The sequence below is a fragment of the Herbaspirillum robiniae genome (genome assembly GCF_002213415.1).
Classification (GTDB): domain Bacteria; phylum Pseudomonadota; class Gammaproteobacteria; order Burkholderiales; family Burkholderiaceae_D; genus Herbaspirillum; species Herbaspirillum robiniae.
The window spans coordinates 170,059-226,624 of sequence record NZ_NJGU01000011.1; the positions used below are offsets into that span (position 1 = coordinate 170,059).

General features: G+C 67.7%; 48 protein-coding genes and 2 riboswitches (1 of these 50 cut by a window edge). Of the genes, 31 read left to right on the top strand and 17 right to left on the bottom strand.

The window, feature by feature from the left end; all coding sequences use genetic code 11:
• Positions 1–65 precede the first annotated feature (65 nt).
• Positions 66–914, top strand: a complete 849-nt coding sequence (locus tag CEJ42_RS20000) for a LysR family transcriptional regulator (RefSeq protein WP_079216917.1) — start codon at positions 66–68, stop codon at positions 912–914.
• Between the two features lie 22 nt (positions 915–936).
• Here the strand turns inward: CEJ42_RS20000 and CEJ42_RS20005 are convergent, their stop codons facing one another.
• Together CEJ42_RS20005 and CEJ42_RS20010 are read right to left on the bottom strand one after the other, a co-directional pair.
• Positions 937–1,332 carry a hypothetical protein gene (locus CEJ42_RS20005; protein ID WP_088752286.1) on the bottom strand — a complete coding sequence of 132 codons (396 nt, stop codon included), beginning with the start codon at positions 1,330–1,332 and terminating at the stop codon, positions 937–939.
• Positions 1,333–1,383: 51 nt separating this feature from the next.
• On the bottom strand, positions 1,384–3,021 hold the full coding sequence (locus CEJ42_RS20010; RefSeq protein ID WP_088752287.1) for a DUF342 domain-containing protein: 1,638 nt from the start codon (positions 3,019–3,021) through the stop codon (positions 1,384–1,386).
• Between the two features lie 325 nt (positions 3,022–3,346).
• Here CEJ42_RS20010 and CEJ42_RS20015 point away from each other — a divergent pair, with 325 nt between their 5' ends.
• The 3 genes from CEJ42_RS20015 to CEJ42_RS20025 all read left to right on the top strand — a co-directional run bounded on the left by CEJ42_RS20015 (position 3,347) and on the right by CEJ42_RS20025 (position 6,573).
• Positions 3,347–4,273 carry a cation diffusion facilitator family transporter gene (locus CEJ42_RS20015; protein ID WP_088752288.1) on the top strand — a complete coding sequence of 309 codons (927 nt, stop codon included), beginning with the start codon at positions 3,347–3,349 and terminating at the stop codon, positions 4,271–4,273.
• Between the two features lie 88 nt (positions 4,274–4,361).
• Entirely contained in the window at positions 4,362–4,904 is a 543-nt protein-coding gene (locus tag CEJ42_RS20020) for a cytochrome b (protein ID WP_079216913.1), read from the top strand.
• Between the two features lie 103 nt (positions 4,905–5,007).
• Positions 5,008–6,573 (top strand): hypothetical protein, encoded by a 1,566-nt coding sequence (locus CEJ42_RS20025; RefSeq protein ID WP_243397905.1) that lies wholly within the window; start codon positions 5,008–5,010, stop codon positions 6,571–6,573.
• A gap of 10 nt (positions 6,574–6,583) precedes the next feature.
• Here CEJ42_RS20025 and CEJ42_RS20030 read toward each other — a convergent pair whose 3' ends face one another.
• The gene (locus tag CEJ42_RS20030) at positions 6,584–8,884 is read right to left on the bottom strand and encodes an FdhF/YdeP family oxidoreductase (protein ID WP_088752289.1); all 2,301 of its coding nucleotides are present in this window, start codon (positions 8,882–8,884) and stop codon (positions 6,584–6,586) included.
• Between the two features lie 105 nt (positions 8,885–8,989).
• On the bottom strand, positions 8,990–9,400 hold the full coding sequence (locus CEJ42_RS20035) for a response regulator (RefSeq protein ID WP_088752290.1): 411 nt from the start codon (positions 9,398–9,400) through the stop codon (positions 8,990–8,992).
• 210 nt (positions 9,401–9,610) lie between these two features.
• Positions 9,611–9,779: riboswitch (yybP-ykoY riboswitch) on the top strand.
• A 10-nt stretch (positions 9,780–9,789) separates the two neighbouring features.
• Between CEJ42_RS20035 and mntP the strand changes: the two genes are divergently transcribed.
• Positions 9,790–10,356, top strand: coding sequence for a manganese efflux pump MntP (gene mntP / locus CEJ42_RS20040; RefSeq protein ID WP_079216910.1), 567 nt, complete (start codon positions 9,790–9,792; stop codon positions 10,354–10,356).
• Between the two features lie 21 nt (positions 10,357–10,377).
• On the opposite strand, the gene CEJ42_RS20045 is transcribed toward mntP, so the two are convergent.
• Together CEJ42_RS20045 and CEJ42_RS20050 are read right to left on the bottom strand one after the other, a co-directional pair.
• Positions 10,378–11,277, bottom strand: a complete 900-nt coding sequence (locus tag CEJ42_RS20045) for a LysR family transcriptional regulator (RefSeq protein WP_088752291.1) — start codon at positions 11,275–11,277, stop codon at positions 10,378–10,380.
• A 71-nt stretch (positions 11,278–11,348) separates the two neighbouring features.
• Positions 11,349–12,302 carry a 2-hydroxyacid dehydrogenase gene (locus CEJ42_RS20050; RefSeq protein WP_088752292.1) on the bottom strand — a complete coding sequence of 318 codons (954 nt, stop codon included), beginning with the start codon at positions 12,300–12,302 and terminating at the stop codon, positions 11,349–11,351.
• A 416-nt stretch (positions 12,303–12,718) separates the two neighbouring features.
• Between CEJ42_RS20050 and CEJ42_RS20055 the strand changes: the two genes are divergently transcribed.
• The 7 genes from CEJ42_RS20055 (at position 12,719) to CEJ42_RS20085 (ending at position 21,903) form a co-directional block, all read left to right on the top strand.
• Positions 12,719–14,140 (top strand): MFS transporter, encoded by a 1,422-nt coding sequence (locus tag CEJ42_RS20055; protein ID WP_079216907.1) that lies wholly within the window; start codon positions 12,719–12,721, stop codon positions 14,138–14,140.
• A 119-nt stretch (positions 14,141–14,259) separates the two neighbouring features.
• A riboswitch (cobalamin riboswitch) is annotated at positions 14,260–14,495 on the top strand.
• A gap of 246 nt (positions 14,496–14,741) precedes the next feature.
• On the top strand, positions 14,742–16,952 hold the full coding sequence (locus CEJ42_RS20060) for a TonB-dependent receptor (RefSeq protein WP_243397906.1): 2,211 nt from the start codon (positions 14,742–14,744) through the stop codon (positions 16,950–16,952).
• The gene (locus tag CEJ42_RS20065) at positions 16,942–18,075 is read left to right on the top strand and encodes an ABC transporter substrate-binding protein (protein ID WP_243397907.1); all 1,134 of its coding nucleotides are present in this window, start codon (positions 16,942–16,944) and stop codon (positions 18,073–18,075) included. The genes CEJ42_RS20060 and CEJ42_RS20065 overlap by 11 nt, the downstream gene beginning before the upstream one ends.
• A complete protein-coding gene (locus tag CEJ42_RS20070) occupies positions 18,072–19,127 on the top strand; it encodes a FecCD family ABC transporter permease (protein WP_088752294.1) in 1,056 nt (351 codons plus the stop codon). Before CEJ42_RS20065 ends, CEJ42_RS20070 begins: the two co-directional genes overlap by 4 nt.
• Positions 19,127–19,894 (top strand): ABC transporter ATP-binding protein, encoded by a 768-nt coding sequence (locus tag CEJ42_RS20075; protein WP_088752295.1) that lies wholly within the window; start codon positions 19,127–19,129, stop codon positions 19,892–19,894. The genes CEJ42_RS20070 and CEJ42_RS20075 overlap by 1 nt, the downstream gene beginning before the upstream one ends.
• A complete protein-coding gene (locus CEJ42_RS20080) occupies positions 19,891–20,901 on the top strand; it encodes an MsnO8 family LLM class oxidoreductase (RefSeq protein WP_088752296.1) in 1,011 nt (336 codons plus the stop codon). The genes CEJ42_RS20075 and CEJ42_RS20080 overlap by 4 nt, the downstream gene beginning before the upstream one ends.
• Before the next feature lie 231 nt (positions 20,902–21,132).
• Positions 21,133–21,903, top strand: a complete 771-nt coding sequence (locus tag CEJ42_RS20085) for a hypothetical protein (RefSeq protein ID WP_088752297.1) — start codon at positions 21,133–21,135, stop codon at positions 21,901–21,903.
• Between the two features lie 63 nt (positions 21,904–21,966).
• Here CEJ42_RS20085 and CEJ42_RS20090 read toward each other — a convergent pair whose 3' ends face one another.
• The 3 genes from CEJ42_RS20090 to nikR form a co-directional block, all read right to left on the bottom strand.
• Positions 21,967–22,554, bottom strand: a complete 588-nt coding sequence (locus CEJ42_RS20090) for an antibiotic biosynthesis monooxygenase (RefSeq protein WP_088752298.1) — start codon at positions 22,552–22,554, stop codon at positions 21,967–21,969.
• 95 nt (positions 22,555–22,649) lie between these two features.
• On the bottom strand, positions 22,650–23,777 hold the full coding sequence (locus tag CEJ42_RS20095) for a porin (protein ID WP_088752352.1): 1,128 nt from the start codon (positions 23,775–23,777) through the stop codon (positions 22,650–22,652).
• 166 nt (positions 23,778–23,943) lie between these two features.
• Entirely contained in the window at positions 23,944–24,411 is a 468-nt protein-coding gene (gene nikR / locus CEJ42_RS20100) for a nickel-responsive transcriptional regulator NikR (protein WP_088752299.1), read from the bottom strand.
• 250 nt (positions 24,412–24,661) lie between these two features.
• Between nikR and ilvD the strand changes: the two genes are divergently transcribed.
• Positions 24,662–26,524 carry a dihydroxy-acid dehydratase gene (ilvD, locus tag CEJ42_RS20105; protein ID WP_088752300.1) on the top strand — a complete coding sequence of 621 codons (1,863 nt, stop codon included), beginning with the start codon at positions 24,662–24,664 and terminating at the stop codon, positions 26,522–26,524.
• Between the two features lie 243 nt (positions 26,525–26,767).
• On the top strand, positions 26,768–27,700 hold the full coding sequence (locus tag CEJ42_RS20110) for an omptin family outer membrane protease (RefSeq protein WP_088752301.1): 933 nt from the start codon (positions 26,768–26,770) through the stop codon (positions 27,698–27,700).
• A 58-nt stretch (positions 27,701–27,758) separates the two neighbouring features.
• On the opposite strand, the gene CEJ42_RS20115 is transcribed toward CEJ42_RS20110, so the two are convergent.
• Positions 27,759–28,472, bottom strand: coding sequence for a GntR family transcriptional regulator (locus tag CEJ42_RS20115; RefSeq protein WP_079216897.1), 714 nt, complete (start codon positions 28,470–28,472; stop codon positions 27,759–27,761).
• A 290-nt stretch (positions 28,473–28,762) separates the two neighbouring features.
• Between CEJ42_RS20115 and CEJ42_RS20120 the strand changes: the two genes are divergently transcribed.
• The 6 genes from CEJ42_RS20120 (at position 28,763) to CEJ42_RS20145 (ending at position 38,107) form a co-directional block, all read left to right on the top strand.
• Positions 28,763–29,980, top strand: a complete 1,218-nt coding sequence (locus CEJ42_RS20120) for a pyridoxal-phosphate-dependent aminotransferase family protein (protein WP_088752302.1) — start codon at positions 28,763–28,765, stop codon at positions 29,978–29,980.
• A gap of 194 nt (positions 29,981–30,174) precedes the next feature.
• Positions 30,175–31,458, top strand: a complete 1,284-nt coding sequence (locus CEJ42_RS20125) for an MFS transporter (RefSeq protein ID WP_088752303.1) — start codon at positions 30,175–30,177, stop codon at positions 31,456–31,458.
• 54 nt (positions 31,459–31,512) lie between these two features.
• Positions 31,513–32,280 (top strand): 2-keto-4-pentenoate hydratase, encoded by a 768-nt coding sequence (locus CEJ42_RS20130; protein ID WP_079216894.1) that lies wholly within the window; start codon positions 31,513–31,515, stop codon positions 32,278–32,280.
• 33 nt (positions 32,281–32,313) lie between these two features.
• Positions 32,314–35,331, top strand: a complete 3,018-nt coding sequence (locus CEJ42_RS20135; RefSeq protein WP_088752304.1) for an FAD-binding and (Fe-S)-binding domain-containing protein — start codon at positions 32,314–32,316, stop codon at positions 35,329–35,331.
• Between the two features lie 160 nt (positions 35,332–35,491).
• Complete coding sequence (locus CEJ42_RS20140) at positions 35,492–36,184, top strand: response regulator transcription factor (RefSeq protein WP_088752305.1); 693 nt, start codon at positions 35,492–35,494, stop codon at positions 36,182–36,184.
• Between the two features lie 3 nt (positions 36,185–36,187).
• A complete protein-coding gene (locus CEJ42_RS20145; protein ID WP_088752306.1) occupies positions 36,188–38,107 on the top strand; it encodes a sensor histidine kinase in 1,920 nt (639 codons plus the stop codon).
• A 27-nt stretch (positions 38,108–38,134) separates the two neighbouring features.
• Here CEJ42_RS20145 and CEJ42_RS20150 read toward each other — a convergent pair whose 3' ends face one another.
• On the bottom strand, positions 38,135–39,151 hold the full coding sequence (locus tag CEJ42_RS20150) for a GGDEF domain-containing protein (RefSeq protein WP_158522569.1): 1,017 nt from the start codon (positions 39,149–39,151) through the stop codon (positions 38,135–38,137).
• A 198-nt stretch (positions 39,152–39,349) separates the two neighbouring features.
• On the opposite strand from CEJ42_RS20150, the gene CEJ42_RS20155 reads away from it, so the two are divergent.
• Both CEJ42_RS20155 and CEJ42_RS20160 read left to right on the top strand, forming a co-directional pair.
• Positions 39,350–40,120: a response regulator transcription factor gene (locus tag CEJ42_RS20155; protein ID WP_243397908.1), complete on the top strand. Its 771-nt coding sequence runs from the start codon at positions 39,350–39,352 to the stop codon at positions 40,118–40,120.
• A gap of 108 nt (positions 40,121–40,228) precedes the next feature.
• The gene (locus tag CEJ42_RS20160; protein WP_079216889.1) at positions 40,229–40,867 is read left to right on the top strand and encodes a LysE family translocator; all 639 of its coding nucleotides are present in this window, start codon (positions 40,229–40,231) and stop codon (positions 40,865–40,867) included.
• Positions 40,868–40,940: 73 nt separating this feature from the next.
• On the opposite strand, the gene CEJ42_RS20165 is transcribed toward CEJ42_RS20160, so the two are convergent.
• Positions 40,941–41,690, bottom strand: a complete 750-nt coding sequence (locus tag CEJ42_RS20165; protein WP_088752307.1) for an SDR family NAD(P)-dependent oxidoreductase — start codon at positions 41,688–41,690, stop codon at positions 40,941–40,943.
• A gap of 200 nt (positions 41,691–41,890) precedes the next feature.
• Between CEJ42_RS20165 and CEJ42_RS20170 the strand changes: the two genes are divergently transcribed.
• Positions 41,891–42,796 (top strand): LysR family transcriptional regulator, encoded by a 906-nt coding sequence (locus tag CEJ42_RS20170; RefSeq protein ID WP_079216887.1) that lies wholly within the window; start codon positions 41,891–41,893, stop codon positions 42,794–42,796.
• Positions 42,797–42,875: 79 nt separating this feature from the next.
• Here CEJ42_RS20170 and CEJ42_RS20175 read toward each other — a convergent pair whose 3' ends face one another.
• A complete protein-coding gene (locus CEJ42_RS20175; protein WP_079216886.1) occupies positions 42,876–43,997 on the bottom strand; it encodes a porin in 1,122 nt (373 codons plus the stop codon).
• A gap of 301 nt (positions 43,998–44,298) precedes the next feature.
• On the opposite strand from CEJ42_RS20175, the gene CEJ42_RS20180 reads away from it, so the two are divergent.
• Together CEJ42_RS20180 and CEJ42_RS20185 are read left to right on the top strand one after the other, a co-directional pair.
• Positions 44,299–44,904 carry a phage protein NinX family protein gene (locus CEJ42_RS20180; RefSeq protein ID WP_088752308.1) on the top strand — a complete coding sequence of 202 codons (606 nt, stop codon included), beginning with the start codon at positions 44,299–44,301 and terminating at the stop codon, positions 44,902–44,904.
• 131 nt (positions 44,905–45,035) lie between these two features.
• Entirely contained in the window at positions 45,036–45,668 is a 633-nt protein-coding gene (locus tag CEJ42_RS20185; protein ID WP_079216884.1) for a carbonic anhydrase, read from the top strand.
• Between the two features lie 66 nt (positions 45,669–45,734).
• Here the strand turns inward: CEJ42_RS20185 and CEJ42_RS20190 are convergent, their stop codons facing one another.
• Positions 45,735–46,751, bottom strand: coding sequence for a LacI family DNA-binding transcriptional regulator (locus tag CEJ42_RS20190; RefSeq protein WP_079216883.1), 1,017 nt, complete (start codon positions 46,749–46,751; stop codon positions 45,735–45,737).
• On the opposite strand from CEJ42_RS20190, the gene CEJ42_RS20195 reads away from it, so the two are divergent.
• The 6 genes from CEJ42_RS20195 to CEJ42_RS20220 all read left to right on the top strand — a co-directional run bounded on the left by CEJ42_RS20195 (position 46,750) and on the right by CEJ42_RS20220 (position 53,610).
• On the top strand, positions 46,750–47,022 hold the full coding sequence (locus CEJ42_RS20195; RefSeq protein ID WP_088752309.1) for a hypothetical protein: 273 nt from the start codon (positions 46,750–46,752) through the stop codon (positions 47,020–47,022). The two genes, CEJ42_RS20190 and CEJ42_RS20195, sit on opposite strands and share 2 nt — an antisense overlap.
• Before the next feature lie 104 nt (positions 47,023–47,126).
• The gene (locus tag CEJ42_RS20200) at positions 47,127–48,272 is read left to right on the top strand and encodes an ABC transporter ATP-binding protein (RefSeq protein ID WP_079219211.1); all 1,146 of its coding nucleotides are present in this window, start codon (positions 47,127–47,129) and stop codon (positions 48,270–48,272) included.
• Positions 48,273–48,360: 88 nt separating this feature from the next.
• Entirely contained in the window at positions 48,361–50,334 is a 1,974-nt protein-coding gene (locus tag CEJ42_RS20205; RefSeq protein WP_088752310.1) for a beta-galactosidase, read from the top strand.
• 176 nt (positions 50,335–50,510) lie between these two features.
• Positions 50,511–51,728: an ABC transporter substrate-binding protein gene (locus CEJ42_RS20210; RefSeq protein ID WP_420809798.1), complete on the top strand. Its 1,218-nt coding sequence runs from the start codon at positions 50,511–50,513 to the stop codon at positions 51,726–51,728.
• Between the two features lie 92 nt (positions 51,729–51,820).
• A complete protein-coding gene (locus CEJ42_RS20215; RefSeq protein ID WP_088752311.1) occupies positions 51,821–52,750 on the top strand; it encodes a carbohydrate ABC transporter permease in 930 nt (309 codons plus the stop codon).
• An 8-nt stretch (positions 52,751–52,758) separates the two neighbouring features.
• A complete protein-coding gene (locus tag CEJ42_RS20220) occupies positions 52,759–53,610 on the top strand; it encodes a carbohydrate ABC transporter permease (protein WP_079216878.1) in 852 nt (283 codons plus the stop codon).
• A gap of 67 nt (positions 53,611–53,677) precedes the next feature.
• On the opposite strand, the gene CEJ42_RS20225 is transcribed toward CEJ42_RS20220, so the two are convergent.
• The 3 genes from CEJ42_RS20225 to CEJ42_RS20235 all read right to left on the bottom strand — a co-directional run.
• Positions 53,678–54,781, bottom strand: a complete 1,104-nt coding sequence (locus CEJ42_RS20225; protein WP_420840788.1) for an alkene reductase — start codon at positions 54,779–54,781, stop codon at positions 53,678–53,680.
• An 81-nt stretch (positions 54,782–54,862) separates the two neighbouring features.
• On the bottom strand, positions 54,863–55,246 hold the full coding sequence (locus CEJ42_RS20230) for a VOC family protein (protein ID WP_079216876.1): 384 nt from the start codon (positions 55,244–55,246) through the stop codon (positions 54,863–54,865).
• Positions 55,247–55,287: 41 nt separating this feature from the next.
• A protein-coding gene (locus tag CEJ42_RS20235) for an NAD-dependent succinate-semialdehyde dehydrogenase (protein ID WP_088752313.1) crosses the window boundary here: on the bottom strand, positions 55,288–56,566 show its 3' portion. The gene runs 128 nt beyond the window's last position; 1,279 of the gene's 1,407 nt are visible here — the last part of the coding sequence; its start codon lies beyond the right edge, outside the window; it ends in the stop codon at positions 55,288–55,290.

A 56,566-nucleotide genomic window follows, 5' to 3' on the forward strand; every position in this document is an offset into this window, starting at 1 on the left:
TCGCATTGACTGTGATCGGAAAATTCGATGACAATGCCCGGATACCCGCAAAAAACGGCCGCCCCATGCTCAATCCCGTCTGGCTCCATACCTTCACCACCGCCGCCGCCTCCGCCAGTTTCACCGAGGCCGGGCGCCAGCTCGGGCTGACCCAGTCCAGCGTGAGCGACCACATCCGGCGCCTGGAAGAAAGCCTGGGGCGCCGCCTGTTCGTGCGCGATACCCATTCGCTGGCGCTGACCGCCGACGGCGAGGGCCTGCTGGTGCACGCGCGCCTGATCCTGGAGGCGCATGCGCGCGCCGAGGCCCAGTTCAGCGGCGCGCGGCTGCGCGGCCGGGTGCGCTTCGGCACCTCCGACGACCTCGCCATGGGGCCGCTGCCCGACATGCTGGCGGCCTTTCGCAGCCAGCATCCCGAGGTCGAACTGGAAATCACCATCGGCCTGACCAGCGAGCTCTATACCGCGCTCGACCAGGGCAAGCTGGACCTGCTGGTGGGCAAGCGGCGCGTGGGCGAGTCGCGCGGACACAGCATGTTTTCCACCGCGATGCAGTGGCTGGCGCGGCCCGAAACCCATGTCGACCTGGCGCAGCCGCTGCCGCTGATCCTGCTGCCCGAGCCCAGCATCACGCGCGCGGCGACGCTGCAGACGCTGGGCAAGTCCGGCCATCACTGGCGCATCGTCTGCACCAGCGGCAGTCATGCCGGCTGCATGGCGGCGGCGCGCGGAGGACTCGGGCTGGCGTCGCTGCCGGCGCACCTGGCTTCACGCGACCTGGTGCCGCCGCTCAACGTCGCGGCGCTGCCGGCGTTGCCGGACATCGAATACGTGGCGCTGACCGCGCGCCGCCTGTCCAGGCCGGCCGACACGTTGTACCAGATCCTGATGTCCAGCCGCCTCTCGCGCGGCTGAAGGCGTCGCTACGGGAGCGGAGTCAGGCCGGATCGGTCACCAGCGCCGGATCCCGCAGCGAGCGGATGCGGCGGTCGACGAAGTAGCCGCCGGCCTCCATGTAGCGCAGGTAATGGCGCGAGCACAGCGTGCAGCGCGCCACGTTGCAGCGGTTGTAGGGGTAGTAGCGGGGCGCGATCGGCGCGTCGGCCGATTCGTAGCGGGTGCCGTCGGGATGGTGCTCAGCGAAGGTGGGTTCGTCGTAGGGATCGCGCACCAGCGTGGCGACATCGGCCAGCTGGGACTCCTGCAGCGACAGCGGCAGGCTGATCCAGCCGGCGCTCTCGGCGCTGCGGCAACTGCAGGCGACGCTGATCGCCGCGCTTTGCCGGGCCAGTGCGCGCAGGTCGTCGGCGTCGGCCAGGGGAAGGTCTTGCATCGGAGGCTTTCTGAAGGCAGGGGCGCGGGCGGCCCCGTTCAAGCCGCCATTTTACTTCTTCGGGTTGTAGCGGATGTCGCCCTCGAACAGCTGCGCCGTGCCGCCGCCCAGGTCGGACTGCACCGGCCAGGCCTGGTGGCCGATGCGCAGCTCGGTGCCTTCGTAGACGGCCTTGGCGACGATGATGCGGGCATCTTCCGCCGCCACGATGCCTTCTTTCATCTGCCCGACTTCTTCCAGCAGCACCTTCACTTCATAGGCCAGCGCCTTGCGCTTGTCGCTGGTCTCGAACAGGATCTCCGGCGTGGCCTTCTCCGGGTTGAGCTTGTAGTAGTTCTGTTGCTTGATGGTGCGGTCCAGCTCGGCCACCTTGCGCGCGTATTCCTGCTCCTTGATGGCGATCTTTTCTTCCAGGTAGGGATCCAGGCCGACCTGCACGCGGGTGAAGGTGCTGGTGGAGGCGCCGATGACGTTGGCGCGGATGGAGTTGGTCGCCTCCACGCGCCCGCCGATGATGTGGCCGGTGCGCGGGTTGCCCTTGCCGACCACGATCTCGTCGCCGGCCAGCAGTTCACAGTGGCGGGCGTTGCCCAGCACCAGGATGCTCTCGGCGGCTTCGATGTGCGCGCTCTCGGCGAACATCACCTGCACCGACTTCTGCGCGCTGATGCGCGAGGCGATGGCGGTGGTGCCGGCGCCGGCGCTGACGCCTTCGCTGTGGCCGATCACGCCGCCCTTGACCGTCACGCTGCCGCCGGCCACGATCTCGGCCGCTTCCACCGTGCCGCTGACGACCACGTCGCCGCCCACGTGCAGCTTCATGCCCGTCATCACGTCGCCGGAGACGCGCACCGTGCCTTCAAAGGTGAGGTTGCCGGTGGACAGGTCGACGTTCTCGACGTCGATCACCGGGTTGACCTTCACGCCGTTCTTGATCACCGTGGGCTGGCCCGGCACGATCGCCACCAGCAGGTCGGGATCTTCCTCGCTGGGTTCGGCGCCGATGGAGTCCTTGGCGAAGGCGACGTCGGCTATCGGGCGCGCCGGCACCTTGCCGCCGCGGATGTCGATGCCGTCCTTGCCGGGCACCGGCGGGATGCGGCGCATCAGCGGGTCGCCCGCCGACACCAGCAGCAGGTGGCCCATGTCGGCGTAGGAGACCACGGCGTCCTCGTCGATATCGGCGAGTTCTTCTTCCTTCTCTTCCAGCAGGCTTTCGAAGCGGGCCGGTTCGGCCGGCGTGGGCATCAGGCCCTGCGCCACCACCAGCTTGTTGCACTGGCCGGCCGAGAGCGCGCCGCGCAGCTGTTCGTGCAGGATGCCGTAGGTCACGCCGGCGGCGCGGATGGCGTTGATCACTTCCACGCTCTTGGCGCGGCCGCCGAAGGGCGGCACCAGGGTCAGCGAGGCGGTCATCAGGTCGTCGGCCACCTCCAGCGTGAATTCGCCGTCGCGGCGCTCGGCGATCACCTGGGTCACGGTCTCTTTGGCGTCTTCGGCCTTGCGCACGAAACCGTTGAGGACGGAGTCCTGGAAGAACAGCTTGGTCAGCCCGTTGTCGGTCATCGCCTGCTTCAGGAACGCCAGCGTCAGCGGCGGAAACCCCGGCGTCGGGGTGAACGTTGCGGAGAGTTCGCCGCTGGCCCTGTCGAACGCGAATGACAGCGGTTGCGGAGTTGCTTGGTCCATGCTGGTCCTCGGATGAATTTCTGCTTTTTGGTCTGCCCGGCTCATCTTGAGCGCCGTCGACGCGGCGCCGCGTCACCCGGTGCCGGCGAAGCGGCAAATGGCTGACGGGCATGCCGCTTCAAGTGTGGCGCGCCCGTGACGGAACCTGCTGAAGAAGCATCGAGTGTACGCAAGCCGGCGCACACTGGCGTAACAATCACAATCGGCCGTCTTGCCCCTCGCAAGGCGGCTGACATTGTATTCTGGCAAGATGATCCTGCAATTTGATCCATAGCACAAGTTTTGCGGGCATTTAGAGGCAAATTGAAGGCATATAGTTGACGATATGATAAGCACTCAAAAAGAAGACCCGTCCGGCGCCGATGCCCGCTATCACGCCGGCCGCACCAGCACCCTGGTGAGCATCGCCGTCAACATCGGCCTGACCGCGCTGCAGGTCGGGGCCGGCATCTTCTCCGGTTCGCAGGCGCTGGTGGCCGACGGCGTGCATTCGCTGTCGGACCTGGTGTCGGATTTCGTGGTGCTGTTCGCCGCCCGCCACAGCCGCAAGAAGGCCGACGCCGATCACCAGTACGGCCACCAGCGCTACGAGAACGCCGCTTCGCTGGCCCTGGGCGGCCTGCTGCTGGCGGTGGGCATCGGCATGCTGATCTCGGCCGCGCAAAAGATCCAGGCCTACGGCCATACGCCGCCGGTGCACCAGGCGGCGCTGTGGGTGGCGCTGGCCGCGCTGCTGGCCAAGGAGCTGCTGTTTCGTTACATGCTGCGCGTGGCCGAACGGGTGCGCTCCAGCATGCTGGTGGCCAACGCCTGGCATGCGCGCTCGGACGCCGCCTCTTCGCTGGTGGTGGCGCTGGGCATCGGCGGCAGCCTGGCCGGCTTCACGCTGCTCGACCCGGTGGCCGCCGCGGTGGTGGGCCTGCTGGTAGTGCGCATGGGCTGGCGCTTCTTCTGGAGCGCGTTGAACGACCTGATGGACCGCGCGGTGTCGGAGGAGGAGTCGCAGGCGATCCGCCGCACCCTGCTGGACACGCCCGGCGTGCAGGGCCTGCACGACCTGCGCACGCGCCGTATGGGCGACATGACGCAGGTCGACGTGCACCTGGAGATCGACGGCGCGCTCACCGTGACCCAGGGCCATGCGATCGCGGCCGCGGCGCGCCAGCGCGTGCTCGATGCCCACAACGTGCTGGACGTGATGACCCACGTCGACCCGGTGACCGTGGCCGGCGCGCTGGACGTCGCCGCGTGAACTTTTGAGGCCGTGCGCGGCTCGCATGCCTGACCCCGGCGTCACTGCCGTACCTCGTAGCCTTCAGCCATCCGCCCAAGGAGCCCGCATGCAAACAAGTCTCTCGCCGCACCGCTACAACGCCGCCGCCCGCTGGCTGCACTGGATCATCGCCCTCCTGATCGTGGCGGCCTACACGCTGATCCTCTCGCGCGGCGAATTCGCGCGCGGCTCGCCCGAGCGCACGCTGGTGGTCCAGTCGCACTACTGGGCCGGCATCGCGGTGCTGCTGCTGGCCATCCCGCGCGTGTTCAACCGCCGCGCGCACGGCGCGCCGGCCATCACGCCGCCGCTCTCTTCGGTCATGCAAAAGCTGGCGTGGATCACGCACCTGCTGCTCTACCTGTTCCTGTTCGCCCAGCCGCTGCTGGGCATGCTCACCGTCTGGCTGGGGCGCGGCGCGATCCCGGTGCCGCTGACCGAGCTGCAGGTCGCCTCGCCCTTCGCGCTCGACAAGGAGCTGTCGCGCAGCATCAAGGAAGTGCACGAGACCCTGGGCGAGCTCTTCTATTACGTGATCGGCCTGCATGTGCTGGCGGCGCTGTTCCACCACTTCCTGCGGCGCGACGACACCTTGCGGCGCATGCTGTAGCGGGCAGGGGAGACTGGTCGTATCGGAACGGCCCGTTCCAACATGTAAAGATTTTTGTAAAGACGCCGTTAGTGCCATTACCGACTTCAAGCGCACCGACGACATGACGACCATTGCCCCGCTGTCCGCCTCATCCGTATCCGCCGCCTACCAGCCGGCGGCGCGCAGCAGCGCCGCTGGCAGCGCTGCCGTGGGCAGCCAGTCTGACACCGTCGTGCTGGGCGCGTCCTCCGCCGGCGTGTCGCTGTATTCGCCGTCCGGGTTGCTGGCCAACGCCAGGCAGCCGGTCTGGCAGACCAAGCAGGCCGACGCCATCAGCTCGCTGATGGCCGGCGCCGCCGGCGCGGGCGACCTGGCCGGCCGGTTGCAGGGACTGGGCCGCGCCTTGCTCGACCATGTGAGCGAGGGCGGCAACGGCTATGCGCAATCGGTGCTGACCTCGGACCAGGCCATGCAGGGCGACGCCGGTGTGCAAGGCGTGCTGCGCGACCAGCTGCAGCGCTTCGCCACCGACGGCATCGGCCTGTCGGTCACGACCGTGGGCGGCGCCAAGGTCAATTTCTCGCTCTCGACCAACAGTGACGGCATCGCCGTCAACATCGACCTGGAGCAGGGCACGCTGACCGACGTCGACCGCGAGTCGCTGCGCAAGCTGGGCGACGCCTTCCAGGCCGCCATCGACGGCCTGGCCGGGCAGCCGCCGAAACTGGCGCTGGACGGCCTGATGAAGTTCGACACCCAGGCCCTGGCCGCGGTCGACCTCAAGGCCAGGATCGGCGACCAGAACGTGGCGTTCCACGCCGATGCGCAGCAGCGCACGCTGTCCACCACCGGCCCGTCGGGCAACATGAAGGTCGAAGTCGACCTGAAGAACACCGCCATCCTGGGCAGCGGCGAGCAGCGCCAGCGCGCCATCGCCAGCTACCTGCAGCAGTTCGACGCGGCGTCGCGCCGCGGCCACGGCGACGCCGGCCTGACCACGCTGTTCAAGGACGCCTTCGCCCAGCTCAACGGCAACTATCCGGCCCAGGGCTACATGCCGGGCAAGGCCATGCCGGCAGTGTCCGCCGATGCCGACGACCGCCAGATGCTGTCCGGGCTGGCCGACTTCACGGCCTCGATCTCGCAGGCCACCGACTCGCCCAATCCGTTGCGGCGCAATGAAATCGACGGCTTCGACTACCAGGTCTCGCAGCAGACCAGCATCACCGGTCAGAACCAGGCCAACCGCGGCATCGTGCAGCAGCAGCACTCCAGCCTGAAGGCCTCGTGGCACGAGTCGCTGCAGCCGGACCTGCCGCTCAAGCTCGGCACCGACAAGAATTCGCAGAACTACACCTATCACCAGATCGACGACCAGGCGTCCAGCAAGCTGGAGATCGGCTACCAGCTGGGCTACCTGAGCAAGGCCACGCTGAGCCAGTCGGCCAGCCAGAACACGCGCGTCACCAAGTACGTGCTGGGCGAGCAGGTCTCCGACGTCAGCACGCCGCTGCAGTCGGCCATCGTGCGCGACTTCGCCGAGCAACTGCGCGACGGCAAGGACAACCGCACCGCCGACGGCCGCTATCGCTGGCAGCAGAAGCTGGCGCAGATCGGCTCCATGGGTCTGCTGCAGCAGGACCCGTCGGCCATCAGCGCCCAGGGCAAGCAGGCGCTCCTGTACTGATCAGGCGCTCTCAGGCCGCTTCCAGCAGCACCGGGATCGACTTCGACGTCGGCGTGCCGGCGCCGTCGGCATAGCTCGACAGCGGCACCAGCGGGTTGGTCTCGGGATAGTAGGCGGCCATGCAGCCGCGCGGAATGTCGTAGCTGACCAAGCGGAAGCGGTCGGCGCGGCGTTCGATGCCGTCATCCCATACGCTCACCAGGTTCACCCAGTCGCCGTCGGCGAAGCCCAGCATGGCGATGTCGTCGGCGTTGGCGAACACCACGCGGCGCATGCCGAACACGCCGCGATAGCGGTCGTCCAGTCCGTAGACGGTGGTGTTGTACTGGTCGTGCGAGCGCGTGGTCATCAGCGTCATCAGCTTTTCGCCGTGGCGTTCGCGCGCCCGCTGCAGCGGCGAGGCGCGGTCGATCGGATGCACCAGGAACTGCGCCTTGCCGCTGGCCGTACTCCACTCCATCTCGCGCGAGGCCACCTTCAGGTGGAAACCGCCGGGTTTGGCCACGCGGGCGTTGTAGTCGTGGAAATCGTCGAACACCCGCTCGATCAGGTCGCGGATGCGGGCGTAGTCGGCGGCATGCCCGAGCCAGTCGATCGGCGCGTCGCCCAGCGTGGCATGCGCGATGCCGGCGACGATCGCGGTCTCGGAACGCAGGTTGGGCGAGGCCGGCTGGTTCATGCCGAAGGAGATGTGCACCATGCTCATCGAATCCTCCACCGTCACGCCCTGCGCGCGGCCTGCCTGCATGTCGATCTCGGTGCGGCCCAGCACCGGCAGCAGCAGCGCCTCCTTGCCGTGCACCAGGTGGCTGCGGTTGAGCTTGGTGGCCAGGTGCACCGTCAGTTCGCACTGGCGCAGGCCGGCCCAGGTGCGCGGCGTATCCGGCGTGGCGCTGGCGAAATTGCCGCCCAGCCCCATGAACACCTTCACCTCGCCCGCCAGCATCGCTTCGATGGTGCGCACCACGTCGTAGCCGTGATGGCGCGGCGGGTCGAAATGGAACACCTGCTGCAGGCGGTCGAGGAAGGCCTGCGAAGGTTGTTCCTCGATGCCCACGGTGCGGTTGCCCTGCACGTTGGAGTGGCCGCGCACCGGGCACAGGCCCGCGCCCTGTTTGCCGATCTGGCCGCGCATCATCATCAGGTTCGACAGCATGGTCACCGTCAGCAGCGAATTCTTGTGCTGGGTCAGCCCCATGCCCCAGGTGCAGATCACGCGCCGGCCGCGCACGAACACCTGCGTGAGCGCCTCGATCTGTTCGCGCGGCACGCCCGACTCGGCCACCAGCAGGCCCCAGCTCTCGTTGCGCAGGTCCTGCGCGAAGGCCTCGAAACCGCTGGTATGGCGCCCGATGAAATCCGCATCCAGCACCCGCGGCGCGCCCGCGGCCTGCGCTTCTTCGTCCAGTTCCAGCGTGCGCTTGGCCATGGCCTTGATCAGCGCCAGGTCGCCCGAGAGGCGCGGCTGGATGAACATGGAGCTGATCGGCGTGCTCGACATGGTCAGCATCTCCACCGGATGCTGCGGGCTGGTGAAGCGCTCCAGCCCGCGCTCGCGCAGCGGATTGATGGAGACGATGGTGGCGCCGCGCCTGGCGCATTCGCGCAGTTCGCCCAGCATGCGCGGATGGTTGGTGGCCGGGTTCTGGCCGAAGATCAGCAGCGTGTCCGCATGCTCGAAATCCTCCAGCACCACCGTGCCCTTGCCCACGCCCACCGTCTGCGGCAGGCCGCGGCTGGTGGCCTCGTGGCACATGTTGGAACAGTCGGGGAAGTTGTTGGTGCCGTAGGCGCGCACGAACAGCTGGTACAGGAACGCCGCTTCATTGCTGGCGCGCCCCGAGGTGTAGAAGGCGGCCTGGTCGGGCGAGGGCAGCGCCTGCAGGTGACGCGCCACCAGCGCGTAGGCCTGCTCCCATGCGATCGGCACATAGCGGTCGGCGACGGCGTCGTAGACCATGGGGTCGGTCAGGCGGCCGTGCTGCTCGAGCTCGTGGTCGGTCTCGTCCATCAGTTCGGTCACCGTGTGCGCGGCGAAGAAGGCCGGCGTGACGCGCTTGCCGGTGGACTCCGCGGCCACCGCCTTGATGCCGTTCTCGCAGAACTCGAAGGTCGAGGCATGCTCCCTGTCGGGCCAGGCGCAGCCGGGGCAGTCGAAGCCGCCCGGCTGGTTCTGGCCGAACAGCATGCGGTAGTTGCTGCCTTGCACGCGCTCCTTCAGCAGGTTCAGCGCCACGAACTTCAGCGCGCCCCAGCCGGCCGCCGCGTGGGTATAGGGTTTGACGGTGCCGTCGTCTTCCTTGATGCTCATTTCATGCTCCCGGTGGTGATGCCGCCAGCATAGGCGCGCGTCGCGCCGGTCGAAGGGAATAGATCGCGCGACGGCCGACGAGTACAGTTTTCATGCGCGCAGGCCTCAGGCTGCGGCCAGGACCTGCGCGCGGCGCTGCAGGATGCGGCGCACCTGGCGCTCCAGCGTATCGGCGTTGAAGGGCTTGACGATGTAGCCGTCGGCGCCGGTCTCGGCGGCCAGGATGATGTGGTCCTTGTGGGTCTCGGCGGTGAGCATCAGCACCGGCAGCCGGCACAGCCTCGGATGGCTGCGGATCTTGCGCAGCAGGGCGATGCCGTCCATCACCGGCATGTTCCAGTCGGTCAGCACGAAATCAATCGAGCTCGCGCCCGACTCCAGGAGCTTCCAGGCCGCGCTGCCGTCGTCGGCCTCGCTCTGGCGCGGGTAGCCGAGTTCCTTGAGCAGCGCGCCGACGATGCGGCGCATCGGCGCGAAGTCGTCGACGATGAGGAAGTGGCGGTCGGAGGCGGCCATGCTGGCTCCTTTCTGGCGGTGACGGCGGACGGCGCCGCCGCGGTTGCGGCAGCGCCTGAGATGCAGGTTAGCAAGCGCAGGCGCGGCGAAAAATCATACGTTGGTATGAAGCACACCGGATTGGCCGGATTGCCGCCGTGCAATGCATGGCGGACATGCAACAGCAACGCCAGGCGCTTGCGCGCGCATCGCGTACATCGGTTAGAATGCGACCTTCTCTTTGGGGAGTAGCCAGCTTCCGGGCAATCCGGAAGAGCCCGCGTCAACATTCTCGGCAACAGCCGTGGCGCGGGTAGCCAACTTGGTAGGCGAGACCATAGACGCATCTGTGCTCCAGGTCGGGCGCATTGCTGCGTCCATGGACATGCCCGACCCAGGAACCCCGCTTCATGAATTTCCCGTCGCTCATCCTTCTCGCTTTCGCGATGTCTACCGACGCGTTCGCCGCCGCCATCGGCAAGGGCGCCGCGATGCAAAAGCCGCGCCTGTTGCAGGCGCTGCGCATCGGCCTGCTGTTCGGCGTGATCGAAGCCATCACGCCGCTGATCGGCTGGTTCGCCGGCTCGGTCGCCACCCAATGGGTTTCGGAATGGGACCACTGGATCGCCTTCACGCTGCTGCTGGTGCTGGGCGGACGCATGATCCGCGAAGGCATGGGCAAAGAAGAGGAAGAAGCCTCGCCCGAGCCGCAGAAGCAGTCGCTGCTGATGCTGGCGCTGACCGCGGTCGCCACCAGCATCGACGCCATGGCGGTGGGCGTGGGCCTGGCCTTCGTCGACGTCAGCATCCTCGAGGCGTCGCTGCTGATCGGCCTGGCCACCACCCTCATGGTGACCATCGGCGTGATGGTGGGCCGCATGCTGGGCAGCGTGGTCGGCAAGCGCGCCGAGATCATCGGCGGCGTGGTGCTGATCGGCGTGGGCGCGGTGATCCTCTACGAACACCTCGGCGCCTGAGCCCGCGCCGCTTTTCCTCGCTTACCGGCGCTGGCGCGCGGCGAAGTAGTCCGAGGCCATCAGCCGGAAGGCGGTGACGGCGGGATTGTCCTGGTCGCGGCGCCAGGCCATGCTCATTTCGGCGCGCGCGATGTTGCCGGCCAGCGGCCGGAACTCCACGTTGTCATAGTGGAAGCGCTGTGCCGATTCCGGCAGGATGCCCACGCCCAGTCCGGCGCGCACCAGCGAGAGGATGGTGTGGGTCTGGTCGATGTACTGGGTGATGTCGGGTTTGACGTCGTCGGCGCCGAGCATGGCCATGATGCGTTCGTAGAAGTATTTTCCGTGCGTGGGCGAATGCATGATGAAGGGCTGGCCGTCCAGCTGCCGGGTGGCGATGCGGTCGTGGGCGGCCAGCGCATGGCCCCTGGGCATGGCCACGATCAGCGGCTCCTCGTCGACCAGTTCGAACTCCAGCTGCTGGCGCGAGGGCAGCGGCCGCATGAAGCCGATGTCGATGGTATTGGCGGTGAACGCCTCGATCTGCGCCACCGAGATCAGCTCGAACAGCACCACGTCGATGTCCGGCAAGGCCTCCTGCGCCGCCTTGACCAGCTCCGGTATCAGTTCATAGCCGGCCGCGCCGGTGAAACCCACCCGCACCCGTCCGGTCTTGCCCTGGCTGGCGCGGCGCACCGCGCTTTCGGCCTGCTCCGACAGTTGCAGCAGGCGCGTGGCGTCGGCCAGGAACACGCGACCTTCGGTGGTCAGGCGCACCGTGCGTCCGACCCGCTCGAACAGCTGCACGCCCAGCTTGTGCTCCAACAGATGGATCTGCCGGCTCAGCGGCGGCTGGGTCATGTTGAGCAGGGCGGCGGCGCGGCGGAAGTTGAGTTCAGTCGCCGCCACGACGAAGCAGCGGACTTGTGCCAGATCGAGCATGTTCACGGATCGCGAGTAAAGGGGCGCCTGCATTATAGGCATGGCGTCGCAGCGGTGCGATCCCGTGCGGCTCAGGTGGTCAGGCTGCCGTCGGGGCGCTGTCCGGCCAAGCCTTGCGCCAGGCTGGCCAGCACCATCTCGCCCATGGCCGTGCGCGACTCCACGGTGGCGCTGGCGCGGTGCGCCTGCAGCACCACCTGGTCCATTCCCAGCAAAGCCGGCGGCACATTGGGCTCGTCGGCGAACACATCCAGGCCGGCGCCCGCGATCACGCCGCGTTCCAGCGCGTCGACCAGGTCGCGCTCCACCACCAGCTTGCCGCGCGCGATGTTGATGAGGTAGCCGTCGCGGCCCAGCGCGTCCAGCACGGAGGCGTTGATGATGCCCTGGGCCTTGTCGGCCGCGGCCGCCAGCACCAGCACCTCGCTCTCCCGCGCCAGCTGGATCAGGTCCGGCACGAACCGGTGCGGCAGGTCGTCCATCGCGCGCAGGTCGGTGTAGTTGATCGGGCAGCCGAAGGCGGCCGCGCGCTGAGCGATGGCGCGTCCCACCTTGCCCATGCCGACGATGCCCACGCGCTTGCCGCTGAGGCGGCGCGACAGGGGAATGGCGCCCGGATGCGGATGCTTCACCCAGTCGCCGCGCTTGACGAATGCATTGCCGGGGCAGATCTGCCGGCACACCGTCAGCATCAGGGCGATGGCGAGGTCGGCCACATCCTCGGTCAGCGCGCCGAAGGTGCCGGTCACCGGGATACCCTTGCTGCGCGCGTAGGCCAGGTCGACCGCATCGGTGCCCACGCCGTTGACGGCGATCACCTTCAGCGCCGGCAGGCGGTCGATCAGCGTATTGGCGATGCCGGTATGGCCGCCGGTGATCACGCCTTCGACGGCGTCGCCGTGCTCGCGGATCCAGGCATCCTTGTCTTCCTTCTCGAACAGGCGGTGCATGTGATACAGGCTGTCGAGCTTGTCGTTGATGGCCGGCACCAGGATGGGATTGAGCTGCAGCACGTGGGATTTCATTGCGGGACTCCTTGTCTGTCGATGGCGATGCCGGCGGATGATGCGGGCTTTCGCAGCGGGCGTCCAATCCGAAAAGGCTATCAACTGATACCGGAAATGACGCGCGGGATCGATTCAATCCGCGCATCACCTAATAGCGAGAAAAGATTGGACGGGCGCTGCGCCGGCGGCGATGATTTCCAGCGTCGGCAAACCGCCGCGACCATAACCAGGGCGCAACATGTCCCCGTCCGGGGACGCACAACAAAGCCCGTACATGCATTGGAGACAGACGTGAACCATCCGACCAGGCCGGGCGCTTCCTAGCGGCCTTGCCCCTTCCCCCTTTCTTCTTCACGGCAGGCCCGCTCCCGCCGCCGCGCAGCCGCCTGCGCCGGAACAACAATCACGAGACACGCCATCAAAGGAGTCCGACGATGAATCACGCCGACGCCGCAGACACCGTCGCCAGCCAGTCATCCGCCGCATCCCCGCCCCCGGCGGAGGCATTCCGCCAGCATGAAAAGCGCACCGGCTACCGCTGGGTGGTGATGGGCCTGATTTTCTGCATCTGGGCCGTCGCCTGCGCCGACCGCGCCAATTTCGGCATCGCCCTGCCGTACATGAAGAAGGAGTACGGCATCAGCAACACCGAGGCCGGGCTGATCGTCAGCCTGTTCTCGTTCGCCTATGGTTTCGTGCAGATCCCGGTGGGCCTGATGTACAAGCGACTGAGCGAGAAGACCACGGGCTTCCTGTTCTCGGTGTTCATGCTGCTGACTTCGCTATTTACCGGCCTCATGGGCACCACTTCCTCGGTGCTGCTGCTGCAGGCGTACCGCGTCGGCCTGGGCTTGTCGGAAGGGCCGCTGGGCATAGGCTGCACCAACGTCATCAACCGCTGGTTCCCGCCTGAGGAAAAGGGCACGGCCACCGGACTGTGGATTGCCGCCTCCAAGCTGGGCCCGCTGATCGTGCCGACGGTATGCATCATCGTCATCGAGCTGTGGGGCTGGCGCGAGATCTTCTACGTGTTCGCGGTGCCGGGCGTGTTCCTGGCCATCCTGTGGATGTTCCTGGTGACCAATTCGCCGACCGGCAACCGCTTCTGCAACGACGCCGAGCGCCGCTACATCAGCCAGGAGCTGCCGCCCTCGGCCGCCGCCGGCGCCAGGCCGCAGGCCGGCGCGCAGGTCAGCGCCATGCCGTGGCTGGACGCGATCAACCGCACCCGGCGCGTGCCGCGCCTGGAGACGCTGCGCCAGGTCTTCACCTCCTGGAACATCATCGGCGTGGCCATCGGCTACGGCTGCATGATCGGCATCAGCAATATCTTCATGTCGTGGATCCCGACCTACCTGGTGACGGTGAAAGGTTTCGCCTCGGTAAAGATGGGCTTTCTTGCCTCGGCGCCCTTTATCGGCGCAGTGGCCGGCAACATGCTGGGCGGCATCATCTCCGACCGGCTGCTGGGCGGCCGTCGCAAGCCGATGATGATGCTGGGCGCGCTGGGCACCGTGGTGATGATGCTGCTGCTGATTGAAGCGCCGGACAGCGTGCTTTATCTCGGCATCACGCTGATGGCGTCGGGCCTGATGCTGGGCATCGGTTTCGCCGGCTATTCCGCCTATCCGATGGGCCTGGCCACCAAGTCCACCTATCCGACCGCGTTCGGCATCGTCAACTCGCTGGGCCAGATCGGCGGCGCCTGCGCGCCGCTGGCGGTAGGCTTGCTGCTGGACAGCTACAGCTGGACCAGCGTGTTCCTGTACATGGTCGGCACCGCGCTGCTGTGTCTGGTGCTGCTGCTGAGCGTGGTGGAACCGATCACCGTGACCAAGCCGGGAGAACAGGCCTGATCCCCGGCATCCCGCCGTCAGGGGATGCCAGGGTTGAGCCCGCCATTGCGCGGGCTCTTTTTCATTGGCGGCGAGGCATGGCTGCAACGGCCGGCGTTGCGCGCCGGGTGACAACGCGAGTAACATACGCGCGTTTTGGTGCTCGCGGCCGGATTCCCGGCCGCAGTTAAACGGGAAACACGCGCCGGCGTTGCCGGCGGTCAACGTGTGCTGCCCCCGCAACGGTAAGACAGGCGCCGCATCCTTCGATGCGGCAGGTTGCCTCCAAGGTCCACTGTACCGGCAAGACCAGGTATGGGAAGGCGTGGCGATCGGTTCTGTCAGCCCGGATACCGGCCAGGACGGATGGACGCAGGCGACCGGGGTGTGTCGCGACTGCCTGGCGAATCAACCGATTTTTCGAACAAGACGAATGGCGTGCGCGCGGCGCGGGATTGCTCCTGTCCGCGTTGCGCGCCGGTGCGCTTGCGCGTTGGACTCGCCGCGGCCGTCGCCACGATTTCCGTTCTCCTGTTTCCCTTGATCGCAGCGCGCGGGGAGGCGCGCTCCACAAGAAACGGCCAGCCTCACCCCATCCGGCGGCCACCAACAGGAAGCGTCAATGAAGAAGCAAAGCGGGAAGACGGCAGCGGCCGCGCACCTCCAATCCGACTCATCCATGGCCGTCGTGCGGCTGCGCCGCAAGCGCCTGGCCGTTGCGCTGGCCGGCGCCTGCTCGGCGCTGGGCGGCGCCCATGCCTGGGCCCAGGCCGAGGGCGCGGCGGCATTGCCCGAGATCGTGGTCTCGACCCAGACCGAGAGCGAGCTGAAAAAGCCCGGCACCGCCGGCGGCCGCCTGGAGCTGACGCCGCTGGAGACCCCGGCCAGCGTCACCACCATCTCCGGCGACACCATCCGCGAGCGCGGTTACCAGAGCCTGCTGGAGGCCGAGACGCGCGCGCCTGGCGTGAGCTCGGTGCCGTTCTCGGGCAACGGCAACAATTCGCTGTCGGCGCGCGGCTTCTACGGCCCCAACTCGATCTCGCAGCTGTACGACGGCCTGCAGCTCTACAACGCCGGCGGCGTGGTGACCTTCCCGTTCGATCCGTGGAACGTCGAGCGCGTGGAGTTCCTCAGCGGCCCGGCCTCGGTGCTGTACGGCACCGGCTTTGTCGGCGGCGCCGTCAACGTGGTGCCCAAGAAGCCCGACTTCAGCAAGCAATCCAACGAGGTGCAGCTCTCCGCCGGCTCCTTCGGCACCTGGCGCCAGGCGGTCGACAGCAGCGGTCCGTTGAACGACCACTGGGCCTATCGCATCAACGCCAGCCACACCAGTTCGGACGGCTGGATGGAGCGCGGCCGCAACGACAGTCTCGCCGTCTCGGCCGCGCTGGCATGGAAGGCCACGCGCGACCTGACGCTGACGCTCTCCAACGACTACGGCGATATCAATCCCGGCAGCTATGAAGGCACGCCGATCGCCAACGGCAGCGTGATCCAGAGCCTGCGCTACAAGAACTTCAACGTCGACGACGCCCAGGTGCGCTTCACCGAGAACCGCACCTACCTGCGCGCGCGCTACCAGCTCACGCCCGACGTGGTGCTCAACAACGACGTCTACCTGATTAAGCACGAGCGTCGCTACAAGGAAACCTATACCTACACCTACAATCCGGCTACCGGCAACGTCGCGCGCTCCAACTACCGCGACATCATCGGCTACCAGACCCAGTACGGCGACCACGGCTACGCCACCATCGACGGCCAGCTGCTGGGCCGCAAGAACCAGCTGGTCGCGGGCTTCGACGTCAACCGCTCGACCTACGACCGCAACGACAACACCAACAGCGCCGGCAACTTCCCGGGCTCGAGCACGGTCAGCGCGGCCGGTTTCAATCCCGGCGTGTTCTCGCAAGGCACCACGGCGTCCATGCGCTACCTGTACCGGGTGACGCTGGACCAGGCCGGCGTGTTCCTGCAGGACCGCTACCAGCTGGCCGACCAGTGGACCATCAGCGGCGGCGTGCGCGGCGACAACTACCAGACCAGGCGCGATGACACGCAGACCGGCGCCAGCGCCAGCGGCAACATCAACGCCGTGTCGTGGAACACCGGCGTGGTGTTCACCCCGGTGCGCGACATCTCGCTGTACGCGCAGTACGCGGTGGCGTCCGACCCGGCGACTTCGCTGGCCAGCATCAGCGCCTCGCAGATGCAGTACGCGGTGTCCAGGGGCAAGCAGGTCGAACTCGGCGTGAAGCAATCGCTGTGGGACGGCAAGCTGGACTGGACGCTGGCCGCCTATCGCATCATCAAGAGCAACCTGCTCACGCCCAACATCAACAACACCTCGCTGTCCGACACCGTGGGCCAGCAGTCTTCGCGCGGCCTGGAAGCCTCGATCACCTTCCGGCCCACGCGCGACTGGCGCATCGAAGCCAACGCGTCGATCCTGCAGGCGCAGTTCGACGACTTCGTGGCCAGCGTCGGCGGCAAGCCGACCTCGCTGCAGGGCTATCGTCCGCAGTTCGCGCCCAAGCGCACCGGCAACCTGTTCGTCGCCTGGAACTTCATGCCGCAGTGGGAAGCGCGCAGCGGCGCTCATTACGTCAGCGACCGCTATTCGGACAACACCGACGTCTCGCGCCTGCCCGCCTACACCGTACTGGACGCGGGCCTGGCCTGGCGCGCCACGGATCGCCTGAAGTTCGACTTCCGCATCGACAACCTGACCGACAAGGTCTATGCCGCGTCCACCTACGCCGGCACCGCCACGCAGTGGATCCTGGGCGCGCCGCGCAGCTACACGTTGACCATGAACTATGCGTTCTGACCTGCGTGTCCGCATGGTGCGCCAGCGCACCGGATGGCGTGCAGCGCCGGCGCTGCTGCTGTTGGCGTGCGCGGCGCTGCTGGCGTTGCCGGCGTTACCCGCGCATGCGGATGACCCGGCCGTCCTCGGCCAGCAGGGTGGCCAGCTGCGCTTTCGCGACGACGCCGGCCGCGAGATCACGCTGCCGGTGCCCTTGCGGCGCGTGGTGGTGTTCAACCGTTACACCACCGAGTTCGTGCGCGCCGTCGGCGGCATGCCGGCGGTGGTCGGCGTGGACATCGACTCCGCGCGCAGCAAGGAGTACTGGCCCACGGTCACGCCCGGCATGCTGGCCGGGCAGGGCCAGTCCAGTCCCAACTACGAAGCCATCGTCGCCATGCGGCCGGAGGTGGTCTTCTTCCCGCGCAACAGCGACTGGCAAAAGGCGGCCGAGGTGCTGGGGCGCTTCCATATCACGGTGGTGGTGCTGACCGCGTGGGACGTGCTGAAGCACGAGCAGAACGTCGAGCTGCTGGGACGGCTGTTCGGCCAGCCGCAGCGCGCGGCGCGGCTCAACGCCTTCTACCGCGGCTACCGCGACCTGCTGGCGCAGCGGCTCAGGGGCGTGGCGCGCAAGCGCGTCTACATCGAGGAAGTCGGCAACTACAAGACCCTGCTCAAAGGCTCGGGCTGGCACGACATGGTTGAGCTGGGCGGCGGGCAGAACGTGTTCGGCGACGTCGAGATCGCCGGACAGTCTTCCGCGCGCGGCACGGTGCAGGGCTTTTCCGTGGATCCCGAGGAAGTGATCGCGCGCCGACCGGAGCTCATCGTCAAGCTGGAGCCGGGCCAGTACCTGCCGCATCCGCGCGCGTTCTCCGAGCAGGTGCTCAAGGGCATCGCCGCGCGTCCCGGCTTCGCCTCCCTGCCGGCGGTGCGCAGCGGGCAGGTGTATCACATCAGCTATTACCTGGCCGGCGGCTGCTCCAAGATCATCGGCGCGCTGCAGATCGCCAAGTGGCTCTATCCGGGGCGCTTCGCCGACGTCGATCCCGAACAGGCGATGAAGGTCTGGCTGGAGCAGTTCCAGGACGTGCCGGCGCCGGGCGGTTATTCGGTGTCGCTGGCGGAGCTGCGCAAATGATGCCGCTGGCGCTGCAGCTGCGCGCCCGCCGGCGTCGCCGGCTGTGGCTGGCGGCGGCCGCCGTCGCGCTGCTATTGCTGATGGCGCTGGCCTCGCTGTGCCTGGGCGCGCGCGGCATCGCGCCGGGCGAGGTCCTGCGCATCCTGCTGCTGCCGCAGCGCTGGCAGGCCGGCATCGCCGATGCGCCGCGCGCGGTGCTGCTCGAGCTGCGCCTGCCGCGCACCGTGATGGCGCTGGCCGCCGGCGCCGGACTGGCGCTGTCGGGCGCGGCCATGCAGGGCATCACGCGCAATCCGCTGGTCAGCCCCTACACGGTAGGCATTTCCCCGGCGGCTGCTTTCGGCGCTTCGCTGGCGATCCTGGCCGGCGCCGGCGGACACGCGTTCGGGCCTTACCTGATCGTCGCCGCCGCGTTCGCCTGCGCGGTGAGCTGCGCGGCCATGGTGCTGGCGTTCGCCGCCTTGCGCGGGGTGTCGGCAACGATGCTGGTGCTGGGCGGGGTCGGACTGACCTACCTGTTCGGGGCGCTGACGGCCAGCGTGCAGTTCGTCGCCAGCGAACAGCAGCTGGCCGCCATCGTGCAGTGGAGTTTCGGTTCGCTCAACGGCATCACCTGGCGCGAGGTATCGGTCTGCGGTGTGGTGCTGCTGGCTTGCGCGCCGGTGCTGCTGGCGCATGCCTGGGCGCTCAACGCCTTCGCCGCCGGCGGCGACGATGCCGCCGCCGCGCTGGGATTTCCGGTGCGGCGCGTGCGCGCGGTGGTGACGGTGGCGGCGGTCATGACGACCGCGTCCATCGTCAGCTTCACCGGCGTGATCGGTTTCGTCGGCCTGGTGGCGCCGCACATCGCGCGCCTGGTGGTGGGCGGCGACCATCGCTGGCTGCTGCCGTTTTCCGCCGCCACCGGCGCGCTGCTGGTGCTGGCGGCCGACCTGGCCGGGCGCCTGCTGTTCGCGCCGGTGATCATTCCGGTGGGCATCGTAGTGGCCTATATCGGCGTGCCGCTGTTCCTGCACCTGTTGCTGTCCAGCCGCCACAAGGGAGAGCTGTGATGCTGCACATCGACGCCTTGCACTACCGCCACGGCGAGCGCGAAATCCTCGACGGCATTCGGCTGGACGTCGCCGCCGGCGAAGTGGTGGCGCTGCTGGGGCCCAACGGGGCCGGCAAGAGCACGCTGCTGCGCTGCGTGAACCAGCTGGCCGGCCGCTACCGCGGGCGCATCCTCGTCGACGGGCGCGACGCCGCCGCGCTGGCGCCGCGCGAACTCGCGCGCACGGTGTCGTGGGTGCCGCAGCAGGCCGGCGGCAGCATGGCCTTGCGCGTGCTCGACATGGTGCTGCTGGGCCGGGCCCCGCACCGGCGGCGCGGCAGCGGCGAGCGCGACCTGGCGATTGCGCTTGAAGCCATCTCGCGCCTGCATCTGGAAGAACTGGCCTTGCGCCCGGTCGATCGCCTCAGCGGCGGTGAGCGCCAGCGCGTGATGCTGGCGCGCGCCATGGCGCAGGAAGGGCGGCTGATGCTGCTGGACGAGCCTACCAGCGACCTCGACCTGCGCCATCAGGTGGAGGCGATGCAGGCGGTGCGCGAGATCGCCCGCGCGCGCGACGCCGCCATGCTGGTGGCGATCCACGACCTGGCGCTGGCCGCGCGTTTCGCCGACCGGCTGGTGATGCTGGCCGGCGGCCGCATCCACGCCGCCGGGCCGTGGCGCGAGGTGTTGACGCCGGCCAACATCCTCGCCGTGTATGGCGTGCACGCGCGGGTCGGCTGCGACGACGGCATTCCCTACGTGATCCCGACCGGAGCGGCGGCATGACGAAGCGTCGCCCGTTGATCGCCTTCGACCAGTCGGCCTGCGGCGCCGGCCGCTCGCACGCGGATGCCCTGCGCGATACGCTGACGCTGGCGCAGCAGTGCGAGCAGCAGGGCTACCACCGCTTCTGGGTGTCGGAGCATCACAACAACGGCGCCATCGTCGGCAGCGCGCCCGAGGTCATGCTGGGCGCGCTGTCGGTCTTGACCGGGCGCATGCGCATCGGCGCGGCCGGCATCCTGCTGCCGTTCTACGCGCCGTTCAAGGTGGCCGAGCAGTTCCGCGTGCTGGAGGCGCTGGCGCCGGGGCGCATCGACCTCGGGCTGGGGCGCTCGCCGGGCGGCGATCCGCAGATCTTCTCGGTACTCAACCCGCAGGGCAGCAGCGCGCGCGAGGGTTTCGAAGCCAAGGTGCGCGAGCTGCTGGACTGGCTGCGCGACGACCGCGTCATGCCGGAACATGCGCACCGCATCGACGCGCTGCCGCGCAATCCCGGTTGCGCCCTGCCGTGGATGCTGGTGACCTCGGTGGAGGGCGCGCGCACCGCGGGTGGCCTGGGGCTGCCCATGTGCTTCAACTATTCGGCCGAGCAGAGCCGCGGCATCGAGGAGCAGGCCTTCGCCGCCTATCGCGCCGCCTTCATGGCCGGCGCGCATCTGGATGCGCCCTATACGGCGCTGATGTTTTTCGCGCTGGCCGCCGACACCGCCGAGCAGGCGCGTTACCTGTTCTCGTCGCGCGCCTTGTGGCGCATCCGGCTGGACGAGGGCGTGCGCGCGCCGATCGAGCCGCCCGCGCTCGCGCACGCGCATTCCCTGATGAGGGGACGCGAGGCGCGCATCGCGCAGCAGCTGGAAGTCAACCTGGTGGGCGACGCCGGCGAGCTCGCGCGGCGCATCGGCGAGGTGGCCGATCGTGTCGGCGCCGACGAGATCGGCCTCACCAACTGGGCCTATCACCTCGAGGATCGCGTCCACTCGCACCGCTTGCTGGCGCAAAGACTGGGTTGACGGTGGCGCTGCGCATCCGTGCGGATGCCGTCGGTTTCAATTGAAACACGCGGCGCTCCGGATGACATATCGGCGTCACGCCATGCGCGCAAGATGCCTGTCAGACCACACGGCAAGGAAACTGACTGCCGCCGGGGCTTTCGGGGTACGCTAGCGCGGACTCGTCGTATTCGCGGGATTCGTCGGATTTGCCGGATTCGCGAACAATGTCACATCACAGGGGAAACCATCATGTCCGTCGTCAACTATCTGGCCGCCTGCGGCCTCGCCTTGAGCGCCGTCGCCGTCCAGGCGCAGCCGCTGCAATTGCCGCAGGTCGAGGATGCCGCCCAGGCCGCCCTGCTGCAAGAGGCCAACGCCCAGTACCAGGGCTACCTGGCCGCGCCGGACAACTATTTTCATGCCGAGGCCGCGGGCCGCTGGCCTTGCGCAGTGCCGGCCAAGCTGGTGCAAGACCTGACCGGCACTTCCGACTACGCCGGCCGCCAGGGCGGCAAGGCTTTCGGCCACAAGTTCAGCAAGGTGGCGGTGCATCCGGTCGTGGCCGAATGCCGGGGCGGCAAACTGGACGGTGTGGTGGAACTGGTCTACGAGGCCACTCGCCAGGCCTGGGGGCCGGGATTTAGGGCCCGCTCGCAGGAGACCGGCCGGGTGGTCGCCACCATCAGGGATGGCCGGGTGATCCATCGCACCGAACTGCGCAGGTCGGTCAACGGCGGCGATGTCTCGGTGGCCAGCAGCGCAGAGACGCCGGCGGGCGCGTTCATCACCAGCGCCACCACGCTGGCGGCGGGCGGCGCGCAGAAATTCTTCCTCAAGCGCCCGGTGGCGGGCGCAGGCGGGCAGCGCCAAGAGAAATCGTACTACGAGGGAACGCGCCTGGTGACGGTGGAACAGGCCGACGCCCGGGGCCGTCCGGACGGCCGCAACACCAGCAACAAGGGCGGCGTGGAGAAGTCGACCTGCTTCAGGCACGGCAAGGAAATCGGCTGCGCCGGCTGATGCGCCGGCGTCCGCAAAAAAGCCCGCGCTTGCGGGCTTTTTCTTTGGCCGCTCAGGACATCCTCAGCGGGCGAACAGCCAGCGCTGCGCCAGCCGCGTATAGCGCGGCATGACCACGTACACCATGAGCGCGACCACCATGCCGGAGCCGATCAGGCCGTCGAGCCCGCGCCAGTGCGGCAGGCCCGCTCCGTGCAGCAGCGGCAGCACCAGTTGTGACGTCGCCAGCGAGAGCGGGAAGATCGCCGACCAGGTCAGCAGGAACTGCTTCCATCTGACCGGCAGCCTGGCCTTGGCGCCTTCCGGCGAGAACCAGAAGTCCAGTCCGCTGCGCACGAAGAATTCGTCGTCGCGCGCGAGGAAGGGTTTGACGCGTTCGATATGCGCGGCACGTTGCGCCGAGCCCATCCACTGCTGCAGCCGCTGCGGCGACTCGAACCTGAGGATCACCGTATAGGCGGTCGTGACGCCCTTGACCGGGCGCACCACCTGCCAGTCGATGAGGCCGGCGGCGGCCTGGCTGGAGGCGGCCACTTCGGCCAGCCAGGCCTCGTACTGCGCATGCATGCCGTGGCGGATGCGGTGGGTGATGACCACGGTGGCGCCGTGGTCGGCATCGGGATGGCGGTTGGGCGCGGTGTCGTTGTTCACATGGGCTCCGTGGGCGGGTGGCGTGGGGCGGATGAGGCAGGGTGCGGCCGCAACGCCGCCGGTGGCGCGGGCGGCGTTCCGTATTTTCACACGCCTCAGAACTTGTGCCGCAATCCCATGCGCAGCACGTTCTGCGCGCTGTCGTCGGTCGGCGCCACCGCATAGGCGGCGCCGATTACGCCGGGATTGTTCACTTCGCCGGCGTTTTGCCGGCTGAGCACGGCATAGACGTCGGTGCGTTTGGAGAGGAGGTAGTCCACGCCCAGGTTGAGCTGCGTGGTGCGCGCGCGCGTGGCGCCGGCGCCGGCACGGGCGATGTCGGTGCGGTCGTGGATCACGCTGGCCAGCAGGTGCAGCCTGGCATCGTGGGCGTAGTCCACGCCGATGTCGATGATGTTGGCGCGTGTGGCGCTGGTGATGTTCACCAGGCCCGTGGCTGCCAGCGGCGCCTGCAGCGGACGGCGCGTCTGCGACCAGGCGGCGAACAGCTTGGCCGGCCCGGCCTGGTAGCTGGCGCCCAGCGTGAAGGTCTTCAGGTCGGTGTCGCCGGCGCGCGCGGGCAGGGCGTCGGCCGCCAGCTTGCTCTGGTAGTAGGCGCCGCCGAGGCCGAATGCGCCGCCGGCGTAGTTGGCGCCGACGCCGACCGCGCGTCCGGCCGCATTGTTGCCGGCCACTTCGCCCATGCCATAGAACAGGCTGCCGGTGACGCCGCCGTAGCTGGCCGTATCGAAGCGCAGGGAGTTGCTGGTGCGCGCGCCGGTGATGCGGTCCAGGCTGTTGAAGTGCCCGGCGCGCACGCCGCCGCCGCCGAAGATCTGGAACGAGGTATAGCGGGTGCCGATGTCTTCCAGGGAGTCGGTCTGGCGGCCCAGCGTCAGCGTGCCGGCGTGGCCGGAGAGGCCGACCACCGACTTGCGGTCGAACAGCGTGCCGGGCGTGGCCATGCCGCCGTCGTCGGCGCTGAAGCCGGTCTCGAACTGGAAGATGGCCGACAGGCCGCCGCCCAGGTCTTCCTTGCCGCGAAAGCCGATGCGCGAGGCCATCTGGTCGCCGGAGTCCAGGCTCAGGCGGCTGTGGTTGCCCGGCGCGGCCTTGCTGGTATAGGCCAGGCTCATGTCGATGACGCCATAGACGGTGACGCTGCTGTCCTGTTGCGCCTGCGCTGCCAGGGGGAGGGCGGCGGCCATGCCGAGCACGGCCGGGAGGAGGGGGGATTTTTTCATGTGCATTCCCGTGGAGGTGGATCGGATCGGGCTTTGCCTGCCGGCAAAAAACCACGGGAATATAGCGGCGGCGCCTGCCGCCTGTATGGGACAAAACCGTACCGGGCCGCGCCGGCCGCGAGCACGAATGTACAAGGCGGCCCGCCGGGGCGCGCCCGGGGCCGCTTCAGCTCTTGGGATGCAGGTGCACGTGGCCGTGCCCGTGGGCGGCGCGCACGTATTTTTCCTTCTTCATCTCCACCGGCACGATGTGCACGTTGCCGTGCCGGACGCCGGTCTGCGAAATGATGGCGTCGGCGCAGGCGCGCACCTCGTCGATGCGGCCCTTGAGGATCACCGTTTCGAGGCAGTTGTCGTGGTCGAGGTGGACGTGCTGGGAGGCCGCGGCGACGTCGTGGTGATCGTGCTGCAGCTGGGTCAGGCGATTGGCCAGCATGCGCTCGTGGTGGTCGTAGATGTAGCTGACCGTGGCCACGCACCACTTGGCCTTGCCGTCGTCGACATCGGACTGGCCCAGCTCCTTGCGCACCAGGTCGCGGAAGGCCTCGGAACGGTTCGAATAGCCCTTGCCGGCGACGAATTTGTCGAACTCTTCCGCCAGGTCGTCGTCGACCGAAATTGTCCAGCGCTGCATAGCGATTCCCCTCTGATGGATGCGGGGATGATAGCAGCGTCGTCGCCGCACTCAAACGCGGCCTCGCCCGACAGCGCCGCAGCGGCGGCCCTCGGCGGCGGCATGGGCGACCGGCGCGCAGGCGCAGGGATCGCCGATTAATATCCAATGCGAATTAAAGACGATAGAATTATATATTGGACAAATCGTGACCGAGGCGGCACTCTTGTGCTCCCTTTTTCAGCACACGCAGCTCTGAGGAGACACCCACATGCCCGCCTACCGTTCCTATACCACCACCCAAGGCCGCAACATGGCCGGCGCGCGCGCCCTGTGGCGCGCCACCGGCATGAAGGATGGTGACTTCACCAAGCCCATCATCGCCGTGGTCAACTCCTTCACCCAGTTCGTGCCCGGTCACGTGCACCTGAAGGACCTGGGACAGCTGGTGGCGCGCGAGATCGAAGCGGCCGGTGGCGTGGCCAAGGAATTCAACACCATCGCCGTCGATGACGGCATCGCCATGGGCCACGACGGCATGCTGTACTCGCTGCCCTCGCGCGACCTGATCGCCGACTCGGTGGAATACATGGTCAACGCCCACTGCGCCGACGCCATGGTGTGCATCTCCAACTGCGACAAGATCACCCCGGGCATGCTGATGGCCGCGATGCGCCTGAACATCCCCGTGATCTTCGTCTCCGGCGGCCCGATGGAGGCCGGCAAGGTCGTCAAGACCGTCAACGCCGACAAGAAGGTCATCAAGCTGGACCTGGTCGACGCCATGATCCAGGCCGGCGACAAGAACATCTCCGACGCCGACGTGGCAGAGGTGGAACGCTCGGCCTGTCCGACCTGCGGTTCCTGCTCGGGCATGTTCACCGCCAACTCGATGAACTGCCTGACCGAAGTGCTGGGCCTGTCGCTGCCGGGCAACGGCACCATCCTGGCCACCCACGCCGACCGCAAGGAGTTGTTCCTGCGCGCCGGCCGCGAGATCGTGGCGCTGGCCAAGCGCCACTACGAGCAGGACGACTACTCCATCCTGCCGCGCAACATCGCCACCAAGGAAACCTGGGAAAACGCCATGACCCTGGACGTGTCCATGGGCGGCTCCACCAACACCGTGCTGCACCTGCTGGCCGCCGCGCATGAAGCCAAGGTGGAATTCACCATGGCCGACATCGACCGCATCTCGCGCAACGTGCCCTGCCTGTGCAAGGTCGCGCCGATGACCAACAAGTACCACATCGAAGACGTGCACCGCGCCGGCGGCATCATCGCCATCCTGGGCGAGCTGGCCCGCGCCGGCCTGCTCGACACCTCGCGCCCGACCGTGCACAGCAAGACCCTGGGCGAGGCGATCGAGAAATACGACATCCGCGTCTCCAGCGACCCGGCCGTGCACAAGCTGTTCCGCGCGGCGCCCGGCGGCGTGCCCACGCAAACCGCGTTCTCGCAGGAAGAGCGTTTCGAGACCAGCGACCTGGACCGCGCCAACGGTTGCATCCGCGACCTCGAGCACGCCTATTCCAAGGACGGCGGCCTGGCGGTCCTGTACGGCAACATCGCCGAGAAGGGCTGCATCGTGAAGACCGCCGGCGTGGATGAAAGCATCCTCAAGTTCTCCGGCACCGCGCGCGTGTTCGAGAGCCAGGACGCGGCGGTGGAAGGCATCCTGGGCGACAAGGTCAAGGCCGGCGACGTGGTGATCGTGCGTTACGAAGGCCCCAAGGGCGGCCCCGGCATGCAGGAAATGCTGTACCCGACCTCGTACATCAAGTCCAAGGGCCTGGGCAAGGCCTGCGCGCTGTTCACCGACGGCCGCTTCTCCGGCGGCTCCTCGGGCCTGGTGATCGGCCACGCTTCGCCGGAAGCGGCCGAAGGCGGCGCCATCGGCCTGGTGGAAGAGGGTGACATGATCGACATCGACATCCCCAACCGCACCATCAACCTGCGCATCTCCGGCGACGACCTGGCCCGCCGCCGCGCCGCCATGGAAGCGCTGGGCGACAAGGCCTGGCAGCCGGGCAACCGCGAACGCGTGGTGTCGCAGGCGCTGCAGGCCTACGCCGCGCTGACCACCTCGGCCGACCGCGGCGCCGTGCGCGACCTGTCGCAACTGAAGCGCTGATCGGCCCGCCGTCGTACCAGCAACAAGGAAAGCCCGCGCAAGCGGGCTTTTTTTCGTCATGCCCTCCGCCCGCGCGGCCCCCGTTGTTGCAATTGAAATATCCGGATGACATCCTGAAATCCGGCTGCAACCCCTTGCGCGCACTCTGTCCATGCCGGCCGACGACATCCGTCGGCGCGGCGCCGAACGGTACGACGACGCCACGAGCGACGCCGTCTCAGACAAACGACAAGGGGAAACGAAATGAGAAATGCAATCGCAGCATGCGTACTGGCGGGACTGTCCTTCGGCGCCGCCGCCGAAACGGCCACCCTGGTAAAGCAGGGCGGCGCCGAAGGCCCGACGCTGGAAATCGGCCTGGGCCGCATGCAGGCCGAATCGCGCGAATACGTCTACCGCGACGACGGCAGCACCCTCAGCCGGCTCGACTGGAAGGCCAGCAACGTGCCCATCCTCAAGGCGGGTGTCACCTATTCGCCCAATTCCACGCTGACCTTGGGCCTGCGCGGCTGGACCGCGATCACCGGCGGCGACAACTCCATGCATGACTTCGACTGGATGGTGCCCGGCCAGAGCCAGTGGAGCCACCGCTCCTACAGCCCCGACACGCGGCTGCACTCGGCCTACGAGATCGACCTCTCGGCCACCGCCTGGCTGTTGCAGCGACCGACATGGAAGCTGGGCGTGGTGGCCGGCTATCAGCAGAATTTCTTCAACTGGACCGCCTACGGCGGCGACTTCTCCTACTGGAACGGCGCGCGGACCGGCAGCTTCCCGGCCGGCCAGCCCGGCATCAGCTATCGCCAGACCTTCCGCCTGCCCTATGTGGGCGTGGCCGGGCGCTATCGCGAACAGGACTGGGAATTCAACGCGCTCTTCAAGTTCAGCCCCTGGGTGGCCATCGACGACCACGACACCCACCACCTGCGCACGCTGGACTTCACCGAGAGCTCGCGCAACTCGCGCTACTACGGCGTCAACCTGGATGCGGGCTACTATCTGACGCCCAACGCCAAGCTGTATGCGGAGGTGTCATGGAACAAGTTCATGCAGGGCCGCGGCCCGACGCTGGAGCGCAACGCCAGCACCGGCGCGGTGAACTACTACGGGGGCGATGCCGCCGGCATGGACAACAAGAACTACGCGGTGACCATCGGCGTGAAGTACCGCTTCTGAGGCCGGAATGAAAAAGGCGGGCCATGCGGCCCGCCTTCTTCGTTGGTTGCATGGACGCTCAGTCCGCCGTGCCCGGCATGTTCATCACCGCGTCGCGCTTGTCCAGCAAGTGCTGGCGCAGCACCGCCGCCAGCTTCTTGCCGTCGCGCGACTCCAGCGCCTTGACCATCTCGTCGTGGTCGTGGGCGGCGCTGTCCCATTTCTCGGGTTTGTAGTTGGACTTGAAGCGCAGCGCCTGCAGGCGACGGTTCAGCCCGAGGTAGGTCTGCGTGAGCACCGAGTTGCGTGCGGCTTCGTTGATCTTGTTGTGGATGGTCTGGTTGCGGCTGTAATAGCCGGACAGGTCGCCCTGCGCCTTGCAGGCCAGCATGGCGTAGTGCAGCGCCTTGATCTCGGCCAGCTCCACCGGCGTGATGCGCTCGCAGGCCAGCTCGCCGGCCATCGCTTCCAGCCCGCTCATGAGTTCGAAGGTTTCCCAGATCTCGGTTTCCGACATCTTCGACACCGAGGCGCCGCGGTTGGGCGAGATCTCGATCAGGCCTTCGGCGGCCAGCACCTTCAGCGCCTCGCGCAGCGGCGTGCGCGAAATGCCCAGGGTCTCGCACAGCTCGCGCTCGTTGAGCTTGGTGCCGGGCTGCAGCACGGCCTCCACGATCAGGTTGCGCAGGTGTTCCACCACCGTGTCGTGCAGCCGCTGGCGCTCCAGCTTGGGGACGCCCGGAAGCGCTTCCCCGGCGCCGGGTTGGCTGGCTTCGCTTCTGATGTTTTGCATGCAAAATCCTCTTTTCTTGCTTTCCTGTCCTGCTTTTCCTGCCCATTCTATCATCGCCGCGCGCCTGCCGGCAGCGCCCGCGAGCCTCGCCGGATGAAAGAAACTCCGCGCATCAGTTAAATAATTGCACGTTTTTGTTCCTAACTGACAGTATCTGCTCGTCCTTCTTCCAATATCCGGAGTACCGACTGTCGGGATCAAAAAGAGCTTTGCCTTCCCGGGATTGTGCTGCTAAAGTATTTTGAATGCAAAATACAAAATTCAATAGAAGGCTTTTCAAGGAGGAGTAAATGCTGAAACTGGACTTTCATCCCGCCGGCCGCCATTTCCTGCAGATTCCGGGTCCCAGCCCGGTGCCGGACCGTATCCTGCGGGCCATGAGCTATCCCACCATCGACCACCGCGGCCCGGAATTCGGCGCGCTGGGCCTGCAGGTGCTGGCCGGCATCAAGAAGATCTTCAAGACCGAGCAGCCGGTGGTGATCTACCCGGCCTCCGGCACCGGCGCCTGGGAAGCGGCGCTGTCCAATACCCTGAGCGCCGGCGACCATGTGCTGATGTTCGAGACCGGCCATTTCGCCACGCTGTGGAAGAAGATGGCCGAGGCGCTGGGCCTGAAACCCGAATTCCTCGGCCTGCCCGGCATCGAGGGCTGGCGCCGCGGCGTGCAGGCCGACATGATCGAGCAGCGCCTGCGCCAGGACGGCGGCCACCAGATCAAGGCGGTGTGCGTGGTGCACAACGAGACCTCGACCGGCGTGACCTCCGACATCGCCTCGGTGCGCCGCGCCATCGACGCCGCCGGCCACCCGGCGCTGCTGCTGGTGGACACCATCTCCGGCCTGGCCTCGGCCGACTACCGCCATGACGAATGGGGCGTGGACGTCACCGTCTCCGGTTCGCAGAAGGGCCTGATGCTGCCGCCGGGCATCAGCTTCAACGCGGTGTCGAAGAAAGCCATCGAAGCCAGCCGGCGCTCGACCTTGCCCAAGTCCTTCTGGGGCTGGACCGAGATCATCGAGATGAACGCCAGCGGCTACTGGCCCTACACCCCCAACACCAACCTGCTGTACGGCCTGTCCGAGGCGCTGGAGATGATCCTGGGCGAAGGCCTGGACAACGTCTTCGCGCGCCACGAGCGGCTGGCCGGCGCCTGCCGCCAGGCGGTGACGGCCTGGGGCCTGGAAATCCAGTGCGCCGACCCGGCGGTGTATTCGCCGGTGCTGACCGGCGTGATGACGCCGGCCGGCTTCGACGCCGACGCCATCCGCAAGACCATCTACGAGAACTTCGACATGTCGCTGGGCACCGGGCTGGGCAAGATGAAAGGAAAGATGTTCCGCATCGGCCACCTGGGCGAGGCCAACGACCTGACCCTGATGGCCACCCTGGCCGGCTGCGAGATGGGCCTGAAGCTGGCCGGCGTCAAGCTGGCCGGCAGCGGCGTGCAGGCGGCGATGGAGCGGCTGACCTCGACCAAGAAGCAGGTCGAGCTGAAGGTCGCCTGAGCGGCCGCGCGAGGGCCGGCCAGGCAGCAAAGCAAAGCGAAGACGACACAAGCAAGACGGAGGAAATGGACGCCGGCGCGGGATGCTTCCCGCGCCGGCCACGCACTACATAACCAAGACCGGCGGCGCCCCAACATCCCGCAGAGGAATCCGGCGCAGGCAATGCGCAGCGCACCGGCATACAGGAGACACAAATGAAATACCTGCGTTTGCGCGCGACCACGGTCGTGCTGTTCATGCTGTGCATGATGTACTTCATCACCTATCTGGACCGGGTCAACGTCAGCACCGCGGCGGCCGGTTTCGCCAAGGAGTTCGACCTTTCCAAGACCGAGATCGGCCTGGTGTTTTCCGCCTTCGCCTATCCCTACCTGGTGTTCCAGATCATCGGCGGCTGGGTCAGCGACAAGTTCGGCGCGCGCCGCACGCTGATCTGGTGCGGCCTGCTGTGGGCGGTGGCCACCATCCTGACCGGTTTCGCCGGCGGCCTGGTCTCGCTCCTGCTGGCGCGCCTGTTGCTGGGTTTGGGCGAGGGCGCCACCTTCCCGGCGGCGACCACCGCGATGTCGCGCTGGGTCTCGAAAGACAAGCGCGGCTTCGCCCAGGGCATCACCCATGCCTTCGCCCGCATCGGCAACGCCGTGGCGCCGGCCGCGGTGGTGTTCATCATGGCCGCGCACGGCTGGCGCGAATCCTTCTACATCTTCGGCGCCTTCAGCCTGCTGTGGGTGGTGGTGTGGTGCTTCGTGTTCACCGAGGATCCGGCGCGCCACCCGCGCATCACTCCCGACGAGCTGGCCGCGCTGCCGCCGGCCAAGAAGAAGAACCTGCAGATTCCCTGGGGGCCGCTGTTCAAGCGCATGATGCCGGTCACCATCGTCTACTTCTGCTACGGCTGGACCCTGTGGCTGTTCCTGAGCTGGATCCCGCAATACTTCCTGCACAGCTATGACCTGGATCTGAAGAAATCGGCGCTGTTCGCCTCCAGCGTGTTCTTCGCAGGCGTGGTGGGCGACACCCTGGGCGGCATCGTCAGCGACCGCATCCTCAGGCGCAGCGGCAACCTCAAGCGCGCCCGCAGCCACATGGTGTCGGTGTGCATGTTGCTGACCCTGCTGTCGCTGCTGCCGCTGATGTTTACGCACAACCTGACCGTGTCCATCCTGAGCCTGAGCGCCGGCTTCTTCTTCGCCGAGATGACCATCGGCCCGATGTGGGCGATCCCGATGGACATCGCGCCGGAATACTCCGGCACCGCCAGCGGCATGATGAACAGCGGCTCGGCGCTGGCCGCGATCATCTCGCCGGTGCTCTCCGGCTACCTGATCGACCGCACCGGCAACTGGGAGATGCCCTTCCTCGGCAGCATGCTGCTGATGGCGCTGGGCGTGGTGCTGGCCTTCCGCATGCAGCCCGACAGCAAGTTCGAGACCGCCGCGCCGGCCACCAACGACAACCCCATCAAGGCCCGCGCCTGATGTGGACGGCGGATGCCGCGCGGCATCCGCCTTTCATTCTTTGTTGAGGATTTCATGACGACCTTGATTTCGGCCCCCGAGGAACTGGGCCATCTCCTGGGCGCGACCCATGCCGGCGTCGCCCTGCAGACCACCGTGCCGCCGGGGCTGGAGCCGGCCAGCACGGAGGACGCCTACCAGGCGCAACTGGCCTTCCTGCAGCGCAGCCGTTCGGGCATAGGCGGCTGGAAGGTGGGCGCCAAGTCGGAAGACGGCCCCATCCAGGGCGCGCCCCTGCCGCTGTCCTGCCTTCACCCGACCTCGTCGGCCATCGCGCGCGGCGCCTTTCCGGTGCTGGGCCTGGAGCTGGAGATCATGTTCTGCTTCGACTGGGCCTTCACCCCGCGCAGCACGCCGGTCCCGGAAGAAGAAGTGATGGAGTCCATCTCCGCCGTCGGCGCTTCGATCGAGATCGTTTCCAGCCGCCTGGCCGGCTGGCCCGATGTGCCCAGGCTGTGCCAGCTGGCCGACCTGCAGAACCACGGCGCGCTGGTCACGGGCGAACTGGCCGACTACCACGAGGGCTTCGACTTCCGGCGTCCGCAGGCGCACCTGACCTTCAACGGCGCCGACGTCTTCAAGGGGCAGGGGAGCAATCCCGCCGGCGACCCGCGCCGGCTGCTGGGCTGGCTGGTCAACCATTGCAGCGAGCACGGCATCGCGATTCCGGCCGGCACGGTGGTCACCACCGGCTCCTACACCGGGATGTTCTTCCCGCGCGAGCCGGGCCTGGTGATCGGCCAGATCAGCGGCCTGCCGCCCATCCATTTCGAACTGAGCTGAACCGAACCCATCTTCTTGCGACAGGATCCTCTCATGCTGGTCAAGCCCATCCATCTCGTGCCGCCGGGCGCCCGCCGTTCCGCCAGCCTCAGCCCCTTCGCCGCGCAGCTGCAGCGCGAGCTGCGCGGCGAGGCGATGTTCGGCCTGGCCGACCGCGGCCGCTACGCCACCGACGCTTCCATCTACCAGATCACGCCGCTGGGCGTGGCCGTGCCGCGCGACCAGGACGACCTCGCGCTGGCGCTGGACATCGCGCGCCAGCATCGCATGCCGGTGCTGGCGCGCGGCGCCGGCACCAGCCAGTGCGGCCAGACGGTCGGCGAGGCGCTGGTGATCGACAACAGCAAATACCTCAACCGCGTGGTCGACTTCGATCCGGCCGGGATGAGCGTCACGGTGGAGCCGGGCATGGTGCTGGACCACCTCAACGCCTGGCTCAAGCCGCACGGTCTGTGGTTCCCGGTGGACGTGTCGACCGCCGCCCAGTGCACCATCGGCGGCATGGCCGGCAACAACTCCTGCGGCTCGCGCTCGATCGAATACGGCAACATGGTGCACAACGTGCAGGCCATCGACGCCATCCTGGCCGACGGCGGCGAAGGCCGCTTCACGCGCCTGCCGGATATGCCGGAGCAGGGCCGCATCGGCGGCATCGTGCGCGACCTGCAATCGATCGCGCGGCGCGAGCGCAACGAGATCGCCGAGCGCGTGCCCAAGGTGCTGCGCCGCGTGGCCGGCTACAACATCGACCTGTTCGACTGCCAGAACCCGCGCGCCTACACCGACGACGGCGTGGCCAACCTGGCGCATATCCTGGTCGGCTCCGAGGGCACGCTGGCCTACAGCCGGCGCATCACCTTGCGGCTGCAGCCGCTGCCGGCGCACAAGACGCTGGGCGTGGTCAATTTCCCGACCTTCTACCAGGCCATGGACATGACCCAGCACATCGTCAAGCTGGGGCCGAGCGCGGTGGAGCTGGTGGACCGCACCATGATCGAGCTGTCCATGGGCAACCCGGCCTTCAGGCCGGTGATCGGGAAGGCGCTGCGCGGCAGTCCCGATGCGATCCTGCTGGTGGAGTTCTCCGGCGAGGAGCAGGCCACGCAGGTGGACAAGCTGAAGCGCCTGGTCGAACTGATGGGCGACCTGGGCCTGCCCGGGTCGGTGGTGGAGATGCCGGGCGCGGCCGAGCAGAAGGCGTTGTGGGAAGTGCGCAAGGCGGGCCTGAACATCATGATGAGCATGAAGGGCGACGGCAAGCCGGTGTCCTTCATCGAAGATTGCGCGGTGCCGCTGGAGCACCTGGCCGAGTACACCAGCCAGCTCACCGAGGTGTTCCACAAGTACGGCACCGAAGGCACCTGGTACGCGCACGCCAGCGTGGGCACGCTGCACGTGCGGCCCATCCTCGACATGCGGCGCGGCGGCGCCAAGGACATGCGCGAGATCGCCGACGCCGCCGCGGCGCTGGTGCGCAAGTACAAGGGCGCCTACTCCGGCGAGCATGGCGACGGACTGTGCCGCGGCGAATGGGTGGCGTGGCAGTACGGCCCGCGCATCAACGCCGCCTTCGCCGAGATCAAGCAGCTGTTCGATCCCGACAACCGCTTCAACCCCGACAAGATCGTGCGCCCGCCGAAGATGGACGACGCCGCCAACTTCCGCTTCGCGCCCGGCTACCGCGAGCTGCCGCATAGCCCGGTGCTGGACTGGTCGGCCTGGAACGTCGTGCGCGACCCGCTGAGCGGCGAGCAGGGCGCGCCCGGCAGTGGCGGCGACCGCAGCGGCGGCCTGGCCAAGCTGGTCGAGATGTGCAACAACAACGGCCACTGCCGCAAGTTCGACGCCGGCACCATGTGCCCGAGCTACCGCGTCACGCGCGACGAGAAGCACGTCACCCGCGGGCGCGCCAACACCCTGCGCCTGGCGATGTCGGGCCAGCTGGGCGAGGCCGGGCTGGCCAGTCCCGAGGTCAAGGAGGTGCTGGACCTGTGCGTGTCCTGCAAGGGCTGCAAGCGCGACTGCCCGACCGGCGTCGACATGGCCAGGATCAAGATCGAGGCGCGCGCCGCCTGGAGCGCGCGCCACGGCGTGGGCCTGCGCGAGCGGCTGATCGCGCGCATGCCGGCCTATGCGCCGCTGGCCGGCCGCATCGGCGGCGCGCTGGCGCTGGCCGAACGCATTCCGCTGCTGTCGGGCTGGGTCAAGGGCTGGCTGGGGCTGGCGGCGCAGCGCTCGCTGCCGCGCTTCCATAGCGCCTTCCTCGACGGTGCGCGGCCGGCGGCGCAGCCGGGCGACGCCGGCGAGGTGCTGCTGTTCGTCGACACCTTCAACAACCACATGGAGCCGGAGAACGCGCGCGCCGCGCAGCGCGTGCTGGAAGCCGCGGGCTACCGCGTGCACTTCAATACCTTGCCGGGCCAGCGGCCGCTGTGCTGCGGACGCACCTACCTGGCCGCGGGCATGGTCGACGACGCCAAGGCCGAGGCGCGGCGCACGCTGGACGCGCTGCTGCCGTATGTGCGGCGCGGGGTGGCGGTGGTCGGGCTGGAGCCGTCCTGCCTGCTGTCGCTGCGCGACGAGTTCCTCGGCTACGGTTACGGCGAGGAGGCCCGGCAACTGGCCGACGCGTCCTTCCTGTTCGAGGAGTTCCTGCTGGCCGAGCGCCGGGCGGGGCGCATGGCGCTGGCGCTCAAACCGCTGCCGGCGGCAAGGATCCTGCTGCACGGGCATTGCCACCAGAAGGCCTTCGACGCCTTCAAACCGGTGCCGGCGGTGCTGCAATGGATCCCCGGCGCGCAGGTGGAGGTGGTGGAGTCGTCCTGCTGCGGCATGGCCGGCAGCTTCGGCTACGAGGCCGAGCACTATGAGGCCTCGATGGCGATGGCCGAACTGTCGCTGCTGCCGGCGGTGCGCAAGGCCGGCGAGGATGTGCTGGTGGTGGCCGATGGCACCAGCTGCCGCCACCAGATCCATGACGGCGCCGGGCGCGAGGCGGTGCATGTGGCGCGCGTGCTGGCGGCGGCGCTGGAGGGCGTGGCGGTGAGCTGACGCCGTTGCGCTCGGGAGCGTCAAGGCGGCGATCCGGTTCGTCTCGACATGGCGAACCGGCGCGCCCCGTCGGCGCCGCCGATTTATGGCAAGATGCTCGCCAGCCGCTTTGAGCGGCACGCCGCGCGCAGGGGGCGCAGCGGCATTTGCGAACATCTCCATGCAGGCATCTCCTTCCAGTCCGCTGATCAAAGTCGCGCTCGTCGAGGACGACGCCTACTTCCAACAGGCCTTCCAGGACGCCATCGCCCAGGCCGCCGACATGCAGCTGGTCAGCATGTCCGGCACGCTGGCCCAGGGCCTGGCGGCGCTGGAGCATGGCGCGCCCGACGTGCTGCTGGTGGACATCGGCTTGCCCGACGGCTCCGGCATCGACCTCATCCGCGCCGCGCACGCGCGCTACCCGGCCTGCCATTCCATGGTCTGCACCACCTTCGGCGACGAGGCGCACGTGATGTGTTCGCTGGAGGCCGGCGCCTCCGGCTACCTGCTCAAGGATAGCGCGCCGGCGCGCATCGTCGACGAGATCCGCAGCCTGCACGGCGGCGGCAGCCCGATCAGCCCGCTGATCGCGCGCCAGGTGCTGATGCGCTTTCGCGGCAAGCCGCAGCCGGCGGAGCCAGCGCCCGCGGTGAGCACCGCGGCGGCGGCCACGACCGGCTTGTCCGCGCGCGAAACCGAGGTGCTGGAGTACATCACGCGCGGCTTCACCGCCGAGGAGATCGCCGGCCTGATGCAGATCTCGCGCCACACCGTGCTGACCTTCGTGCGACGCATCTACGCCAAGCTGGAGGTGCACTCCAAGGCCGAGGCCATCTTCGAGGCGCGCAACCGCGGCCTGATCCGGGAGTAGCGCATGGGAGCCGCGGGCGCGCTGCGCACCTTCCTCTGTTCCTGCTGGCTGCTGCTGTGCACGGGGCTGGCGCATGCGCAAGTGACGCACCTGGTGCGCGCCGACGTGATGGTCACGCCGCCTTCCGGCTACCAGCCGCCGTTATCGTCCTTCGATCCGGCGTCGCTGGCCGGGCCGTGGCGGGAGGTCGCGCTGCCCGACAAGTTCGACCAGGGCACGCCGGAGCGCTCCGCCGGCGGGCCGCTCAAGCCCGGCGCGATGGCCACCACCTGGTACCGCATTTCGCTGGCCGGCGTGGCCGCCGCGCCCGGGCCGGTCGCATTGCACCTGCTGCGCTGGCAGGCCGCGGGCCAGCTGGCCGTGTATGGCGACGGCCAGCTGCTGTACCGCTCCCAGGGCTCGCCGGCGTGGAACCATTTTCGCCATCCGGCGCTGGTGATCCCCTTGCGCGAGACCGCCGAGGCGCCCTTGCCCAAAACGCTGCTGGTGCGGCTGGACACCTTCCCCGGCGCCGCCGGCGCGATCACCTCCCTGTACGCCGGGCCGGAGCGCGAGATCTACGGCCGCTACGCCGGCCGCGAATGGCTGGAGTACCAGCTGCCGTTCATGATGAGCGCGGCCTTCCTGGCGGTCGGCCTGTTTTCCTTCGGCGTGTGGCTGGTGCGCCGGCGCGAGCCCATCTATTTCCTGGTGTTCGTGATCGCGGTCTGCACCGTGGTGCGCCGCTGGCACATCTACGCCGGGCTGGAGCAGCTGACCATCTCCGACCAGTGGTTCGGCTGGCTCACCTACAACGCGCTGAACTGGCAGATCGTGGCGCTGCAATACTTCGCGCGCCTGCTGCACGGGCGCGACCACCGCTGGTTCAACCGCATCACGGTCGGCTTCGCCGGCCTGATGACGCTGGCCACGCTGCCGCTGTCGGCGCTGCAGCCGGGGCTGGTGCTGGTCAAGCCGCTGCTGTACGTGGTGCCGATCCTGCTGGGCGCGGTCATGACGGTACGCAACATGTGGGACGGCTGGCAAAGCCGCTCCTACGAGGCGCGCCTGCTGGGCGGCTGGATGGTGGTCAGCTTGAGCTTCGGCACCTATGACTGGTTCAAGGTGAAGTACCAGTTCAACATCGAAGGCTTCTACCTGACGCCTTATGCGGCGATGGTGATGTTCGTGGTCATCACCTACATTCTGTTCCGGCGCTACGTCAACGCCGTGGCCGAGACCGAGCGCAGCAAAGAGACTCTTGAAGTGCGCCTGCGCCAGCGCGAGCAGGAGCTGGCCGAGAGCTACGAGAAGCTGCGCGAGGTGGAGAAGGCGCGCACCCTCAGCATGGAGCGCCAGCGCATGATGCAGGACATGCACGACGTGCTGGGCCTGTCGCTGATCGGCGCCTTGCGCATGGTCGAGCGCGGCCGGCTCGACGAGCGCGAGGTGGCGCAGATCCTGAGCTCCTGCATCGACGACCTGAAGCTGGCGATCGACTCGCTGGAGCCGGTCGACGCCGACCTGCTGCTGTTGCTGGCGACGCTGCGCTTTCGCCTCGGGCCGCGGCTGGAGGCGGCGGGCATCCGCCTGGCCTGGAAGGTGGAGACGGTGCCGGCGCTGCCCTGGCTGGATCCGCGCCACGCGCTGCACATCCTGCGCATCCTGCAGGAAGCCTTCGCCAACATCATCAAGCACACCTCGGCCACCGAGATCGCGGTGTCCACCGCCGTCACGCATGACGGCGTGAGCGTGGCGGTCGAGGACAACGGCCCGGGATTTTCACTGGAACAAGGGCTGGCGCAGGGCGGCAAGGGCTTGCGCAACCAGATGCGCCGCGCCGAGGCCATCGGCGCGCGCATCGAGTGGCAGCCGTCGCCCGGCGGCACGCGCATGGTGCTGCAGCTGCCCCTGGTGCAGCGCACGCTTGCGGCGCCGGCATAGCAGCGAAAGGCGTAGGCGCCTTTGTGCCTAGCCGCGCCGCTTGCAGCAATACATGGCCTGGTCGGCCCGCTGCAGCAAGACGCTGAAGTCGCAATTCTCCGCCGGCGAAATGCTGGCGATGCCGATCGACAGCGTGATGCGCTGGTGCGGCCACTGCGTGCTGTCCATGACCGCGTGGATGCGATCGGCCACCATGCCGGCGCTGGCCTCGGGCGTGCCCGGCAGGATCACGGCAAACTCATCCCCGCCCAGGCGCGCCACGAAATCGCTGCCGCGCAGCGGCATGCTCAGCACCTGGCCCAGCTTCACCAGAATGCGGTCGCCGGCCGGATGGCCGTGGGTATCGTTGTAATGCTTGAAACGGTTGACGTCGATCATCAGCAGCGACAGCGGCGCGCCGCCGCGCAGGTGGCGCGTCCATTCCTCGTGCAGGCGCTGGTCGAAGGCGCGCCGGTTGCCCACGCCCGTCAGGCCGTCGGTCAGCACCTGCTGCTGCAGGCGGCCGATTTCACGCTGCATGCACAGCCGTTCGGCCAGGTTGCGCGCCAGCAGCGGCAGGGCCGCGCGCTGCGCGGGCGTGAGCCGGCGCGCCTGGCGGTCCAGCACGCACAGCGTGCCCAGGAAGCCGTCGCCGGTATCGCCGAAGGTGGCGGCCGCGTAGAAGCGCGCGTGCGGCACCCCGGCCACCATGGGGGAGCCGGAAAATCCCGTGTGGCCGGCCAGGTCGGCGATCTCGGTGACGTCGTCGGCGCAGCCGGCCGCGGCTTCGCACAGGTTGAAGTCGGTGTTGCTGCGCAGGACCCCGCTTTGCCCGGGAAAGCGCCACCACTGACGCCGCGCGGGCGCATAGGCCGCGGCCGTCGCATCGGCGCCCGGCGCCGGCGGCGCGAAATGCCCGTGCAGCTGGGACACCATCACCATCGGCGTCTCGCACAGTTGCCCGGCCAGCGCGGTGAAGTCGCCCAGCAGCTTGCCCAGCGCCGCGTCGGGCTCGTGGGAGGGGTGTTCCGGCAGGAGGGGGGATGCCGTACGGTGGTGGTCCATGGTTCTCGTCGGCTGCAGGACGTTCATTGGGCTGGGATTCCCGATCGCGGCGGGAGCTGGGTAACGCAACGGGGGACGGGGTCGGGGCCTGCGACCGCCGTCGGCACGGCAACGAAGACAGACCCGCTGCGGGTGACTCTAACCGGGAGCGCCGCGCCTGCATATCGCAAGAAATGGGGACATCGCCATCCCGCAAGCTTGTCTACAATTGCCGCCGGGCCTGTCGGAATCTGTCAAAAAAAGCACGAGGACACGAACCTGGGCGGCAGGCCCTTCATGCTGCGTCATGCTTCGGAGAAAGCGACCGCCATCATGTTCCAATCCGTTCTTCCCGCCGGGCCTCATACGCATCCGGCGCCTTCCCTGCAGCGAATCCACCTGATGCTGGTCGACGACGACGCCGAGTTTCGCGGCGCCGTGATGGCGGCATTGCAATGTTGCTCCGATATCACGCCGGTCGCGGCCGCGGCCAGCCGCGCCGATGGACTGGCGCTGCTTTCGCGCGCGCCGGCCGACGTCATGCTGGTGGCCCCGGCCTTGCCCGATGGTTCGGGCCTGGAGGTGATCCGCGCCGCCGTGCGCCGATGGCCGGGATGCGCGGTGATGGTCGCCACCACCCTGGGCGACCGCGCCGACCTGCTCGATTGCATCGAGGCGGGCGCCGCCGGGTATTTGCCCAAGGACAGCGCGCCGGGCCACATCCTCGACGAGATCCGCGGCCTCAGCAACGGCGGCGGCAGCATCAACCCACTGATCGCGCATCGCATCCTGATGCGCTCGCGGCGCGGCGAACCGGCGCTTTCCACCTATGAGGCGCAGGCGCTGGAGCTGATCGCCCGCGGTTTTACCGCCGACGAGGCGGCGCGCCGCATGGAGGTCTCGCGGCATACCGTGTCGTCTTTCGTGCGCAGCGTGTACGCCAGGATGCAGGCGCTTGCGGCGTCGCGCCCGGATGGCCTGGCGTCTTAGCGTGCGGGCGTCACCGGCCTGGCCCAGGCCAGATTGGAGGCGGTCGCGTGCTGCCGGGCCGTTGACGGTAAAATCCGGATTCGATTTCCGCTTTCCCAAGGAAGCTCCATGGACGCCCTGTTCTTCATCCCCGTTGCCGTCATGCTGGCGCTGGTGCCCGGCCCCAACAATTTCTGCGCGCTCAACAACGGCATTCGCCGCGGCGTCGGCCCGGCCCTGCTGGCGACCTTCGGCCGCGTGACCGCGTTCGCGATCTTCCTGACCATCTCGGCGCTGGGCCTGGGCGCGATGCTGCTGGCCTCGGAAACCGCCTTCGAGGCGGTGAAATGGGTGGGCGCGCTCTACCTGTTCTACCTCGGCTGGCGCGCCTGGCGCAGCCGCGAGTTCCACGGGCTGGAGCTGGCCGATGCCGTCGCCGTGCCGGGCAAGGCCGCGCCGGCGCAGAAGGGCGTGGGCGCGCTGGCCATGCAGGAGTTTCTGCTGGGCATCACCAATCCCAAGGCCATCATGCTGTTCGCGGCGATCTTCCCGCAGTTCATCGACCAGTCGCGCCCCGCCGCGCACCAGTTCCTGGTGCTGGGCTCGATCTACCTGGCCGCCGAGTTCGTCTCGACCGCCGTGTATTCGCTGTGCGGCACGCAGATCCGCCATTTCATCCGCACCTCGCGCGGCGTGGCCCGGCTCAACAAGCTGACCGGCGGGTTCTTCATCGGCGCGGGCGCCTTGTTGCTGGCCGCCCGCCAGTAGGCGCCGCTTACTCGCACGGAAAAAGGCCACCCGAGGGTGGCCTTTTTGCTGTCCTGCCTGCGGGTTGCGGCAATCAGATTTGCGCCATGCCGCCGTCGACGAACAGTTCGATGCCGTTGACGAAGCTGGCGGCGTCGGAGGCCAGGAAGGCCACCGCGCGGCCGATCTCGCTAGGCTCGCCCAGGCGGCCCAGCGGCACCTGCGAGGCCAGGAAGTCATACAGGCCCTGGCGCGCATCGTCGGGCACCAGGCCGCCCAGGCCGGGCGTGCGGATCGGGCCGGGGCTGATGGCGTTGACGCGGATGCCGCGGTCCTTCAGGTCCAGCGCCCAGGAGCGGGCGAAGTTGCGCACGGCGGCCTTGCTGGCGCTGTAGACGCTGAAGTTGGCGGTGCCCTGGATCGAGGTGGTCGACGAGGTGAGGATCACCGAGGCGCCGTCGGTCAGCAGCGGCAGCGCCTTTTGCACGGTGAACAGCACGCCGCGCACATTGGTGCCGAAGATGCGGTCGAAGTGTTCCTCGGTGATCGCGCCCAGCGGCATCATGTCGCCGCCGCCGGCGTTGGCGAACAGGATATCCAGCTTGCCTTCGCTCTTGGCGATGCGGGCGTACACCGCGTCCAGGTCGGCCAGCACCGAGGCGTCGGCGCGGATGCCGGTGGCGGCGCTGCCGATGGCGGCGACCGCGGCATCCAGCTCGGCCTGGCGGCGGCCGGTGATGAAGACTTTGGCGCCTTGCGCCGCCAGTTCCTGGGCGGTGGCCAGGCCGATGCCGGTGGTGCCGCCGGTTACCAGTGCGATCTTGCCGTCGAGTTGCTTGTTCATGGTCTTGCTCCTTTTTCGTCGATGAGGGATGGGTAATGCCTGTTGCGATCCGCGTCCGCTTGCCTTGGTTTGGCCGCTGTGTCGTGCAGGCATGGAGCTACTTTAGCGATCCGTCGTTTATTGAAAAAGTATGTAAAATGAAAATGACTATCCATGTACATGGATAATAAGCATCGTCGCACCCCTGCAAGGAAAATCAAATGGACCAGATACAGGCCATCAGGGCCTTCGCCCGCGTGGTGGAAGCCGGCAACTTCACGCGCGCCGCCGATTCGCTGGAGATGCCCAACGCCACGCTGAGCAAGCTGGTGCAGGAGCTGGAGGCGCATCTGGGCATCCGCCTGCTGCAGCGGACCACGCGCCGCGTGAGCGTCACCCCGGAGGGGCAGGACTATTACGAGAAGACCATGCGCATCCTGCGCGACCTGGAAGATGTCGATACCTCCTTCAACGCCGCCCGCAGCAAGCCGCGCGGCCAACTGCGCATCGACGTCGGCGGCTCCACCGCGCGCGACGTGCTGATCCCGGCGCTGCCGGAGTTCATGGCCCTGTATCCCGACATCCGGATCGACCTCGGCGTGTCCGACCGCGCGGTGGACCTGATCGGCGACAGCGTCGACTGCGTCATCCGCGGCGGCGCGCTGGACAATTCATCGCTGGTGGCGCGCAAGATCGGCCAGGCGCGCATGGTCACCTGCGCCACGCCGGCCTACCTGAAGCAATACGGGGTGCCGGCCTATCCGGAGGAGCTGAAGAACGGCCATCGCCTGGTGAGCTACGTGACGACCCAGAACGGCCGCGCCATGCCTTTTCGTTTCGAGCGCGACGGCGAGAAGAGCGAGATCAAGATCGAGCACCGCATCGGCATCAACGAGAGCAACGCTCACCTGGCGGCGGGGCTGGCGGGCCTGGGCATCATCCAGACCTTTTCCTACGCGGCCGGCCCGTCGCTGAAGGACGGCGCGCTGGTGGAGATTCTCAAGAAATGGCGGCCGGCGGCCTATCCGTTCTACGTGGTGTATCCGCAGAGCCGGCACCTGACGCATCGCCTGCGGGTGTTCATCGACTGGCTGGTCGAGGTCTTCCCGGGGCGCATCGGCGCTTGAGCGGCGGGCAAAAAAAAAAGCAGGGGCCGCGAGGCGCCCTGCAAAAAGTGAGACCCATCTCCTCAAGACTGCGTGCGGCTCAGAACTTGTGCCGCACGCCCACACGCACCACATTCTGCGTACTGTCGTCGCTGGGCGAGGACGAGTAGGCGGCATTGACCACGCCGGGGTTGACGGTGTCGCGGGCGCGCTGGTTGCTGTACATCGCATACAGGTCGGTGCGTTTGGACAGGTAGTAGTCGACGCCGACATTGAGCTGGGTGGTCGAGACCCGCGTCGCGCCGGCGCCGGCGCGGCGGATGTTGGCGCGGTCGTGGATCACGCTGCCCAGCAGGTGCAGGTTGGGGGAGAGCGTGTAGTCCACGCCCAGGTCGAACACGTTGGCCTTTTCCGCCGTGGTGATGTTGACCAGGCCGGTGGAGGCCACGGTCGCCGCCGACGGGCGCCTGATCTGCGACCAGGCGCCGTACAGTTTGGCCGGTCCGAACTGGTAGCTGGCGCCCAGGGTGAAGGTCTTCAGGTCGGTGTCGCCCGCCTGCGCGGCGCCGGAGGTGGCGGCCAGCTTGCTCTGGTAATAGCCCGCGCCGACGCCGAAGGGGCCGTTGGCGTAGTTGCCGGCGATGCCGAAGGACTGGCCCGCCGAATTGTTGCCCGCCACTTCACCGAAGCCGTAGAACAGGCTGCCGGTAAAGCCGGAGAGATTGGCGGTGTCGTAGCGCACCGCATTGTCGGTGCGCGCGCCGCCGGCGGTGCGGTCGAGGTTGTTGAAGTGGCCGCCCTTGATGCCGTTGCCGCCGAAGGTCTGCACCGAGGTGTACTTGGCGCCGATGTCTTCCAGGTAATCGGTCTGGCGGCCGAGGGTGACGGTGCCGAAGGCGCCCGACAGGCCGACCACCGACTTGCGGTCGAACAGGGTGTTGGCGGTGCCCATGCCGCCGGTGTCGGCGTTGAAACCGTTTTCCAGGTTGAAGACGGCGGACAGGCCGCCGCCCAGGTCTTCGACACCCTTGAAGCCGATGCGCGACGTCGCCAGGTCGCCGGAGTCGACGCTGAAGCGGCTGCCGTTGTTGGCGCCGACCTTGCTGGTATAGGTCAGGCCGGTGTCGATGACGCCGTAGAGCGTGACGCTGCTTTGCGCCATCGTCTGCGCGTGAGCGCCGGCCAGCGCGAGGCCGGCCATGGCGATTGCGGTTTTTTTCATGTGTTCCCCTGTAATGGATTGGATGGACGGGCACACTGGCCCGGTCTCTTTCCGTGCGCCGGAAGCTGGCGCTTCCGCGCGGCGGACATCCTGCGGTATCGCCTCTGGGCGACCCGTAAATGGAAGGCGATGCGCCGGCAATTCTATGTGCGGCGGCGCATAGGGATTATCTCCGCGTTCTTATCTTCGTAATATCCTTGTGTATATAACGTGCGATTGCCCGCGTGCCGGCGCTGCAGGCAGGCGAGGCGGCGCGGTACAATCCGCGCCGCCTTCCATCAACTGCACAAGCGATATCAGCATGACCACCATCTACGTCAACGACCTCAGCGGCATCGATCTGGATTTCTGGGTGGCCAGGGCCGAAGGCATCGACGCCGTGCGCACCGCGCAGGCCTGCCTGGTCGCGTATCGCCGCAACGACGCCGGCGCCCTGGAGGGAATGCCCTATTCGCCGACCCGTGACCCGCAGGCGAGCGGGCCGCTGATCGTGAAGCACGGCGTCGACATCTTCGAGAGCGGCGGCCGCTGGGCGGCCGAGCTCAAGGGCCGCGATACGCCCTGGGGCAACGGCGCGACGCCGGTGGAGGCGGCCCTGCGCGCCATCGTGGCGGCCAGGTTCGGCGACGCGGTCCAGGATGCGGAAGCGGCGCTGCCGCTATCGTGCTTCTGGCTGATGTTCGTGGCGGCAGGCAGCACGCCGCCGCACCTGCTCGGCCATGCCATCATCGAAGCGCGAGACATGAACCACGCGATGGAATGCGCGCGCGGGCTGGGCCTGCATCCGGGTGCCGATGTGCGCGTCTACCGCGTCAACGACGACGACGCGCACCACATCGCCGCCGATATGCGCAACCGCCTGCTGAGCGCGGAGGAGGCTGCAAGCCTGGGCTGGCAGGAGCAGTAAGGACCGGGCGCCGGCGCGGGCTCAGTCCGGCCGGCGCGGCCCATGCCGCGTAACCGGCGCAGCTGTCCAAGTTACAGTTTCGCCGCAAAAAAAGGCGATAATGCGGGTTCGAAAACTATTCCTTTTCATCCATGCAAGAAATCATCAACGGCTTCCTACGCTTCCAACAAGACGTCTTTCCTTCCCGCAAGGAATTGTTCAAGACACTGGCAACCGGTCAGACGCCCAAGGCGCTGTTCATCTCCTGTTCCGACAGCCGGATGGTGCCCGAGCTCGTGACGCAGCGTGAGCCGGGTGATTTGTTCGTGATGCGCAATGCCGGCAACATCGTCCCCTCGTTCGGTCCCGAACCCGGCGGCGTGAGCGCCACCGTGGAATACGCGGTCGCGCAGCTGAAGGTGACCGACATCGTCATCTGCGGTCACTCCGACTGCGGCGCGATGAAGGCGGTGGCGACCTGCGCCTGCCTGGACCACATGCCGGCGGTCAAGCACTGGCTGCGCTATGCCGACGCCGCGCGCATGATCAACGAGTCGCGCAACCACGCCACCGAGATCGAACGCATCGACGGCATGGTGCGCGAGAACGTCATCGCCCAGCTCAACAATATCCGCACCCATCCCTCGGTATCGCTGGCGCTGTCGCAAGGTCGCCTGGCGCTGCACGGCTGGGTGTACGACATCGAAGCCGGCACCATCGACGCGCTCGATGAAGCCACGCAGACCTTCGTGCCGCTGGCCGAGCATCCGGCCACGCAGCGCTGATCCGCGCCAGGCAAAAAAAAGCCACCTTCGGGTGGCTTTTTCGTTTCTGGAGATGCGCCTGCGCGTTCAGCGTTTCTTCGGCGGCGCGGTGGAGGCGCGCCGGACCAGTTCCGGCGTCGCCGTCACGCGCATGACGGGCGATTTGCTGCTGCGGTTGATCAACGCGAGCAGCAGTTCGATCGACATCTCGGCGGCGCTGTCGGTGGGCACCGCCACCGTGGTCAATGCGGGGCGCGACAGGCGCGCCCACTGGATGTCGGTGATGCCGATCACCGAGATGTCGCGCGGCACGTTCAGTCCCATGTCGGCGATGGCGTTCATGGCGCCCAGCGCGGGCAGATCGTTGCTGGCGAAGATGGCGGTCAGCTGCGGGAATTCCTTGAGCATGGCCATCGTCGCATCGTAGCCGGCGGCCACCGTATCGGGGATGTAGCGCGTGCGCTCCTGCGCATGCTTGCGCCCGGCCTCGGCGCAGGCGTCGAGGTAGCCGCGATAGCGCTCGGCGTGGATGCCGTTCTTCTTGCTGCCGACCAGCGCGCCGATGTCGCGATGCCCGAGCTCGATCAGGTGTCGCCCGGCGATCGCGCCGGCGGCCCGGAAGTCGACCGCGATGCTGGGCAGCTCGGGCGGCGCATCAGGCTTTTCCCACATGCACAGCACTACCGGCGCGCCGCGCTTTTCGGTCTTCTTGAGATCGTCCATCGGCAGGTTGGCGTTCATGATCAGCACGCCGTCGGACAAGGTGCCCGCGATCTGGTCGAGATAGGCGCGTCCGGTGGCCGGATCGTCGTTGGTGTTGCATACGATCAGGAAGCGGCCGTGGGCGCGCGCCGCGCGTTCGGCGGCCAGCGCAAATTCGGGATAGAAGGGGTTGGCGATGCTGGACACCATCAGCGCCAGCGTGGGCGCGCGGCCCTCGGCCAGCGCGCGCGCCGTCAGGTGCGGCCGGTATCCGAGCTGTTCCACCGCCTCCAGCACGCGCAGGCGGGTCTGCTCGCCCACCTTGCCGCGCTGGCGCAGGACATTCGAAACGGTGGCGGAGGTGACGCCGGCCAGGCGGGCGACTTCGGATAGGGTGGTCATGGGCGATGGAAATGAGAGCCTTCGCATTCAATCGTCTATCGCCCACCTTGTCAACGAGCCCGGCCAGGGCATCGAATTGCAGCAGTGCAATGCGGCGCGCCGCACGGAAGAGCTGGCGCGGGGATTCGCAGAATTCCTGTTGCGTCCCAAAACCAAGATCGGTATTATCCAACGCAACAACAGAAAAAATCGGCATCACGATCAGAACAACGATGCGGAGACACAGTCAGAAAAATTGCAACGAACCAGGCATTCGCCTGTTTTTTTGTAAATTTAAATTAAGCGCTTAACCTCAAGCCGGCCGTGGATTTCACGGCGACAGAAAGCGGCCGCCTTTGCCGCGTGCGGTGTGATTCATTCTTTTGGGAATAGATGATGGCCAGCATTACCTTGCGTGCAGCACAGAAAGCCTACGGCGACGCCTTGCCGGTGATTCGCGACGTCGACCTGAACATCGGCGAGCATGAATTCTGCGTCTTCCTCGGTCCCTCGGGATGCGGCAAGTCGACGCTGCTGCGCGTGATCGCGGGCCTGGAAGACCTCAGCAGCGGCGACCTGTATATCGGCGACAAGCGCATGAACGAGGTGCCCTCGGCGCAGCGTTCGGTGGCCATGGTGTTCCAGAGCTATGCGCTGTTTCCGCACATGACCGTCTTCGAGAACATGAGCTTCGGCCTCACCCTGGCCAAGCTGCCCAAGGCCGAGATCGAGCAGAAGGTGAAGGAAGCCGCGCGCGTGCTGCAGCTGGAAGAACTGCTGCAGCGCAAGCCCAAGGAGCTCTCGGGCGGGCAGCGCCAGCGCGTGGCCATCGGCCGCGCCATCGTGCGCCGTCCCGGCGTGTTCCTGTTCGACGAGCCGCTGTCCAACCTCGACGCCACGCTGCGCAGCCAGACCCGCATCGAGATCGCGCGCCTGCATCGCCAGTTCGAGCAGGCCAGCGTGGTCTACGTGACGCACGACCAGGTCGAGGCGATGACGCTGGCCGACCGCATCGTGCTGCTGCACGCGGGCGCCGACACGGCGCGCTTCGGCAGCATCGCCCAGGTGGGTACGCCGATGGAGCTGTACCACCACCCGCGCAACCGTTTCGTCGCCGGCTTCATCGGTTCGCCGCGCATGAACTTCATGCCGGCGCAGGTCGAGGGCGTGGAGGGCGCACATGTGACCGTGCGCCTGAACGCCACCGGCGAGAAGCTGGTGGTGGCCGTCCACGGCGCCCGCGTCGAGCCGGGCGAAAGCGTCACCCTGGGCGTGCGGCCCGAGCACATGGATATCGCCGACAACCGGTCGGCCGGCCTCACGCGTGAAGTGGTGCTGGTCGAGCGCTTGGGCGAACAGACTTATGTGCACCTGGACGAGCCGGGCGGCCAGCCGCTGGTGGCCAAGGTGCCGGGCAACGCGCAGATCGCGCGCGGCGAGCGGCTGCGCTTCGGCGTGGCGGCGGACTGCGCCTATCTCTTTGACAGCGACGGCATCGCGCTGGAGCGCCGGCCGGCGGCAAGCCTGGCCGCGGCGGCCTGAGGGCCGGCTCGCGGCAGTATCCGAGCATCGCGGCGCCGACCCGGCGCTGCGCAATCTTCACCCACAACAACCCGGAGGAGTTTCATCCATGTCGATACGATTGGGGGTCTGCTACTACCCCGAACACTGGCCCGAAGCAATGTGGGAGAGCGACGCGCAGCGCATGAAGGCGCTGGGCATCAAGCAGGTGCGTATCGGCGAATTCGCCTGGAGCCGGATCGAGCCTGCGCCGGGCGAGCTGCAGTGGGACTGGCTGGACCGCGCCATCGAAGTGCTGGCCGCACAGGGCCTGGAAGTGGTGATGTGCACGCCCACCGCGACGCCGCCCAAGTGGCTGGTCGACCGCCACGACGACGTGCTGGCGGTCGACGCCAACGGACGCAAGCGCCACTTCGGTTCGCGCCGCCATTACGATTTTTCGTCCGACTCCTACTTCGAAGAATCGCAGCGCATCGTGCGCCTGCTGGCGCAGCGCTACGGCAAACATCCCGCGGTCACCGCCTGGCAGACCGACAACGAGTACGGCTGCCACCAGACCGTGGTCAGCTATTCGTCGTCCGCGCAGCGCCGTTTCCGTTCGTGGCTGCGCGCCCGTTACGGCAGCATCGAGGCGCTCAACGCGGCCTGGGGCACGGTGTTCTGGAGCATGGAATACCGCAGCTTCGACGAGATCGACGCGCCGGTGGGCACCGTGACCGAGGCGCATCCTTCGCACCGCCTCGACTACCGCCGCTTCGCCTCTGACGAGGTGGCGCGCTACAACCGCATGCAGGTCGAGATCCTGCGCGCGCATGCGCCCGGCCGGCTGATGGTGCACAACTTCATGCAGATGTTCCTCGAGTTCGACCACTACTCGGTGGCGGCCGACCTCGACGTGGCGACCTGGGACAGCTACCCGCTGGGCGCGCTGGAAGAGATGTGGTTCGCGCCGGAGGTGAAGGCGCGCTGGCTGCGCACCGGCCATCCCGATTTCGCCAGCTTCAACCATGACCTGTATCGCGGCATGTCGGCCCAGCCCTTCTGGGTCATGGAGCAGCAGCCGGGGCCGGTCAACTGGGCGCACTGGAACCCGCACCCGCTGCCCGGCATGGTGCGCCTGTGGAGCTGGGAAGCCTTCGCCCACGGCGCCGGCTGCGTCTCCTACTTCCGCTGGCGCCAGGTGCCGTTCGGGCAGGAGCAGATGCACGCCGGGCTGAACCGTCCCGACAATCGCCTGGACGTCGGCGGCGCCGAAGCCGAACGCGTGGCGCTGGAAATCGGCCAGGTGGAACAGGCGGCCGGCGAGCTGGCGCAGCCGCACGGCAAGGTCGCGCTGCTGTTCGACTACAGCGCCAAGTGGCTGTTCGAGATCCATCACCAGGGCGCCGACTTCCACTATCCGCGCTTCGCCTTCGAGTATTACTCGGCGCTGCGCGCGCTGGGACTGGACGTGGACATCGTGCCGGTGCACGCGCCGCTCGACGGCTACGCGATGATCGTGGTGCCGCCGCTGCCCATCGTGCCCGACGACCTGCCGGCCCGCCTGCAGGCCAGCGGCGCGCAGGTGGTGCTGGGGCCGCGCAGCGGCTCCAAGACGGTGTCGCTGCAGATCCCCGGCAGCCTGCCGCCCGGTCCGCTGCAGCAGATCCTGCCGGTGCGCGTGTGGCGCGTCGAGTCGATGCGCCCCAACATCACCGAGCCGGTGGCGCTGGGCGATTGCCAGGGCCAGGCCTCGCACTGGCGCGACCTGGTCGAGCTGGAAGGCGAGGGCGTGCAGGCGGTGGCAAGTTTCGGCGACGGCCATCCCGCCATCGTCAGGCGCGAGCGTGTACATTACCTCGCCGGCATCTTCGACGAGGCGCTCACGCAAGCCTATCTGGAGCAGGTGGCGCGCGCCGCCGGCCTGGCGCCGCAGCGCCTGCCGCAGGGCCTGCGCCTGCAGCGCCGCGGCGGCCTGACTTTCGCGCTGAACTACGCCGACGCGCCGCTGGCGCTGCCGGACACCGACGGCGCGGCCTTCATCGTCGGCGGCCCGCAGCTGGAGCCGCAGGGCGTGGCGATCTACCGGACCACGCAGCAGTAAGAGGCGCAAGAACAGGAATAGCAACACTCTGGAAGACAGCGCGGCGCGCGGCGACCTGAAGATCGTCGCCGCGAAGCCGGCGCGCAAGCAGGCGGACAAGAACCTGTGCAAAAGAGCAAGAACAACGCTGTTGTGAACACAATCACTCGGAGACAACGATGAAAAATCTGATTCGCATGGGCCTGCTGGCCGCCGCGGCCACCGCAGCCGTATCGGCCGCCGCCGGCACGCTGTCCGTCAACATCGCCTACAAGGGCGCGGTGCAGCGCACCGTCTGGCAATCCACGCTGGATGAATTCAAGAAGGCCAATCCCGATGTCGACATCAAGGTCGCCTTCGTCGAGGAAGAGGCCTACAAGGTGCAGCTGCCCGGCTGGCTGTCGACCCAGGCGCCGGACATCATCAACTGGCACAACGGCGAGCGCATGGCCTTCTACGCCAGCCGCGGCCTGCTGGAAGATGTGAGCGAGGACTGGAAGAAGAACGGCTGGGACGCTTCCTATGCCTCGACCAAAGAGGCCTCGTCCTACCAGGGCAAGCAATATGCGCTGCCCACCGTCTACTACTCCTGGGGCATGTTCTACCGCAAGGACATCTTCAAGACCGCCGGCATCGCCGCCGAGCCCAAGACCTGGGACGAGTTCCTGGACGCCTGCAAGAAGCTCAAGGCCTCCGGCGTCACGCCGCTGGCCGTGGGCGGGCGCGACGCCTGGACCCTGGCCGGCTGGTTCGACTACCTGGACCTGCGCCTGAACGGCAACGCCTTCCACCAGCAACTGATGGCCGGCGAGATCGCCTACACCGACGCGCGCGTCAAGAAGGTCTACACCGCGTGGAAGACGCTGATCGACAACAAGTACTTCATCGACAATGCGCTCTCCTACGACCTCGATGGCGCCCAGCCCTTCCTGTTCCAGGGCAAGGCGGCCATGATGCTGATGGGCACCTTCATCGCCAAGGGCTTCCCCGCCAAGATGGCGCCCAACATGGGCTACTTCCAGTTCCCCATCATCGACGCCAAGGTGCCGACCGCCGAGGAAGGCCCGACCGAATCCATCCACATCCCCAGCAAGGCCCGCAACAAGGCCGACGCGCGTCGCTTCCTGGCCTTCGTCGGCACGCCGGCGATCAGCGCCAAGCTGGCCGACGGCCTCGGTTCGCTGCCGGCCAACAGCAAGTCGCCCGAGCCGACCGAGCCGATCTCGCGCATCGGTTTCCAGATCCTCTCCAACGCCCAGGGCGGCGTGGCGCAGTTCTATGACCGCGACATGACCAAGGAGATGGCCGACGAAGGCATGAAGGGCATGCAGAAGTTCGTCAGCGACACCGGCAAGATCGACGAAGTGTTGAACGAGCTGGAACAAAGCCGCAAGCGCATCTACAAGAAGTCCTGATCCGCCGCCGCGCGAAGTTCGCCCGCGCTGCCGGGCGGGCTTCGCCGTCCAGGCATCGCCGTCGCACCATTCGCATTACAGGAGTCCATCCCATGCTTGCGCAAACGCCCGCCATCAATCCGCCCAAGAGCGCCGCCGAAGCGCCCGCCGCGGCTGCGGCATCGAAGCGGCGCACCGCCGCGCGCAGGAACCGCGCCGCCGTCTGGTTCCTGGCGCCGGCCTGCGCGATGACCTTGATCTACGTGCTGTATCCGATCGCGTACACCATCTATCTCAGCTTCTTCAACTGGGACGGCATGACCCGGCCGCAGTTCGTCGGACTGGCGAACTATGTCGAGCTGCTGCATGCGCCGACCTTCTACACCGCGCTCAGGAACAACCTGGCCTGGCTGCTGGCCTTCCTGCTGGCGCCGCCCATGGGGCTGTCCATCGCGCTCTACCTGAACCAGAAGGTGCGCGGCATGCGCGTGGTCAAGGCGCTGTTCTTCGCGCCCTTCGTGCTCTCCGGCGTGGTGGTCGGCCTGATCTTCAGCTGGTTCTACGATCCCAGCTTCGGCCTGCTGTCGCTGCTGCTGGGCCACGGCATCCCGGTGCTGGGCGACGCCCGCTACGTCACCTTCGGCATCATCTTCGCGGCGCTGTGGCCGCAGACCGCTTATTGCATGATCCTGTTCCTGACCGGGCTGACCGCGATCAACAACGACCAGATCGAGGCCGCGCGCATGGAAGGCGCCAGGGGCTGGACCATGTTGCGCCACGTGATCCTGCCGCAGCTGCGGCCGACCACCTTCATGGCCTTCGTGGTCAGCATCATCGGCGCGCTGCGCAGCTTCGACCTGATCTCGGTGATGAGCAGCGGCGGCCCCTACGAGAGCTCCACCGTGCTCGCCTACTATGCCTACGACCAGGCCATCAAGTATTACCGGCAGGGCTATTCGGCGGCGATCGCCGTGACGCTCTTCGCCATCATGCTGGTCTACATCGTCTACCAACTGCGCCGCATGCTGCGCTCGGAACGCTAGGAGAATCCATGTTCCCGATGCCGATAGAAAAATGGAAGCCCATCCCGCGCCTGGCCTACCAGCTCTCGCTGCCGGTGGCGCTGATGATCTGGCTGCTGCCGATGCTGACCGCGCTGGTGACCTCGGTGCGCTCCAACGACGAACTGATGGCCGGCAACTACTGGGGCTGGCCGCAGGATTTTGCGATGCTGGAGAACTACCGCGAAGCGCTGACCGCCTCGCCGATGCTGCATTACTTCTGGAACAGCTGCCTCATCACCGTGCCCTCGGTGATCGGCGCCATCTCGCTGGCGGCGATGGCGGGCTACGCCTTGTCGACCTACCAGTTCCGCGGCAACACGCTGCTGTTCGCCACCTTCGTAGCCTGCAACTTCGTGCCGCAGCAGATCCTGATGATCCCGGTGCGCGACCTGTCGCTGTCGCTGGGCCTGTTCAACACCGTCACCGGCATGGTGCTGTTCCACGTGGCGATGCAGACCGGTTTTTGCACGCTGTTCCTGCGCAACTTCATCAAGCAGCTGCCGTTCGAGATGATCGAGGCCGCGCGCATCGAGGGCGCAAGCGAATGGACGGTGTTCTACCGCATCGTGCTGCCGCTGATCCGTCCCGCGCTGGCGGCGCTGGCGGTGCTGGTGTTCACCTTCGTTTGGAACGACTATTTCTGGGCGCTGTGCCTCACTCAGGGCGACGACGTGGCGCCGATCACGGTCGGCGTGGCGGCCTTGCGCGGGCAGTGGACCACCGCCTGGAACCTGGTGTCGGCCGGTTCCATCCTCGCGGCGTTGCCGTCGGTGTTGCTGTTCTTCGTGATGCAGAAGCAGTTCGTGGCCGGGCTGACCTTTGGCGCCAGCAAGGGCTGAGGCTACCCGCGCACAAAAAAACGCCCGCGATTGCGGGCGTTTTTGTTTGCGGTGCATGGGCCGGGTCTCAGGCCGTCAGCGCCGGATAGTCGGTGTAGCCTTCGGCGCCGCCGCCGTAGAAGGTCGCGCGGTCGGCTTCGGCCAGCGGCGCGTCCAGGCGCAGGCGCTGCACCAGGTCGGGGTTGGCGATGAAGGGGCGGCCGAAGGCCACCATGTCGGCGTGGCCCGACTCGACGGCATCGATGGCCATGTCGCGCTGGTAGCTGTTGTTGGCGATGTACCTGCCGCCGAAGGCCGCGTGCAGCTTCTTGAAGTTGAAGGCGCCGGCGGCGTTGTCGCCGCGCGTCTGGCCTTCCACGCAATGCAGGTAGGCCAGGCCCAGTTGACCCAGCTGCTCGGCATAGTAGAAGTAGGTGCGCTCGGGATCGCTGTCCAGCGGCGTGTCGCCGGCCGAGCGGGTCAGCGGCGACAGGCGCACGCCCACGCGATCGGCGCCCCAGATCTCGGCAACCGCCTTGACTACCTCGACCGGGAAGCGCACGCGGTTCTCCAGCGAGCCGCCGTACTGGTCGGTGCGCAGGTTGGTGCTGTCGCGCACGAACTGCTCCAGCAGGTAGCCGTTGGCCGAGTGCACTTCCACGCCATCGAAGCCGGCTTCCTTGGCGCGGCGCGCGGCGTTGCGGTAGTCCTCCACGATGCGCGGGATCTCGTCGGTCTCCAGCGCGCGCGGCATCGACGGTCGCGCCTGGGTGCGCGATTCGAGGAACACCAGCTCGCCGGCCTGGATGGCCGAAGGAGCCACCGGCGGCGCGCCGTCCGCCTGCAGCGAGCTGTGCGAGATGCGGCCGACGTGCCACAGCTGCACCACGATCTTGCCGCCGGCGGCATGCACCGCGTCGGTGACCTGGCGCCAGGCGGCGACGTGCTCGTCGGTGTAGATGCCGGGCGTGAAGGCGTAGCCGCGGCCCTCGCGCGAGATGTTGGTGGCCTCGCTGATGATCAGGCCGGCCGAGGCGCGCTGGCGGTAGTACTCCACGGCCAGCTCGGTGTGCACGCCGTCCATGCCGGCGCGCGAGCGCGTCAGCGGCGCCATGGCGATGCGGTTGGCGACTTCGATGGCGCCGATGCGGGTGGGCGAGAAGAGGGGTGTTTCATGGGATGACATGGTGATGTTCCTGAAATGTGGGTTCGATAAGGTGTTGCCGATATCCTGTATTGCCTTGATGCAGTGTCTCCTTCCCGCGCCGCACGCTCATGCGCGCATGGGCGTGGGTGCGGAAGTCCCTTGCGGGCTTCCCTGAATCAGTTCGGCCGGCACGCCGTCGGGCGAGCACACGCTGGCCATGTTGCCGTCCAGCGCCGGCAGGCAGACCACCGCGCCGCATTCCTGCAGCCTGCGGCAGGCGAGCCGGATGTCCGGCACCACATAGGCCAGGCGGCAGCCGTTGCGCCGGCGTTCGCGGATCATTTCGATCAGCGTGGCCGCTTCGCCGGGACGCGCCAGGTCGTGCATCGCGTAGTGGCCCTGCGCCAGTTCCACGCGTCGCACCACCTGCACGCCCAGCGCCTGCCGGTAGAAGTTGGCCGATGCCGCCAGCGCCTCGTCGCTTTCCTGTCCTGCCAATGACTTGCCCATGGTTGCCTCCTGGAGGGATGTGCAGCCGTCGCGGAAAAAATTCAGCCGACGGTCCTGGCCCAGACGGCCTGCGCGTTGGTGAACTCGCGCAAGCCGAAGTGCGAGAGCTCGCGGCCATAGCCGCTCTTCTTCACGCCGCCGACCGGGATGCGCGCGTTCGACGCCGGGAAGCCGTTGATGAACACGCCGCCGGTTTCGAAGCGGCGGGCGATGCGCTGGGCGCGCGCCACGTCGCCGGTCCACAGGCTGCCGCCCAGGCCGTAGTCGCTGGCGTTGGCCAGCTCCAGCGCATGTTCGGCATCGTCGGCCACCGTGATGGCGGCCACCGGGCCGAAGGTTTCCTCGTCGAAGGCCGCCATGCCCGGCGCGACGTCGGCCAGCACCGTCGGCGCGTAGTAGTTGCCGGGGCCGTCGAGCTTCTCGCCGCCCAGCAGCAGCGTGGCGCCGGCGGCGATGGTGCGTTCCACCTGCCGGTGCAGTTCGTCGCGCAGGTCGGCGCGCGCCATGGGGCCGATGGTGCTGGACGGATCCAGCGGATCGCCGGCCCGCACGCGGCGCGCGGCTTCGACGAACTTGCGGGTGAATTCCTCGGCGACGGGACGCTCGACGATGAAGCGCTTGGCCGCCAGGCAGACCTGGCCGGCGTTCTGGAAGCGCGCCTCGACGGCGGCCTTCACCGCCAGGTCGATGTTGGCGTCGGCCAGCACGATGAAGGCGTCGGCGCCGCCCAGCTCGAGCAGGCTTTTCTTCAGCGCGCGACCGGCCAGCGAGGCGACGGCCGCGCCTGCGCGCATGCTGCCGGTCAGCGTCACGGCGGCCACCCGCGGGTCTTCGATCACGCCGGCCACGGTGTCGTTGCCGGCGTTCAGGTTGACGAACAGGCCCTTGGGGAAGCCGGCGGCTTCATACGCGCCCTGCAGGGCGTAGGCCGAGCCCATGACGTTGGGCGCATGCTTGAGGATGAAGCCGTTGCCCGAGAGCATGACCGGGCCGGAGGCGCGGATCACCTGCCACAGCGGGAAATTCCACGGCATCACCGCCAGCACCGAGCCGATCGAAAGATACGAGACATGCACCTGGTCGGCGCTGCCTTCGATGGCGACCGGCTCGTCGGCGAGGATGGCCGGGCCTTGGTCGGCGATCCAGTCCAGCGTGGCGGCGCACTTCTCGACCTCGGCGCGCGCGGCGCCGATGGTCTTGCCCATTTCGGCCGTGATCAGCGCGGCCAGCTCGCCGGCGCGCTCGCGCAGCGTGGCCGACAGGCGGCGATAGGCCGCCACGCGCTGGGCCATCGGCGTGGCGCGCCACAGGCGCTGGGCC

Excerpts from the sequence above, each read along its gene's own strand:
- CEJ42_RS20135 (WP_088752304.1), top strand. The coding sequence starts at position 32,314 with ATGCTGGTCAAGCCCATCCATCTCGTGCCGCCGGGCGCCCGCCGTTCC.
- CEJ42_RS20035 (WP_088752290.1), bottom strand. The coding sequence starts at position 9,400 with ATGGCCGCCTCCGACCGCCACTTCCTCATCGTCGACGACTTCGCGCCG.
- CEJ42_RS20015 (WP_088752288.1), top strand. The coding sequence starts at position 3,347 with ATGATAAGCACTCAAAAAGAAGACCCGTCCGGCGCCGATGCCCGCTAT.
- CEJ42_RS20010 (WP_088752287.1), bottom strand. The coding sequence starts at position 3,021 with ATGGACCAAGCAACTCCGCAACCGCTGTCATTCGCGTTCGACAGGGCC.
- CEJ42_RS20220 (WP_079216878.1), top strand. The coding sequence starts at position 52,759 with ATGTTCCCGATGCCGATAGAAAAATGGAAGCCCATCCCGCGCCTGGCC.
- CEJ42_RS20065 (WP_243397907.1), top strand. The coding sequence starts at position 16,942 with ATGCGTTCTGACCTGCGTGTCCGCATGGTGCGCCAGCGCACCGGATGG.
- CEJ42_RS20095 (WP_088752352.1), bottom strand. The coding sequence starts at position 23,777 with ATGAAAAAATCCCCCCTCCTCCCGGCCGTGCTCGGCATGGCCGCCGCC.
- CEJ42_RS20160 (WP_079216889.1), top strand. The coding sequence starts at position 40,229 with ATGGACGCCCTGTTCTTCATCCCCGTTGCCGTCATGCTGGCGCTGGTG.
- mntP (WP_079216910.1), top strand. The coding sequence starts at position 9,790 with ATGAATTTCCCGTCGCTCATCCTTCTCGCTTTCGCGATGTCTACCGAC.
- CEJ42_RS20120 (WP_088752302.1), top strand. The coding sequence starts at position 28,763 with ATGCTGAAACTGGACTTTCATCCCGCCGGCCGCCATTTCCTGCAGATT.
- CEJ42_RS20020 (WP_079216913.1), top strand. The coding sequence starts at position 4,362 with ATGCAAACAAGTCTCTCGCCGCACCGCTACAACGCCGCCGCCCGCTGG.
- CEJ42_RS20085 (WP_088752297.1), top strand. The coding sequence starts at position 21,133 with ATGTCCGTCGTCAACTATCTGGCCGCCTGCGGCCTCGCCTTGAGCGCC.
- CEJ42_RS20055 (WP_079216907.1), top strand. The coding sequence starts at position 12,719 with ATGAATCACGCCGACGCCGCAGACACCGTCGCCAGCCAGTCATCCGCC.
- CEJ42_RS20050 (WP_088752292.1), bottom strand. The coding sequence starts at position 12,302 with ATGAAATCCCACGTGCTGCAGCTCAATCCCATCCTGGTGCCGGCCATC.
- CEJ42_RS20075 (WP_088752295.1), top strand. The coding sequence starts at position 19,127 with ATGCTGCACATCGACGCCTTGCACTACCGCCACGGCGAGCGCGAAATC.
- CEJ42_RS20180 (WP_088752308.1), top strand. The coding sequence starts at position 44,299 with ATGACCACCATCTACGTCAACGACCTCAGCGGCATCGATCTGGATTTC.
- CEJ42_RS20115 (WP_079216897.1), bottom strand. The coding sequence starts at position 28,472 with ATGCAAAACATCAGAAGCGAAGCCAGCCAACCCGGCGCCGGGGAAGCG.
- CEJ42_RS20200 (WP_079219211.1), top strand. The coding sequence starts at position 47,127 with ATGGCCAGCATTACCTTGCGTGCAGCACAGAAAGCCTACGGCGACGCC.
- CEJ42_RS20230 (WP_079216876.1), bottom strand. The coding sequence starts at position 55,246 with ATGGGCAAGTCATTGGCAGGACAGGAAAGCGACGAGGCGCTGGCGGCA.
- CEJ42_RS20185 (WP_079216884.1), top strand. The coding sequence starts at position 45,036 with ATGCAAGAAATCATCAACGGCTTCCTACGCTTCCAACAAGACGTCTTT.
- CEJ42_RS20005 (WP_088752286.1), bottom strand. The coding sequence starts at position 1,332 with ATGCAAGACCTTCCCCTGGCCGACGCCGACGACCTGCGCGCACTGGCC.
- CEJ42_RS20140 (WP_088752305.1), top strand. The coding sequence starts at position 35,492 with ATGCAGGCATCTCCTTCCAGTCCGCTGATCAAAGTCGCGCTCGTCGAG.
- CEJ42_RS20070 (WP_088752294.1), top strand. The coding sequence starts at position 18,072 with ATGATGCCGCTGGCGCTGCAGCTGCGCGCCCGCCGGCGTCGCCGGCTG.
- ilvD (WP_088752300.1), top strand. The coding sequence starts at position 24,662 with ATGCCCGCCTACCGTTCCTATACCACCACCCAAGGCCGCAACATGGCC.
- CEJ42_RS20145 (WP_088752306.1), top strand. The coding sequence starts at position 36,188 with ATGGGAGCCGCGGGCGCGCTGCGCACCTTCCTCTGTTCCTGCTGGCTG.
- CEJ42_RS20190 (WP_079216883.1), bottom strand. The coding sequence starts at position 46,751 with ATGACCACCCTATCCGAAGTCGCCCGCCTGGCCGGCGTCACCTCCGCC.
- CEJ42_RS20045 (WP_088752291.1), bottom strand. The coding sequence starts at position 11,277 with ATGCTCGATCTGGCACAAGTCCGCTGCTTCGTCGTGGCGGCGACTGAA.
- CEJ42_RS20175 (WP_079216886.1), bottom strand. The coding sequence starts at position 43,997 with ATGAAAAAAACCGCAATCGCCATGGCCGGCCTCGCGCTGGCCGGCGCT.
- CEJ42_RS20000 (WP_079216917.1), top strand. The coding sequence starts at position 66 with ATGCTCAATCCCGTCTGGCTCCATACCTTCACCACCGCCGCCGCCTCC.
- CEJ42_RS20170 (WP_079216887.1), top strand. The coding sequence starts at position 41,891 with ATGGACCAGATACAGGCCATCAGGGCCTTCGCCCGCGTGGTGGAAGCC.
- CEJ42_RS20150 (WP_158522569.1), bottom strand. The coding sequence starts at position 39,151 with ATGGACCACCACCGTACGGCATCCCCCCTCCTGCCGGAACACCCCTCC.
- CEJ42_RS20025 (WP_243397905.1), top strand. The coding sequence starts at position 5,008 with ATGACGACCATTGCCCCGCTGTCCGCCTCATCCGTATCCGCCGCCTAC.
- CEJ42_RS20130 (WP_079216894.1), top strand. The coding sequence starts at position 31,513 with ATGACGACCTTGATTTCGGCCCCCGAGGAACTGGGCCATCTCCTGGGC.
- CEJ42_RS20165 (WP_088752307.1), bottom strand. The coding sequence starts at position 41,690 with ATGAACAAGCAACTCGACGGCAAGATCGCACTGGTAACCGGCGGCACC.
- nikR (WP_088752299.1), bottom strand. The coding sequence starts at position 24,411 with ATGCAGCGCTGGACAATTTCGGTCGACGACGACCTGGCGGAAGAGTTC.
- CEJ42_RS20060 (WP_243397906.1), top strand. The coding sequence starts at position 14,742 with ATGAAGAAGCAAAGCGGGAAGACGGCAGCGGCCGCGCACCTCCAATCC.
- CEJ42_RS20210 (WP_420809798.1), top strand. The coding sequence starts at position 50,511 with ATGGGCCTGCTGGCCGCCGCGGCCACCGCAGCCGTATCGGCCGCCGCC.
- CEJ42_RS20205 (WP_088752310.1), top strand. The coding sequence starts at position 48,361 with ATGTCGATACGATTGGGGGTCTGCTACTACCCCGAACACTGGCCCGAA.
- CEJ42_RS20080 (WP_088752296.1), top strand. The coding sequence starts at position 19,891 with ATGACGAAGCGTCGCCCGTTGATCGCCTTCGACCAGTCGGCCTGCGGC.
- CEJ42_RS20110 (WP_088752301.1), top strand. The coding sequence starts at position 26,768 with ATGAGAAATGCAATCGCAGCATGCGTACTGGCGGGACTGTCCTTCGGC.
- CEJ42_RS20215 (WP_088752311.1), top strand. The coding sequence starts at position 51,821 with ATGCTTGCGCAAACGCCCGCCATCAATCCGCCCAAGAGCGCCGCCGAA.
- CEJ42_RS20125 (WP_088752303.1), top strand. The coding sequence starts at position 30,175 with ATGAAATACCTGCGTTTGCGCGCGACCACGGTCGTGCTGTTCATGCTG.
- CEJ42_RS20195 (WP_088752309.1), top strand. The coding sequence starts at position 46,750 with ATGGGCGATGGAAATGAGAGCCTTCGCATTCAATCGTCTATCGCCCAC.
- CEJ42_RS20030 (WP_088752289.1), bottom strand. The coding sequence starts at position 8,884 with ATGAGCATCAAGGAAGACGACGGCACCGTCAAACCCTATACCCACGCG.